This window comes from Stenotrophomonas sp. GD04054 (assembly GCF_029836955.1).
In the GTDB taxonomy this organism is placed as follows: domain Bacteria; phylum Pseudomonadota; class Gammaproteobacteria; order Xanthomonadales; family Xanthomonadaceae; genus Stenotrophomonas; species Stenotrophomonas maltophilia_A.
On record NZ_JAOECR010000035.1, the window covers coordinates 1 to 54,493 of the forward strand.

Below are 54,493 nucleotides of genomic sequence, written 5' to 3' on the forward strand. Positions count from 1 at the left end.
CCGCAGAGGGGGCTGCGCCCGGTGGCCGGGAAACCTCAATACCCCGCCGCCTGCCCATCCTTTCGACTCTCAGACGCACCGTAGTAAACGCCGGATTCCGGATCACGCATGATCGCCTGATACCCACCATACGGACCGTCGGCGAACACGATGCGATGCCCCTTGCGCATCAACGCACGCACCGTTTCATACGGGAAGCCGGTTTCCAGATTCACTTCACCACCGTCGGTCATCGCCGTGGCCTGACCTGTCGGTTCAGTCGAGCCCTCGTGCTGGATGCGCGGTGCATCACCGGCTTCCTGCAGGTTCATGCCGAAATCCACCAGGTTCATCACGATCTGCGCGTGGCCCTGCGGCTGCATCGCGCCGCCCATCACGCCGAAGCTGGCATACGGCTTGCCGCCCTTGGTGATGAACGCCGGGATGATCGTCTGGAACGGGCGCTTGCCCGGTGCATAGCCGTTGGGATGGTTCTTCTGCAGCACGAACATCTCGCCACGATCCTGCAGGATGAAGCCCAGCCCCGGCGGCGCCATGCCGCTGCCCATGCCGCGGTAATTGGACTGTATCAACGACACCATCATGCCGTCGGCGTCAGCCACGGTCATGTAGATGGTGTCGCCCTCCTCCAGCTGCTTCGGCGTGCCCGGCTGCACTTCCTTCAGCGCCTTGTCCATCGAGATCAGCGCGCGGCGCTGTGCGGCGTAGTCCTTGGAAATCAGCTTCTGCACCGGCGCCGGCTGGAACGCCATGTCGGCATAGAAGCGCGCGCGATCGGCGAAGGCCAGCTTCTTCGCTTCAACGAACAGGTGCACATGCTCCGGTGAACCGAAGGGAATCTTCGAGAAATCGTAGCCTTCCAGCACGTTGAGGATCTGCAGCGCGGCGATGCCCTGGCTGTTCGGCGGCAGCTCCCACACGTCGTAGCCACGGTAGTTGCTGCTGACCGGTTCGACCCACTCACCGTGGTGGTCGGCCATGTCCTGGTAGCTCAGGAAGCCGCCGTTGGCCTTGAAGTAGTCGCCGATGGTGCGGGCGATATCGCCCTTGTAGAAGGCATCACGACCGCCGTCGGCGATTTTCTGCAGCGTGCTGGCCAGATTCGGGTTCTTCCACATCTCGCCCTTGCGCGGGGCATGGCCGTTGATCGTGAACTGTTCCTTGAAGCCCGGGTACTGCGACAGCTTGGGCACCGAGCGGTCCCAGTAGTAGGCGATCACCTCGGCCACCGGATGGCCCTCGCGGGCGTAGCGGATCGCCGGCGCCAGGTTGTCGGCCATCGGCTTGCGGCCGAAGCGGTCGTGCAGCGCGAACCAGCCATCGACTGCGCCGGGCACGGAGACCGGCAGCGGGCCGGTAGCCGGGATGTCCTTCAGGCCACGGCGCTGGAACTCGGCCAGGGTGAGCGACTTCGGCGAACGGCCCGAACCGTTGTAGCCATAGAGCTTCTGCGTCTTCGGGTCCCAGACGATGGCGAACAGGTCGCCGCCGATGCCGTTGCCGGTGGGCTCCATCAGGCCGAGCGCGGCGTTGGCGGCAATCGCCGCGTCCACCGCCGAGCCACCGCCCTTCATCACGTCCAGCGCGATCTGGGTGGCCAGCGGCTGCGAGGTGGCGGCCATCGCATGCGGGGCGATCACCTCCGAACGGGTGGCAAAGGTGTGGCCGGTGATGCGGTCGGCGGCAGAAGACAGTGCGGGCACAGCGGCCAGTAGAGCAGCGGCCAGCAGGGAACGGGCAAGGCGTCGGGACACGGTCGGGTTCCGATGGAAGGGTGGTCCCTCGATCTTCGCCGCTGCGGCCTTCACGCGGTATCGGGCAGAGGTCATGGACGTTGATCCTGGGATGGGGTGCGGAAGCTCCGCACCCGCCAAGGCGAAAATCCGCCGGATTCCGCGCAAAAGCCGGCCTGAAAGGAGTGAATTGGGGTTCACCGAAACACTTTCAGCGGCAACCATCCTTGTACCGCAAGCGATTGCGCTGGATGCACCGGAAACCGATGGAAAATCCGTTGCGAGGGTTGACAGCGCCGAAACGGCTGTGTTTCTCTCGATCACATGTTGCATCACAACACGCCACCGCGAACCCACATCGAAGCCGCCGACATCGGCGCCGCTTCGCTGCGTTCGATTCTTGTGCTCGTACTTATTACCCAACCAACAGGTGCGGGACGAGCCAGCGTGTAAGCAACAAACACACCGGAACTCTTCAAAAACCCGCACCCGCCCCGGTGCGGGTTTTTTCATTTCAGAACCTGGTTTCAGACGCAACCACCATGCACAACGCCGATCGCACAACCCGGACCTGCACCACCGCGACGCCTCGTGGTGGCTGTGCCTGTGCAACGCGCGGCGCCTCCTCCACCGCTTTCCCCTGACCGGCCGGCACGTCACCTCGACGACCGGCCGTTCTTTTTTCTTCCCACCGCAAGGAACCTCCCCCATGAGCACCAACGACCTGCCCCAGACCAAGATCGCCGTCATCGGCTACGGCAGCCAGGGCCGCGCCCACGCGCTGAACCTGCGTGAATCCGGCTTCGATGTGGTGGTAGGACTGCGTCCGGGCGGCCCGACCGAAGCCAAGGCGCAGGCCGATGGCTTCACCGTGATCGCGCCCGCTGAAGCGGTGAAAGACGCCGACCTGGTCGCCGTGCTGACCCCGGACATGGTGCAGAAGAAGCTCTACAACGACGTGCTGGCGCCGAACATGAAGCAGGGCGCCTGCCTGCTGTTCGCGCATGGCCTGAACGTGCACTACGGCATGATCGAGCCGCGCGCCGACCTGGACGTGGTGCTGGTTGCGCCGAAGGGCCCGGGTGCGCTGGTGCGTCGTGAGTATGAGATCGGGCGCGGCGTACCGTGCATCTGGGCGGTCTACCAGGATGTCAGCGGCAAGGCTGCGCAGCACGCGCAGGCCTATGCGGCCGGCCTCGGCGGCGCTCGCGCCAACCTGATCCAGACCACCTTCAAGGAAGAGACCGAGACCGATCTGTTCGGCGAGCAGGCGGTGCTGTGCGGCGGTGCCTCGGCGCTGGTGCAGGCCGGTTTCGAAACCCTGGTCGAAGCCGGCTACCAGCCGGAGATCGCCTATTACGAAGTGCTGCACGAACTGAAGCTGATCGTGGACCTGTTCTACGAAGGCGGCATCTCGCGCATGCTGGAGTTCATCTCCGAGACCGCGCAGTACGGCGACTACGTCAGCGGCCCGCGGGTGATCGACGCCGGCACCAAGGCACGCATGAAGGAAGTGCTGAAGGACATCCAGGACGGCACCTTCACCAAGAACTGGGTGGCCGAGTACGAAGCGGGCCTGCCGAACTACAACAGGTTCAAGCAGGCCGACCTGGAGCACCCGATCGAAAAGGTAGGCAAGGAACTGCGCGCCAAGATGGTCTGGTTGCAAGGACAGGCCGCGTAACCGCGCGGCCCTCCCCCACCCGCTTTGCAAGGTTCCCCCATGAACTCTTCGACACATCGCAGCGCGCCGCCCAACGGCGCGCGCTGGCTGACCCAGGCGCTGGAGGCCGAAGGCGTCCGCACGCTGTTCGGCTATCCCGGTGGCACCATCATGCCGTTCTACGACGCGCTGGTGGATTCGTCGCTGAAGCACATCCTGGTACGCCATGAGCAGGGCGCGGCGCTGGCCGCCAACGGTTTTGCCCGCGCCAGCAACCAGGTGGGTGTCTGCGTGGCCACCTCCGGCCCGGGCGCCTCCAACCTGGTCACCGGCATTGCCGATGCGATGCTGGATTCGGTACCGATGGTCTGCATCACCGGTCAGGTCGGCACGCCGCTGCTGGGCACCGACGCCTTCCAGGAACTGGATGTGTTCGGCCTGACGATGCCGATCGTCAAGCACAGCTGGCTGGTGCGCAGCGTCGATGACCTGCCGCGCGTGGTCGCCGATGCGTTCCGCATCGCCCGCGAAGGCCGGCCCGGCCCGGTGCTGATCGACCTGCCCAAGGACGTGCAGCTGGCCGATGCCAGTCATCTGCCAGCGCACGTGCCGAGCAGCATCGAGCCGCCGCCTGCGCCGGCCGAAGCGGCTATCGCCGAGGCCATCGCCGCACTGGCAGCCGCCGAAAAGCCGGTGGTCTACGCCGGTGGGGGCATCGCGCTGGGCGACGCGGTGCAGGACCTGCGCGACTTCGTCGAGGCCAGTGCCATCCCCACGGTGATGACCCTGCGTGGGCTGGGCGCACTGCCGGCCAACCACCCGCAGTCGCTGGGCATGCTGGGTATGCACGGTACCCGCGCGGCCAACATGGCGGTGCAGGAAAGCGACCTGCTGCTGGTGCTGGGTGCGCGCTTCGACGACCGTGCCACCGGCAAGCTGGCCGAGTTCGCACCGTTCGCCCGCGTCGTCCACATCGACGCCGACGCCTACGAGATCTCCAAGCTGCGCAGCGCCGACGTCGCCGTGCCCGGCAACGTCGGCCATGCCATCCGCGCCCTGCGTGCGGCCTTCCCCTCCCCCAAGGCCCACCAGGACGCATGGCGCAAGCGCTGTGCACAGCATCGCGATCGTTTCGCTGCGCGTTACGACGCCCCCGGCCAGCATATCTACGCCCCGGCGCTGCTGAAGCGCCTGAGCGAGCTGGCACCGGCCGATGCAGTGATCGCCTGCGATGTCGGCCAGCACCAGATGTGGGTCGCCCAGCACTGCCGTTTCAACCACCCGCGCAATCATCTGACCAGTGGCGCGCTGGGCACCATGGGCTTCGGCCTGCCGGCCGCGATGGGTGCGCAGTTCGCCTGCCCCGAGCGCACCGTGGTGCTGGTCTCCGGCGACGGCAGCTTCATGATGAACGTGCAGGAGCTGGCCACCATCGCGCGTTGCCGCCTGCCGGTGAAGATCGTGCTGCTGGACAACAGTTCGCTGGGCATGGTGCGGCAGTGGCAGGAGCTGTTCTTCGCCGAGCGCTACAGCGAGATCGACCTGTCCGACAACCCGGACTTCGTGGCACTGGCGCAGGTGTTCGGCATCGCCGCCACCCGCATCGACAACCGCGACGACGTGGAAGGCGGCCTTGCCGCACTGCTGGCCGAACCAGGCCCGGCGCTGCTGCACGTGGCCATCGATGCACGCGCCAACGTGTGGCCGCTGGTGCCGCCGAACACCGCCAACAGCACGATGCTGGAAAGCAATCCCGCCCACGCCCGCCAGGAGACCCCCAATGCAATACCGGCTTGACCTGGTGCTGCACCCGGCCGAAGGCGCGCTGCTGCGCGTGATCGGCATGGCCGAACGCCGTGGCTTCGCGCCGCGTGCGATCAGTGGTGCGCCGGTGGCCGCCGACGATGGCCGCTGGCACCTGCAGCTGGTGGTGGATGGCCAGCGTCCGGCGGAAACGCTGTGCCGGCAGATCGAGAAGATCTACGACTGCGTGTCCGTGCAGGTCACCGCCATGGAAGGAGCATCCGTATGAACACCCGTACCGTAGCGACCACGGTGCCGGTACGGAGGCGTCTTCTTCGCCGCCCGTGCCCGCATGCGGCGGTCTTCTGCACTGCGCTGGTGGCCCATGCCGGCCGCTGACACCAGCCAGGAAAGCGATGTCGGCGACGTAAGCGTCGCCGACGTACTGGCGGCGCAGGCCCGACTGCGCCGCTTCCTGCCGCCCACCCCGCTGCACCATGCCGAACGCTTCGGTACCTGGCTGAAGCTGGAGAACCTGCAGCGCACCGGTTCCTACAAGGTACGCGGCGCATTGAATGCGCTGCTGGCCGGCCGCGAGCGCGGCGATACCCGGCCAGTGATCTGCGCCTCGGCCGGCAACCATGCCCAGGGCGTGGCGTGGGCGGCCTACCGCCTGGACGTGCCGGCCATCACCGTGATGCCGCATGGTGCGCCCGCCACCAAGATCGCCGGCGTCGCCCACTGGGGCGCGACCGTGCGCCAGCACGGCACCAGCTATGACGAGGCCTACGCCTTCGCGGTCGAACTGGCACAACGCCACGGCTACCGCTTCCTGTCCGCGTTCGACGATGCCGACGTGATCGCCGGCCAGGGCACGGTCGGCATCGAGCTGGCCGCACACGCGCCGGACGTGGTGATCGTGCCGATCGGCGGCGGCGGGCTGGCCTCCGGCGTTGCGTTGGCACTGAAATCGCAGGGCGTCCGCGTCGTTGGCGCGCAGGTGGAAGGCGTCGATTCGATGGCCCGCGCGATCCACGGTGACGTGCGCGAGATCGCCCCCGTTGCTTCGCTGGCCGACGGCGTGCGGGTGAAGATTCCCGGCTTCCTGACCCGCCGCCTGTGCACCTCGCTGCTGGACGATGTGGTGATCGTGCGCGAAGCCGAACTGCGCGAAACCCTGGTCCGCCTGGCACTGGAAGAGCACATCATCGCCGAGGGCGCCGGTGCGCTGGCGCTGGCCGCCGGCCGCCGCGTCGCCGGCCGCCGCAAGTGTGCGGTGGTCTCCGGCGGCAACATCGATGCCGGCGTCCTCGCCGGCCTGCTCACCGACATCCGCCCGCGCCCGCCACGCAAACCACGGCGACGGCGCAGCGAAACACCGCGTTCGCCCGCCAAGGCCAGCGCCATCGCTTCCCCCACCTCTTCCCCTTCCCCCCTGCAAGCCGTCGCACCCGCTGTCGAGGAGATTTCCCTGTGACCACCATCGAACGAATTACCACCCCGCGCATCCGCATCTTCGACACCACCCTGCGTGACGGCGAGCAGTCCCCCGGCTGCAGCATGAGCCCGCCGCAGAAGCTGGTGATGGCGCGTGCGCTGGACGAACTGGGCGTGGACATCATCGAGACCGGCTTCCCGGCCAGCTCGCAGTCCGACCGCGAGGCGATGGCACTGATCGGCCGCGAACTGCGCCGTCCGAGCCTGACCCTGGCGGTGCTGTCGCGCTGCCTGCAGGCCGACATCGAAACCTCGGCACGTGCGCTGGAGGCCGCTGCCAACCCGCGCCTGCACGTGTTCCTGTCGACCAGCCCGCTGCACCGCGAGCACAAGCTGCGGATGACCCGCGAGCAGGTACTGGAGTCGGTACGCAAGCACGTATCGCTGGCCCGGTCCTATATCGACGATGTCGAATTCTCGGCCGAGGATGCCACCCGCACCGAGCTGGACTACCTGATCGAAGTCGCGCGCGTGGCCATCGCTGCCGGCGCCACCACCATCAACCTGCCCGACACCGTCGGCTTCACCACGCCGGAAGAGATCCGCGCGATGTTCCAGCAGGTCATCGCCGGCGTCGCCGACGTGCCGAATGCCGCCAATGTGATCTTCAGCGCGCACTGCCACAACGATCTGGGCCTGGCCGTGGCCAACTCGCTGGCCGCCATCGAAGGCGGCGCGCGCCAGGTCGAGTGCACCATCAACGGCATCGGCGAGCGCGCCGGCAACTGCTCGCTGGAAGAGATCGCGATGGTGCTGAAGGTGCGCCAGGCCTTCTACGAACAGGACAGCTCGATCAACACCCCGCGCATCGTCGGCACCTCGCAGCTGCTGCAGCGCCTGGTCGGCATGCCGGTACAGCGCAACAAGGCCATCGTCGGTGCCAATGCCTTCGCCCACGAATCGGGCATCCACCAGCACGGCATGCTGCGTCATCGCGGCACCTACGAAATCATGCGTCCGGAAGACGTGGGCTGGGAGGATTCGCAGATGGTGCTGGGCCGCCACAGTGGCCGCGCCGCCGTCGAAGCGCGCCTGCGTGCGCTGGGCTTCTGGCTGGACGAAGACGAACTGAAGCTGGTGTTCGAGCAGTTCAAGGGCCTGTGCGAACAGCAGCGCGTGGTCACCGATGCCGACCTGCAGACGCTGATGCAGGGTGGCTCCAACGCGCAGGGCTATCGCCTGGCGTCGATGACCATCAGCGACGTCGGCAGCCGCGCCAATGCACTGGTCGAACTGTCCGACCCGGACGGCAACCGCGTGGCCGAGACCGCGCAGGGCGATGGCCCGGTCGATGCGCTGTTCGGCGCGCTGTCGGCCGCTACCGGCGTGCAGCTGATGCTGGACAGCTACCACGTGCACAGCGTCGGCATCGGCGCCGATGCGCGCGGCGAAGCCAATCTGAGCGTGCGCCACGAGGGCGTGGAGTACGACGGCACCGGCACCAGCAAGGACATCATCGAAGCCTCCGCGCTGGCCTGGCTGGATGTGGCCAACCGCCTGCTGCGCCAGCGCCAGGCTGCCGCCCACAGCAACACCGACGTTGCCACCCCCGCCACCGCCTGAGGACCCCGCCATGAGCGCCTTCGACACCCCCACCCCGGCCAGCGCCGCTGGCCAGCAGTGGAACGCCCAGGATTATGCGATCGACGCCGGCTTCGTGCCGCTGCTCGGCGGCGCGGTATCGCGCCTGCTCGACCCGCGCGCCGGTGAACGCATCCTCGACCTGGGCTGTGGCGATGGCGTGCTCAGCACTGAGCTGGCGCTCAGCGGCGCGCACATCCACGGCGTGGATGCCTCGCCGGAGCTGGTGATCGCCGCGCGTGCGCGCGGCGTCGATGCGCAGGTGATGGATGGCCACGCGCTGTCGTTCGACAGTGAGTTCGATGCGGTATTCAGCAATGCGTCGCTGCATTGGATGAGCAACCCCGACCGGGTGATGGAAGGTGTGCGCCGCGCCCTGCGCCCGGGCGGCCGCTTCGTTGCCGAGTTCGGCGGCCATGGCAACGTGGCCACGATCATCGCGGCGGTGCAGGCTGCACGCGCGGCCCATGGCCACGGCGCCAGCGCATTCCAGTGGTACTTCCCCACTGCCGATGCCTACGCCGACCGCCTGCGCCAGCATGGCTTCCAGGTGCAGCTGATCGAGTGCACGCCGCGCCCGACTGCACTGCCGACCGGCGTGGCCGGCTGGCTGCGTGTGTTCGCCGCACCGCTGCTGGACGATCTGCCGGCCGAGGCACGCGCCACCGTGCGCGAGGCAGCCACCGCACTGCTGGCCGAGCTGCCGCGCAACGCCAGCGGCCAGCCGCTGGCCGACTACGTGCGGCTGCGGGTGCTTGCCCGTCGCCGCTGACTTGACCGTTCCGTTTTCTTTACTGATGTTCGCTATTTCGTACTTCTGCCAGGCATACGCATGACTTCCGCACCCCGCACCCTGTACGACAAACTGTGGGACGCCCACGTGGTGGTTCCCGAAACCGACAGCGCCCCCGCCGTGCTGTACATCGACCTGCACCTGATCCACGAGGTGACCTCGCCGCAGGCGTTCACCGAACTGCGCGAGCGCGGCCTGTCGCCGCGCCGCCCGGACCGCACCAAGGCGACGATGGACCACTCCACGCCAACCCTGCCGGCTGCCGCCGACGGCACGCTGCCCTACGCCAGCGCTGCGTCCGAAGCGCAGGTCGCCACCCTGGCACGCAACTGCGCCGAGCACGGCATCGAACTGTTCGACATGGCCTCGGACAATCGCGGTATCGTCCACGTGATCGCGCCGGAACAAGGCTTCACCCAGCCCGGCATGACCATCGTCTGCGGCGACAGCCACACCTCCACCCACGGTGCGTTCGGTTCGCTGGCCTTCGGCATCGGCACCAGCGAAGTCGGCCACGTGCTGGCCACACAGTGCCTGCTGCAGCGCAAGGCGAAGACCTTCGCGATCACCGTCGATGGCCCGCTGGCGCCCGGCGTCGGCGCCAAGGACGTGGTCCTGCACATCATCGGCGTGATCGGCGTCAACGGCGGCACCGGCCACGTCATCGAGTTCCGTGGCAGCACCATCGAAGCGATGGACATGGAACAGCGCATGACCCTGTGCAACATGTCGATCGAGGCGGGTGCGCGTGCCGGCATGGTGGCGCCGGACCAGATCACCTTCGACTTCGTCGCTGCTACCCCGCGTGGCCCCAAGGGTGCCGACTTCGATGCGGCCGTCGCACGCTGGCAGCAGCTGCGCAGCGATGACGGCGCGCGTTTCGACAGCGAAGTGCACATCGACGCCGCCGACATCCGCCCGACCCTGACCTGGGGCACCCATCCGGGCACCGCCATCGCGGTGGATGCACCGATCCCCGCCGCCAACGATGCCGCCGCACAGAAGGGTCTGGACTACATGCATTTCCAGGCCGGCAAGGCGCTGGCGGGCACGCCGGTGGACGTGGTGTTCGTCGGTTCGTGCACCAACGGCCGGCTGAGCGACATGCGCGAAGTGGCGCAGGTACTGCGCGGTCGTCGCGTCGCTGACCGGGTGCGCATGCTGGTGGTGCCGGGCTCGGAGATCGTCAAGCGCGAGGCCGAGGCCGAAGGCATCCACGAGATCGTGCGCGCGGCCGGTGCCGAGTGGCGCGAGCCGGGCTGCTCGATGTGCATCGCCATGAACGGCGATCTGGTCGCGCCCGGGCAGCTGGCCGTCAGCACCAGCAACCGCAATTTCGAAGGCCGCCAGGGCCCTGGTTCGCGCACGCTGCTGGCCTCGCCGATGAGCGCGGCGTGGGCCGCGGTGAACGGGCACGTCGCCGATACCCGCGAACTGTTCGCACAGGAGGTGGCGTGATGGCCGGTTTCCGTACCCTGACCTCGGCCAGCGTGGTGCTGCGCCAGACCAACATCGACACCGACCAGATCATTCCGGCGCGGTTCCTGTCCACCACCGAACGCGCCGGCCTGGGCCGCAACGCGTTCAATGACTGGCGCTGGCAGGCCGACGGTTCGCCGGTGGCCGACTTCGCCTTCAACCAGCCGCACAACGCCGGCCGCAGCGTCCTGCTGGCGGGCCGCAACTTCGGCTGCGGCTCGTCGCGCGAGCATGCACCATGGGCACTGACCGATCTGGGCCTGCGTGCCATCGTCAGCAGCGAGATCGCCGACATCTTCCGCGGCAACTCGCTGAAGAACGGCCTGCTGCCGATCGTGCTGGACGAAGCCGACGTGCAGACGCTGATGCAGCGCCCGGACGACGAGCTGACCATCGACGTGGCCGCGCGTGTGCTGCGCACGCCCGATGGGCGCGTCTATTCCTTCCCGCTGGATGGCTTCTCGCAGACCTGCCTGCTGGAAGGCGTCGACCAGTTGGGGTATCTGTTGGGCCGTGTCCCTGAAATCGAACGCTACGAGAGTGAGCATGCACGCTGAAATTGTTGTCCTGCCCGGTGATGGCATCGGCCCGGAAGTGGCCGCCGCGGCAGTCGCCGTCCTGAAGTCTGTCGCCACACGCTTCAACCACACCTTCACCTTCAGCGAGCACGACATCGGTGGCATCGCCATCGACCGCCACGGCGAGCCGCTGCCGGCCTCTGCGTTGACTGCCTGCCAGGCCGCCAACGCGGTGCTGCTGGGTGCGGTCGGCGGCCCGAAGTGGTCCGATCCCAACGCCAAGGTGCGCCCGGAACAGGGCCTGCTGGCGATCCGCAAGGCGCTGGGCCTGTATGCCAACCTGCGCCCGGTGCGTACCCACGAAGCCGCACTGCACGCCTCGCCGATCAAGGCCGAGCTGCTGCAGGGCGTGGACTTCGTCGTGGTACGCGAACTGACCGGTGGCATCTACTTCGGCGACAAGACCCGCGACGCCGACAGCGCCAGCGACCTGTGCCGCTACACCGTGGCCGAGATCGAACGCGTGCTGCGCAGTGCCTTCCGCCTGGCCCGGCAGCGCCGCGGCAAGGTCACCTCGGTGGACAAGGCCAACGTGCTGGAGACCTCGCGCCTGTGGCGTGACGTGGCCGCGCGCATCGGCCGCGAGGAGTTCCCGGATGTAGCGCTGGAGCACCAGCTGGTTGATTCGATGGCGATGCACCTGCTGGCCAAGCCGCGCGAGTACGACGTGATCGTGACCGAGAACATGTTCGGCGACATCCTCACCGATGAGGCATCGATGCTGGCCGGCTCGCTGGGCCTTCTGCCGTCGGCCTCGCTGGGCGAGCCGGGCGCGGTCGGTATCTACGAACCGATCCATGGTTCGGCTCCGGATATCGCTGGCAAGGGCATCGCCAACCCATACGCGACGATCTTCAGCGCCGCGATGCTGCTGCGCCATTCGCTGGGGCTGGAAGCGGAAGCCGCCGCGGTGGAAGCCGCCGTGCACGCCGTGCTGGACGATGGCGTGTTCACCGCCGATCTGGCGGCGAAGGGCCAGGCCGTCAGCACCGCTGCCGCCACCGACGCGGTGCTGGCCAAACTCAACTGATCCGATAGCGCCACGCCATGCGTGGCGCCCCTCCCTTTGGACATTGTGCGCAGCCACCCATGGGGTGGCTCTACTGTAGATCCACGCCATGCGTGGATGCGCCATCCGTGCCAACCAAGGTTGGCACCCACCACCGCAGCAGAGCCACGCCCTGCGTGACTGCGTTACTTGGTGGTGTAACCACCATTGACCAGAATCGTCTGCCCGGTCATCCACCAGCCATCGGTGACCAGGAAACGGATCCACGGCACGATGTCGGCGATGTCGGTCAGGCCGGTACGGGTGAAGGACGACAGTGCCGCAGCCGTCTTGTGGTACGCCTGCGCATCGGCACTCTCGGCCGGATAGAAGAACGGCGTGTCCATCGGACCGGGACCGATCGCCGTCACCGAGATGCCGCGCTCACCGAACTCCTTCGACGCCGCACGGGTGAAGTGCTCGACCGGTGCCTTGGTGCCGGCATAGCTGGAATAGAACGGCGTGAACGCGCCCAGCAGTGAGGTGACCAGGGTGCAGATGCGGCCACCGTCATTGACGTGGCGGCCGGCCTCCTTCAGGAAGAAGAAGGCAGCCTTGGCGTTGACCGCACTCATTTCGTCGTACTCCGCTTCGCTGATTTCCAGCAACGGCTTCTTCAGTACCTTGCCGACCGTGTTGATCGCGATGTCAGGGCGACCGACCGCTGCCACGGCATCGGCGAACAGGCGCTCCATCGCTGCCGCCGACGTCAGGTCACCCTGCAGGGCAACGGCCGTACTGCCGGCGGCCTGCACGGCCGCGACGGTCGCCTCTGCATCGGCCTGGGTGGCGGTGCTGTTGTAGTGGATGACGATGGCTTTGGCGCCCTGGCTGGCGAAGTCGCGGGCCAGCAGGCCGCCCAGGTTCTTGGCGCCACCGGCGATCAGCACGGTCTTGCCCTTGAGGGAATGGTCGGTCATGGCGTTTGTCTCAGGAGGGGGCTGCCCGGGGTGGCAACCCTGCCCTGACGACGATATCGTGCAGAAAATGCGGATAAAGCCCGCCACATTGACTTAACTTTCCAGAGCCAGCGAACAATGGACCGGATCGATCGCTTCCGCATCTTCACCCGGGTGGTGGAGTGCGCCAGCTTCACCCGCGCCGCCGACCAGCTCGGCCTGCCCCGCTCCACCGTCTCGGCGGCCATTGCGGAGCTGGAGCAGCGGCTCGGCACCCGCCTGCTTCAGCGCTCCACCCGTCGCGTTTCCACCACCCACGATGGCGACGTGTTCCATGCGCGCTGCCTGCGTCTGATCGCCGAAGTCGAAGACGCCGAAAGCCTGTTCCGCCAGGACGACGCGCAGCCGATGGGCCTGCTGAAGATCGATGTGCCCAGCCGGATCGGCCGCTGCATCCTCGCCCCGGCCCTGCCCGACTTCTTCGCACGCCATCCGCAGGTTGAAGTGGACCTGGGCATGACCGACCGCGCGGTGAACCTGATCGAAGACGGCTGTGATGCGGTGCTGCGGGTCGGCCAGCTGGGTGACTCCAGCCTGGTGGCCCGCATGCTGGGACAGCTCGACTTCGTCAACGTCGCCGCGCCGGCCTACCTGCGCGAGCACGGTGTTCCGCAGCATCCTGCCGACCTGCAGCAGCACCGCGCGGTGAACTATGCATCGCCGACCACGGCACGGGTGGAACCGTGGGAATGGCAGGACGGTGGCCAGCTTCGCACGCTGCCGATGCCCGGCTGGGTGCGGGTGAACAGCGCCGAGGCCTCGATCGCGTGCTGCGTGGCGGGGCTCGGCCTGCTGCAGATTCCGCGCTACGACGTGCAGGCCGAACTGCAATCTGGTGCGCTGGTGGAAGTGATGCCGCAGCACGTGGCGCAACCGCTGCCGGTGACCCTGTTGCAACCGCATCGGCAGCACCGCGCGCAACGCGTGCAGGTGTTCATCGAATGGCTGCTGCCGGTGCTGCGGAACGGCCTGCAGCTGCAGTAGATCCACGCCATGCGTAGATGCATGCCGCGCAGATCAGTAGATCCACGCCATGCGTGGATGACTGATCCTGGTCCTCCGCAGCCACCCATGGGGTGGCTCTGCAGAAACTACCAACCTTGGTGGAAGTGATGCCACAGCACGTGGCGCAACCGCTGCCGGTGACCCTGTTGCAGCCGCATCGGCAGCACCGCGCGCAACGCGTGCGGGTGTTCATCGAATGGCTGCTGCCGGTGCTGCGGAACGGCCTGCAGCTGCAGTAGATCCACGCCATGCGTGGATGCACGCATCAGTGCCAACCAAGGTTGGCACCTACCAGGGCGAAGACCCGCTGCGGTAAATCCACGCAATGCGTGGATGCGCGCGTCAGTGCCAACCAAGGTTGGCACCTACCAGGGCGAAGACCCGCTGCGGTAGATCCACGCCATGCGTGGATGCGTGCATCAGTGCCAACCAAGGTTGGCACCTACCAGGGCAGTGGCCGCCGAACCCGGGGCATTACGCCCCGGATTCGTCCGGCTTGACCCGGAACCACGCGGCGTACAGCGCCGGCAGGAACACCAGGGTCAGCACGGTGCCCACGATCAGGCCGCCCATGATCGAGATCGCCATCGAGCCATAGAACGCACTGCGCGAGAGCGGAATCATCGCCAGCACGGCCGCCAGCGCGGTCAGCACGATCGGGCGGAAACGGCGCACCGTCGCATCGATGATCGAATGCCAGCGGTCATGCCCGGCATCGATGTCCTGCTGGATCTGGTCGATCAGGATCACCGAGTTGCGCATGATCATGCCGGCCAGTGCAATCGTGCCCAGCAGCGCCACGAAGCCGAACGGTGCGCGGAACAGCAGCAGGAACAGGGTCGCACCGATGATGCCCAGCGGCGCGGTCACCAGCACCATCGCCGCACGCGAGAAGCTGCGCAGCTGCAGCATCAGCAGCGTGGCCACCACCACCAGGAACAGCGGCATGCCGGCCTTGATCGAGTTCTGGCCACGTGCCGAATCCTCCACGGTACCGCCGGTTTCCAGCAGGTAGCCATTCGGCAGTTCGGCACGGATGCCATCCAGCGTCGGCAGGATCTGATGCACCACGTCCAGTGGCTGCATGCCATCACTGATGTCGGCGCGCACGGTCACCGTCGGCAGACGGTTACGGTGCCAGATGATGCCATCCTCGAAGCCGTACTCCATCGTCGCCACCTGCGACAGCGTGATGCTGCCGCCGTTGGCGGTCGGCATCGACAGGCTGGACAGCAGCTCCAGCTGGTTGCGTTCATCGGCCGGCCCGCGCAGCAGCATCTCGATCTGGCGGTTGCCTTCGCGATACACGCTCACCGACTGCCCGGCCAGCGAGCTGGACAGGAACTGGCTGACCTGGGCACTGCTCACACCCAGCGCGCGCGCACGCTCCTGGTCGATCACCAACCGCACCACCTTGCTCGGCTCGCTCCAGTCCAGGTTGACGTTCATCACGTGCGGGTTCTCACGCACCTTGGCCTCGACCTGCCGTGCGATCGCCTGCACCTTCTCGATGTGCTCGCCGGAAATACGCATCTGCACCGGATAGCCGACTGGTGGGCCGTTCTCCAGGCGGGTCACGCGCATCTGCACGTCCGGGAACTTCGGGATCACCTCATGCAGCAGCCAGTCACGGGTGCTTTCGCGCGACTTGATGTCCTTGGCCAGCACCACGAACTGGGCGAAGTTGGTGGCCGGCAGCTGCTGGTCCAGCGGCAGGTAGAAGCGCGGCGAACCGGTGCCCACGTAGGACACGTAGTTGGCGATGCCATCGCGGTTGGACAGCAGCTTCTCCAGCTTCTCGGCCTGGGCCTGGGTCGAGCGCAACGACGCACCCTCGGCCAGCTCGATGTCCACCATCAGTTCCGGCCGGGTCGAATCCGGGAAGAACTGCTGCGGCACGAAGCGGAACATCATCAGCGAGAACACGAACAGGGCGATGGTCGCGGCGATAACCCACCAGCGGTGGCGCAGGCAGCCATCGAGGAAGCGACGGAAGCTGCGATAGAACGGGCGCTGGTACGGATCATGGTCGTGCCCGTGCTGCGGCGGCGCGATCAGGTTGGCCAGCGCCGGATAGCGGTCGGCCCACTGCTGGCGCTTGGCCAGCCAGCGCGCGGACAGGCTGCCCGGCTTCGGCGGCTGCGGATTGAACAGGTCCGGCAGCATCTTGTCGCCCAGGTACGGGATGAACAGCACCGCGGCAATCCACGACACCACCAGTGCGATAGTCACCACCTGGAACAGCGAGCGGGTGTACTCACCCGTGCTCGATGCCGCCGTGGCGATCGGCAGGAAGCCGGCCGCCGTGATCAGCGTACCGGTCAGCATCGGGAACGCGGTCGACTCCCAGGCGAAACTGGCCGCACGCAGGCGGTCGTAGCCCTGCTCCATCTTGGTGGCCATCATCTCCACCGCGATGATCGCATCGTCCACCAGCAGGCCCAGCGCCAGCACCAGCGCGCCCAGCGAGATCTTGTGCAGGCCGATGTCGAAGTAGTGCATGACGAAGAAGGTCATCGCCAGCACCAGCGGGATGGTCACACCTACCACCAGGCCGGTGCGCAGGCCCAGCGAGAAGAAGCTGACCAGCAACACGATCACTACGGCTTCGGTCAGCACCTGCACGAACTCGCCGACCGACTCCTCCACCGACTGCGGCTGATCGGACACCTTGCGCAGCTGCATGCCGGCCGGCAGGGTCTTCTGCAGGCGTTCGAACTCTGCATCGAGGTTGGCGCCGAGCTTGAGGATGTCACCGCCATCCTTCATCGCCACCGCCAGGCCGATGGCCTCTTCGCCCATGAAGCGCATCTTCGGCGACGCCGGGTCGGCGAAGCCGCGCTTGACCTCGGCGATGTCGCCCAGGTGCACGGTGCGGTCACCAGCACGGATCGGGAACTGGCGGATGGCGTCGATGTCGTTGAACTGGCCGGTCACGCGCAGCTGCACGCGGTCGGTGGCGGTCTCGAAGAAGCTGGTGCCGGTGACCGCGTTCTGGTCGGCCAGTGCCTGCTGCACCTGCTGCATCGACACACCCAGCGTGGCCAGGCGGGTGTTGGACAGCTCGATCCACACCTTCTCGTCCTGCAGGCCGACCAGGTCGATCTTGCCGACGTCGGGCACGCGCTGCAGCTCCAGCTGGATACGGTCGGCGTAATCACGCATCACCGCGTAGTCGAAGCCCTTGCCGGTCAACGCATAGATGTTGCCGTAGGTATCGCCGAACTCATCGTTGAAGAACGGACCGACGATTTCACGCGGCAGTGTCGGGCGGATGTCCCCCACACGCTTGCGCACCTGGTACCAGAGGTCGGGGATCTGCTTGGACCGCAGGCTGTCGCGCGCCATGAAGATGATCTGCGACTCGCCCGGCCGAGAATACGAGCGGATGAACTCGTACTCGCCGGTATTCATCAGCGCCTTCTCGAGCGGCTCGGTCACCTGCCGCGAGACCTGTTCGGCGGTAGCGCCCGGCCACAGCGTGCGCACCACCATCGCCTTGAAGGTGAACGGCGGATCCTCGGACTGGCCCAGATGCTTGTACGACCACGCGCCGATCAGCGCGAACGCCAGCATCGCGAACAGCACCAGGGGTCGGTTCGCCAGCGCCCACTCGGAGAGATTGAAGCGGCGCACCGGCTTACTCCTTGGCCTTGGCGGCAGCGGCCGGCGCGGCCGGCTTCAGCACCGGACGGTTCTGCCGGTCCACGGCGATCACCGGCTGACCGGCACGCAGCAGATGGCCACCAGCAGCAACCACCCAGTCACCTGCGCTCACGCCGGACAGCACCGGCACGGTCTCACTGCCAAACGCACCGGTGGTGACCGCTGCAGCCTTCAGCGTGCTGTTGGCCGGGTCGACCAGCCACACGCTGGCGGTACCGTTGGCACCGCGCTGCAGCGCGCCCAGCGGCAGCTGCAGGGTGCCGTGGCGGCCGGCGCTGCTGTAGACGCGTGCGCTCTGGCCCAGTTCGACATCGGCCAGCGCATCGGCGGCCAGGCTGACCCGGGTCGCGTAGGTACGTGCCTGCGGATCGGCGGCGGCGGCGATCTCGCGGATCGTGCCCGGCAGGCGCTGGCCAGGACGGTTCCACAGCTCCACCTCGACCGGCTGGCCCACCGCATAGTCGCGGATGGTGGCCTCGGGCAGGTCGATCAGCACTTCGCGCCCGCCATCGGCGGCCAGGTTGAAGATAGTCTGGCCGGCCGACACCACCTGCCCGGCCTCGGCCTCGCGGCTGGCGATCACGCCGTCGGCCGGTGCGCGCAGCTGGGCGTAATCGGCCTGGTTGCGCAGCACATCGAGGTTGGCGCGGGCGGCGTTGGCCTGGCCCTGCGCGGCCTTGAAGGCGGCGGACTGCTGGTCCAGCTGCGAGCGGCTGACCAGTTGCTGGTCGGCCAGCACCTGGTAGCGCTTGAGGTCATCGCGGGCACGTACCAGATCGGCTTCGGCCGCAGCCAGCTGCGCCTGCGAGGCGCGGGCCTGCAGCGCGAAGTCGGCCACGTCCAGCTCGGCCAGCACATCGCCCTTCTTGACCCGCTGCCCGGCATCGACATGGCGCTTGACCAGGTTGCCACCGACCCGGAACGACAGCGGGCTTTCCTGCCGGGCACGCACCGTGCCCGGGAACGCCGCCGGGGCCTGCCCGGCCTGTTCGCCGGGGTGAACCACCAGCACCGGTACGGCCGCCTGTGGCGCCTGTTCCTGTCCCGAACAGGCTGCCAGCGCAGCCACCCACACCATACCGCCCATCCAGCGCACGATCTTCATCGGTCAACGTCCTGAAAACGCAGGGTTGCAACTAAGGGGGGAGCCGCGACTGCCGGCCCAATTTAATAAACCGGCCGGTATAGTATAAATATCGAACCGCTTGGTCTAGTATTGTCGCGATGAGTTCTCCCACTTCCCGCAAGCCGTCGGCCAAGCCCGCTGCCAAGGCCGCCGGACCCGGGCGTCCCAAGGACCTCGGCAAGCGCGCGGCGATCCTTGAAGCAGCCAAGGCACTGTTCATCGAACAGGGCTATACCGGCGTGAGCATGGACACCATCGCCGCTCAGGCCGGCGTCTCGAAGCTGACTGTGTACAGCCACTTCGGCGACAAGGAGACCCTGTTCTCCGAGGCCGTGCAGTCAAAATGCATTGAAATGCTGCCTGATGCGCTGTTCGTGGCCGACGCGGACGGCCCCCTGCGCGACCAGCTGATCGGCATCGGCCTGGCCTTCTTCGAGCTGATCACCTCCGACGCAGCGATCTCGATCCAGCGCATGATGATGGCGCCGGAGACCGACGAACGCCTGCGCGAGCTGTTCTGGCAGGCCGGCCCGGAACGTACCTGCGAGGCCCTGGCCGATTTCCTGCGCGCGCGCGGCGAACGCGGCGAACTGGACATCCCCGACTATTACCTGGCTGGCCAGCAGTTCCTTACCCTGGTCAAGGGCGAAGTGCACATGCATATGATGTGCGGCATGCCACTGTCACCGGTGGAGTGCGACCCTCTTGCCCATGTGACCGCCAGCATCGACTTCTTCCTGCGCGCCTACGCGCCAAGAGGGGCCGGGACGGCCGGATAACCAAAACTGAACGAACCGGAGGTCGCGATGACTTCCGGCACTGCGACCCCGGCCACCCGGCAGCTGATGCTCTGGGCGCGCCGCCGGCCTCCGGCACCGGTAAAATGGCCGGCCCACTGCGCTGGATTTGAACCTCATGACGATTGATTACGCCCACGCCCGCGAACTGATGGTGGAACAGCAGATCCGTCCCTGGGACGTGCTGGACATCAAGGTGCTCGACGTCCTGGCCCGCCTGCCGCGCGAGGCCTTTGTCGCCGATGCACACCGGGCACTGGCCTATGCCGATGTTGAACTCCCGATCGGCCATGGCCAGAAGATGATGAAGCCGGTCATCGAGGGCCGTACCCTGCAGGCACTGGATCTGCAGCCGGGTGACGAAGTGCTGGAAATCGGCACCGGCAGCGGCTTCCTGGCAGCCTGCATCGGCGCGCTGGCGCGCGACGTGCTGAGCCTGGAGATCGACCCGGAACTGGCCGACGCCGCGCGTGCCCGCCTGGACGCTTCCGGCCTGGGCACCAACGTCCGCGTGGAAGTGGCCGACGCCCTGTCCTGGCAGACCGAACGCCGCTTTGACGTGATCTGTGTCACTGGTGCGGTCGACGTGGTGCCGTCACAGTTCGCCTCGTGGCTGCGTCCGGGTGGTCGCCTGTTCGTGATCCATGGCCGTTCGCCGGCGATGGAGGCCCTGCTGGTCAAGGCCGACGGCAGCACCGAGTCCCTGTTCGAGACCGATATTGATTACCTGCGTGGTGCCGCCCCGGCCCCCCAGTTCCACCTCTGAGTCCAAGGAAGCCGCAATGATCCGCCGATCCCTCGCTGTTGCGCTGGCCACTGCCCTGCTGCCGTTGTCCGCCCATGCCGCCGACCTGCTGCAGGTCTACGAAATGGCGCGCAATGGCGATCCGCAGCTGTCCGCCGCCGAATCCACCCGGCTGTACGACAAGGAAGGCGCCGTGCAGGCCCGCGCTGCCCTGCTGCCGCAGATCAACGGCCAGGCCACGCTGAACCGCTCGCGCAGCGAGGCGGACCATGACGCCAACTCCGGCACCGTGACCAGCAAGCGCCGCAACTACACGATCGAAGGGAGCCAGACGCTGTTCAACTGGACCCAGATCAACAACCTGCGTTCGCAGCGCGAGCTGAGCAAGGCGGCGGACTTCACCCTCGATTCGGCCAACGACAGCCTGATCGTGCGCACCTCGGCGGCCTACTTCAACGTGCTGGTGGCGATCGAATCGCTGAACGCCGCACAGACCAATGAAGCGGCCGCGAAGAAGCAGTTCGACTTCGCCGACAAGCGCCTGGAAGTGGGCCTGGCGCCGATCACCGACGTGCACGAAGCACGCGCCCAGTACGACCAGGCACGTGCCAACACCATCGTTGCGCAGAACACCCTGGCCGATAACTACCAGGCCCTGACCGAACTGACCGGCCAGCCGGTGGTCAACCTGCGCGGCCTGCCGGCGGACTTCCGCCCGGAAGTGCCGGCCAACCGTGGCAACATCGATGAGCTGGTGCACCAGGCCACCAACCAGAATCCGGCGCTGAAGGCCCAGGAACTGAAAGTCAGCGCCGCCGAGGCTGGCGTGCAGGCCGCTCGTGGCGGCCATTACCCGACCCTGTCGCTGGGCGGCAGCTGGGGCAAGACCGCCACCTGGGGCGACAGCACCGGTGCCGGCTCGTTGTCGCCGGATGCACGCACCAACAGCATCGGGCTGACCCTGAGCGTGCCGATCTTCGCCGGTGGTGCCACCCAGTCCGGCGTGCGCCAGGCACTGGCCCAGCGCGACATCGCCCAGGACGGCTACGAGCAGCAGAAGCGTGCCCTGGACCGCAACACCCGCAATGCCTACCAGACCTTGGTGCAGGGCATCAGCGAAGTGGAAGCCCGCCGCCTGGCGGTGGTCTCGGCGCAGAGCGCGTACGACGCGTCGCAGGTCGGCCTGGAAGTCGGTACCCGTACCGTGCTGGACGTGATCCAGAACCAGCGCATCCTGTTCTCGGCGCAGCTGGATTATGCACAGGCCCGCTACACCTTCCTGCAGAACCGCTTGCTGCTGAGCCAGTCGCTGGGTGCGCTGGACGTGGCCGAGCTGCAGGACGTGAACCGCCTGCTGACCCAGGACGCGGGCAACCCGTCGACGACCACGCACTGAGTCGTCGCCCTGCCGGCAACGAAGAAGCCACCCGGGAGGGTGGCTTTTTTGTGGGCAGCGCGTACGGCCCCACCCAGGCATGGCGCAGATCCGCCGGCCGTCAGCCCGGCCACGCGCCTGCCCGCTCCACTGCGGCCAGCACGCACAGCGCCGCGGCCAGGGGCGCAAGCACCATCGCAGCCCCCGGCATAGGCGCGCGCACACGCAGTGCTGCCAGGCACAAAGCCGCCATCACCAGCAGGGTGGCCGGGCCCGGCAGCACCGGCAATGCATCGACGGGTGTTCCCAACGCCAGCAGCGCCGCCAGCACCACGGTGACCGGTATCAGCCGCGTCCGGAACCCGGGCGCTTCATCCGCGGCCACAGGCCAGAGCTGCGCTGCCAGATGTGTGGCCAACGACAACAGCACCAGCAGCAGTGCTGCCAACCCGGCCATGCCCGCCAGCGGCAGCAACGGCAGCAGCCACTGCAACTGCGGATGGCCCTGCAATGCCACCGACAACGGCCGCGTACTGGCCAATGCCGGGAACTCGACCAGGCCGGCCTGCAACGCCGCCAGCACGATCAGCAGCAGCATTGCCAGCAGCAGCGCGGCCGCCAGCAGCCCTGGTGACTGCGCACGCACCTGCGGGCCACGCCCAGGAAACCCCAATACCAGACCCACACTGGCAAACACCGCCAGCAAGGGCACGCTTGCCGCCAGCACACCGCCAGGTCCGAACCGATAGGGCGCGGTGGCGTCCGGCAGCCACGGAATCCAGTTCGCGTAGTGCACATGGCGGACCGCCAGCGCCAGCAGCAACAGCCCTACACCGATCTTCGCCGTCAACAGCACGCAGACCATCAGCGCGATGCGACGCGGAGGCAGCAACACGAACGCACCCAGCACCAGCAGGCTGGTGACGGCCATCACCGGATCCGGCAATGCGCTGCCGGTTTCAATACCGCGACTGGCAAACACCGCACGCGCGTGGCCCGCCATGGACTGCGCCACGCCGGCGCTGGTCACCACCAGCTCCAGCAGCAGCACAGCACCCAGCAGGCGCGCGACTGCCGTGCCCCAAGCGGCCCGCAGCGGGCCGTACAGGCCATCGGCTTCCGGCTGCTGCTGGTTCAGCACGTGCAGGCAATACAGCATCGGCGCTGTGCCCAGTGCGGCCAGCAGCAGACTCAGTACGATGGCCGGGCCGGCCTGGGCGGCGGTGTACTGGCCGACCAGGGCGATCACGCTGCCCCCCAGCAACAAGGTCAACGCCACCAACGCGAAGTGATCCATTCCCAGCAGCGCGTGCCGGCCACGGCGGTTGTCGCTGTCCATCGCAAGCCCTCTTGATTCCGCCCATGCGCGGTCGACAGCAGGCTGGCAGCCTGCGCCAAAGGGCGGTATCAGAATCCGTACCGTGCGCATCGCGATGTGACCACAAACACGTTCGCAGCCACGCATCCGGTCCTGCTGCGACAGGAATCCGGTTGCTAAGCAGAATTGATGCAGTCGATCACGTCAGTCGGTCCACGTAGTGTCCGCCCTGGCGGTGTTGCTGCCCGGCTCAGCTGCGCGGCGGCGGCAGATGTGGCGCGACCAGCGCCAACGTGCGCTGCAGGGCACCGCGGCCATTGCTGACCAGCGTGCATCCAGCACGGGCCATGTCCTCGCGCGCCGCTGCGTCGCCCAGCAGGTGCTGCAGCAGGTCACCTACCGCCTGCACGTCCTCGCCGATCAGCAAGGCACCGGCCTCACGCATGCGCCGTGAGATCTCGGCGAAGTTGTGCAGGTGCGGACCGGTCACAGCGGCAGTGCCCATCGCCGCCGGTTCCAGCAGATTGTGGCCACCAATCGGCTGCAGGCTGCCGCCGACGAAAGCGACCTGCGCGCAGGCATAGAACGGCATCAGCTCACCCAGGGTGTCGATGACGAATACATCCGTGCCGGCCTCCGGCCATTGCTTCGCGCGACGGGTCGTCACGTTCCAGCCCTGCTCGCGCGCCAGCGCCTCCACCTTCGGGAAGCGCTCGGGGTGCCGCGGCGCCCACAGCAACAACAGGTCGGGGTGCTGCTGGCGCAGGCGCCGATGCAGGTCGATCACCGCCTGCTCCTCACCATCGTGGGTACTGGCCGCGATCCACACCGGGCGCCCGGCGGGCACGCAGGCGTGGAACTGCTCGACGAAGCCCTGCACATCCGGCGTGGCGATATCGAACTTGAGGTTGCCCAGCGCCTGCACCTGTTCACGCGCAGCACCCAGCTGCACGAAGCGCTCGGCGTCGTCCTGCGACTGCGCGGCCACGCAGGTGACGGTGCGCAGCGCACGGCGGATCAGCGCCGCCAGCACCCGGTAACCGCGCAACGAACGCGCGGACAGGCGGGCGTTGAGGATGTAGACCGGGATGCGACGGTCGCGGCAGCCGAACAGCATGTTCGGCCACAGCTCGGTTTCCAGGATCAGTGCCAGGCTGGGCTGGAAATGGCCGAGGAAGCGGTTGACACTGCCCGGTACGTCGTACGGCAGATAGACGTGATCCAGCGCGTCTCCCCACAGCGCGCGCACGCGCTCCGAACCGGTCGGGGTGATGGTGGTGATGACCCAGCGGATGTCCGGACGCTGCTGGCGCAGGGCATTCACCAGCGGCGCGGCGGCATTGACCTCGCCCACCGAGACCGCGTGCAGCCAGACCCGCGGCTGGCCGGTCGGCTGCGGATACGAGGCATAACGCTCGTCCCAGCGCCGGAAGTATTCACGGACCCGGAAACCGCGCCAGACCAGGTGGTACACGGTGATCGGCAGCAGGATGTAGAGCACGGCCGAGTACAGGCCGCGCAGGATCCATTCGACAGGGTCTTTACGCATGCGGCAAGGATACGGGAGCCCCCCGGGAAAGACACGCAGCCGGGTTGGTAGAATGGCGCCATGTCAGATGCCACCACCGCCATCCGCCCGTCGCTGCGCGATCCCCGCAACTGGCCGATGTTCGCCGCCATGCTCGGCGCCTTCGCCATCGCCCGCCTGCCGTGGATGCTGCAGCGTGCGCTCGGCCGGGGCGTCGGCTGGATCAGCTGGCGCCTGCTCGGCAGCCGCCGTCGCGCCGCCGAGGTCAACCTGCAGCTGTGCTTCCCGGAGAAGGACGAAGCCTGGCGCCAGCGCCTGGTGCGCGACAGCTTCGACGCGCTGGGCGTGGGCGTGCTCGAGTGCATCCGCGCCTGGTGGGGCAGCATCGACCGCATCCGCCCGCAGGTGAAGATCGAAGGCCTCGAGCATCTGCGGCAGATGCAGGCCGAAGGCCGCGGCGTGCTGCTGGTGTCCGGCCACTTCATGACCCTGGAGATGTGCGGCCGCCTGCTGTGCGACTACGTCGATCTTTCAGGCATGTACCGCAAGCACAAGAACCCGGTGTACGAATGGGCGGTGAAGTTCGGCCGCCTGCGTTATGCCAAGGCGATGTTCGCCAACGAGGACATCCGCGCGACCGTGCGCCACCTGAAGAAGGGCGGCTTCCTCTGGTATGCGCCGGATCAGGACATGCGTGGCAAGGACACCGTGTTCGTGCCGTTCTTCGGCCATACCGCATCCACCATTACCGCCACCCACCAGCTGGCGCGGATGACCGGCTGCGCGGTGATTCCGTACTTCCACCGCCGCGAGGGCGGGAAGTACTTCCTGAAGATCGGCGCACCGCTGGAGAATTTCCCCAGCGAGGATGTGGAAGCCGATACCACGCGGGTCAACCAGGCCATCGAAGAAATGGTGCGCGAAGCCCCGGACCAGTACCTGTGGATCCATCGGCGGTTCAAGCGCCAGCCCGGCGGCCGGAGCGATTTCTACAAGTAGCGGTGGGAGGGATGGCTTCATCCACGCATGGCGTGGATCTACCGCCTTGTGCGGCTTCATCCGCGTATGGCGTGGATTCAATGACGTGGGGCATTCTGAAGTAGATCCACGCCATGCGTGGATGCTCTTCGATTCTGTGCCGGGATTCACAACGGCCAGCGGCACCAGGCGTACGGGTACTCCCCCATCACGCACGCCAAGCCCGCACGGACCGGATTGGCCAGGATGTACATCGCCTTCTCGTGAAGGGATTCATCGCTGCGTACGGCGTGATCGTGGTAACCGTGCTGCCACAGCGACCCTCGCCGCTCCAATCGCCGATTCAGCAGCCGGCTGCTGCGTGATTTGAGCAGGGCCATGCACTCAGCCAGGGTTCCCCCGCGCAATTCCATCAACCAGTGCAGATGGTCGGGCATCACCACCCAGGTGAAGCTGTGGCTCACGCCCTTGCGCTCTACGAAGCGCAGTGCTTCAACCAGAATCGCTACGTTGGAAGCATCGGCAAAGAAGGGTTCACGATCGAGGGTTACCGTAGTCAGTGAATAGACGTTACCGGTGCAGGAGTAACGACCGTAGCGGAGTCTTGGGCTGGCCATGGCCTCAGCGTGCGATACACACGGAGGCACGGCTAGTGGAGGTTGGCGCGTGTTTGCGTCGGTAAAGCCCCATCCACGCATGGCGTGGATCTACTACGGCGACGTTCGTTCGGTGACCGCCCCATGCACGCCATGGCGTGGATCCACCATGGGACGTTTGTTCGGTACGTGGAGTAGAGCCACGCCATGCGTGGATGGACGATCACACCACCGTCGGCGTGTCATCCGTTTCGCGGGCCAACAGGCTGCCGGCGAACAACGCGGCCAACAGCACGGTCAGGCCACCCCAGAACGCGGAATAGAACGCCAGGTGCGTGTTAAGCGGGAACACGGTGACCGCCAGCGCCAGCATCGCCGGGCGCGCACGCTCACGGGCGGCGGCCGGTGCATATCGCCAGGCCCGCCAGGCCTGGGCCACCGCAGCCAACCACAGCAGAAGGCCGATCACACCGGTTTCCGCCAGGATCTCCAGCACGATCTGATGGGCATGCAACGCCGGGGCATCGCCCCACACCGCCGGTTCGTCGCCAGACACGCAGGCCGGATAGGCATCGCGGAAACCGCGCGCGCCGACCCCGTTGATCGGGTGCTCTTCAATCATGCAGGCCGCGGCGTCCCAGATCCGCGCGCGCCCCGACAACGCCTCGTCGACACCGCGTTCGCTCCCCTCCCAGGCCATCGCCGTACGTGCGAAGCGCTCACGCAGCTGCGGCACGCTGGCGGTCAGCACACCCGCTCCGAGGACAGCGACCAGCCCCAGCAGCACCAACCGCTTCCAGCCGAACTGGCGCACGCCGCTGTAGGCCAGCACCAGCGCAAAGGTGATCCACGATGCGCGTGAGCCGGCCAGCAGCAGCACACAACCCAGCGCCGCCGCGGCCAAGACCCATCCCGGATTGCCGAAGCGGCGCGCCAGCGGCAGCAACAGGAACGGTGAAAGGCTGGCCAGGACCTGGCCGAACTTCAGGTTGCACGGCCCCAGCGCGCCACTGAGGCGATCGACCCATGCCGCCTCGCCGGCCGGGCACAACGCGTGACCACTTACTGCAAACTTCAGCTGCTCAAGTGACCAGAACCACGGACTGGTACCCACGACCGCCTGCACCAGTGCATCCAGCGTCCACGCAGCGGTAATCAATGCGAGGCCACCGAAGGTCAGCCGCCGGCGTTCCGGCGTGGCCACCGCGATCGCCACCAGCCACATGAAGGGCAGGTAGCGCAGGCCGGCGGCCGCCTTGGTCCACGACGCCGCCGGATCGATCGCATCGAAGGCGGAGAACGCCTGCGGCAGCCAGTAACCGAGGAACAGGATCGAGGTCAGCGCCCACGCGGCGGGTGTCAGCAGGTGCGGGCGGCGCTGCAGGCGGCGCATGATCATGCGCACCGCGGCATACAGCGCGCCAAGACCCAGCACGGTTTCGGCGATGCCCGGCAACGGCCACAGCGCCACGTACGCCAGCACCCACCAGGGCGCCCAGCGCCCGGCGCGGTCCTCGCGCACGAGGGTTGCGGGGTCAGCCGGCGAGGTCGGCATAGAGGCGGAGGGTGTCGCGCTGCATGGCCTGCAGGGTAAACGGGATGCGGGTCGGCAAGGACGGCGGCTGCGCCAGCAGGGCCAGCGCACGTTCACCCAGCGCCCGTGCATCGCCCAGCGGCACGGCGCCGGCCGGCTGCAGCTGCTGCAGCAGTTCGCCGACGCCGCCATGGTCCCAGCCCAGTACCGGGCGACCGACCGACAACGCTTCTACCACGGTGCGGCCGAACGCTTCGGGCTTGTCCGACAGCTGCAGGACCAGATCGCTGGCCGCATAGGCCTGGGCGATGCGCGCGGTCGGCGTGCTGATCTGCACGGCGTCGGTCACGCCCAAAGCAGCCGCCTGCCGGCGCAGGTCGGCCACGTAGACTTCACGGCCGGGTTCATCGGTGCCCAGCATCCACAGCTGTGCAGGCACACCGGCCGCGCGCACATCCGCCAGCAACTGCAGCGCATGAGCATGCCCCTTCAGCCGGGTACCCCGCCCCGGCAGCAGCAGCAGCGGGCCCTCAACCTGCGCCAGCCACGGGTAATCGGCTGCCAGCGCCAGTCGTGGCCGACGGTCGGCGCGGGCCACGCGGGGAAACTGTGCGACATCGACGCCGCGCGGAATCACCTGCAGCCTCGCTTCGGGAACCGACGGGTAGTGCCGCTGCACGTAGTCGCGCACGGTGTTGGACACGCAGATCACGCGTTCACCGCTGGTCATCACCGCGCTGTAGCGGCTGGGCGAGTTCAACCCGTGCACGGTGGTCACCCAATGCGGGCGCTGTGCGGCAGGCATCGCGCGGATCGCGTACAGGCCCAGCCAGGCCGGCAGCCGCGAACGGGCATGCACGATGTCGGCGCCAACTTCAGCGAACAGGCGGCGCAGGGTCGGCAGGTGGCGCAGGGTCAGCAGCGATTTGCGGCCGATATCAAGGGTGAGGTGCTCGGCACCGCTATCGAGCAGCGGCTGCACCAGGCGGCCACCGGCGGAGACCACCAGCGCACGATGGCCGGCAGCGACCAGGGCCGCAGCAATTTCCAGGGTCGAGCGCTCGACACCGCCGGAGTGCAGCGCCGGCAGCAACTGCACCACGGTCAATCGGCGCATCGAAGGGGCGGCCGCTTAGTCGGCCAGCACGAACACGGAACCGCAGTACGGGCACTGCGCTTCGCCGTTGGGCTCGTCTTCGATCGGCAGGTACACGCGCGGATGCGAGTTCCACAGCGCCATTTCCGGGGTCGGGCAGCTCAGCGGCAGATCGCTGCGGTGCACGGTGTAGCGCTTCTCGGCGTTGGCGGGCGCAGTGGCGGTATGGCTCATGGCGGATGTCGATGAACGGGTTGCGAGGCCTGTGATTCTAGCATCTGGGCCGCCCCGACATTGCGCCGCAACGGGTCTTTGCGCGTACCGGGCCGATTCCCTGCGGCCTTGCATGCCACCTCGGGACGGGGTGCCGGCGGAAATTCCCGATCGATCCTGCAGGTTCACGCCGAAAATCCACCGGCAACGATATTTCCCGCATTTGGATCGAACTAAATGGCACTTGTCAGGTTGCCACGGCTGTTGCAGGATCGGGCCAGGTCGTAAACCGGCCCACTCCAATCCGACCCGATCGCATGGCCCGCCCCCACCGGACCGGTATCGCTTCTTCCACTGCCATCCCGGCGGGCGGAGCGATGCTGTCCGTGGTGTCCGCCGATGCGGGTTCTGCCCGCCGCCTGCCCTTCCGGGAGACCCTTGCATGACCCTGTCCGATCCACGCCGCGCCCTGCTTCCGCTCGCCCTGGCCCTGGCCTGTGCGACTACCGCGATGCCGGTGCTGGCACAGGGACTGCAGACCTCGTTCGAACCGGGCCAGCCGGCTCCGGCACCGGCCGCAGGCGCACTGCAGGTCACGATCGGCAACGGCCCTGCGGCGCCTTACGCCGCCAAGCGCAATGCGGGCTACAGCGGCCTGCATGCACTGCGCTACAGCAGCGAAGGCGGCAGCGCGCGACGCGAGCTGTTCAAGGCGGACATGACCATCGAGGCCGATACCACCCTGTCGTGGCTGGTGCTGCCGGAGATCGTCGGCAAGGACACCGTGGCCTCGACCTATGTGTCACTGGACCTGCTGCTGGACGATGGCAGCCGCGTTTCGGCCAGCGCTGCACGCGACCAGCATGGCGTGGCCATCGGTGCGCGCGCGCAGGGCGATTCGAAGACGCTGTATCCGCAGCAGTGGGCGCGCAAGGCGGTGCGGCTGGGCGACGTGCCCGCGCTGAAGGGCCGCCGCGTGGTGGCGATCGAACTGGACGTGGCCAGTGCCGACGGTGCACCGGTCTCGGGCTGGATCGATGACGTGCGCCTGGACACAGTGCCACGTCAGCAGCCAGCGCGCGTCTCCGACTGGGTGCTGACCACCCGTGGCACCCAGGCCAACGGCACCTTCTCGCGCGGTAACAATTTCCCGGCCACCGCGGTACCGCACGGATTCAACTTCTGGACCCCGGTGACCGATGCTGGCGCACTGAACTGGCTGTACCGCTGGAACGAACAGAACGACGCACAGAACCGTCCGCAGCTGCAGGCGCTTGCGCTGAGCCATCAGCCCAGCCCGTGGATGGGCGACCGGCAGACCTTCCAGGTAATGCCCTCGGCCAGTCGTGGTGTGCCGGAGGCCGACCGCCGCAAGCGCGCGCTGTCGTTCGAGCGCAGCCATGAAAGCGCGCGCCCGTATCGCTACGACGTTCGCTTCGACAACGGCATCGCGACCGCCATCGCGCCGACCGATCATGCCGCGCTGTTCCGCTTTGATTTCCCCGAGGGCGGCGACGCCAACCTGCTGTTCGACAATGTCGATGCACGCGGTGGCCTGACCCTGGACGCTGCCACGCAGACACTGTCCGGCTACACCGATACGCGCAGCGGGCTGTCCAATGGCGCCAGCCGCATGTACGTGGCAGCCAGCTTCGACAGGCCGTGGCACAGCAGCGGGCGCATCGGCACCGGCCGACCGACCGGCTACATCAAGTTCGATGCCGGCAGCGACCGGCGGGTGACCATGCGCATCGCCACCTCGCTGATCTCGGTGGAACAGGCACGGCACAACCTGGCCCTGGAAATCGCCGCAGCCGATACGCTGGAAAGCGTGGCCGGCCGTGCGCAGGATGCATGGGACGCGCGCCTGGGCCGCTTCGACATCGGCGATGCCAGCGACGACCAGAAGACCACGCTGTATTCCAGCCTGTACCGGCTGTTCCTGTACCCCAATTCCGGCCACGAGAACGTGGGCAGCGCCGTCGCACCGGAGTGGCGCTACGCCAACCAGGCCAGCGCCAGCGCCAGCGATGACAACACCGAGGGCAGCGCGACCCGCAGCTATGCCGCCGTGCGCGACGGCAAGGTATTCGTCAACAACGGCTTCTGGGACACCTTCCGCACCACCTGGCCGGCCTATGCGCTGTTCACGCCCGACGATGCCGGGCAGCTGGTGCAGGGCTTCATCGAGCAGTACCGCGCCGGCGGCTGGATCGCACGCTGGTCGTCGCCGGGCTACGCCGATCTGATGGTCGGCACCAGCTCCGATGTGGCCTTCGCCGATGCATGGCTGAAGGGCGTCGGCGGTTTCGATCCGGCCGAGGCCTATGCCGCCGCGCTGAAGAACGCGACCGTGGTGCCGCCGGACCGCCATGTCGGCCGCAAGGGCATGAACCGTTCGACCTTCCGCGGCTATGCCAGTGCCGACGTGCACGAAGGCATGTCGTGGACGATGGAAGGCGCACTCAATGACTTTGGCATCGCCAACATGGCCGATGCCCTGGCCAAGCGCGCGACCGCGCCCGCCGCACGCGAGCGCTACAGCACCGAGGCCGACTACTTCCGCCATCGCGCCGCCAGTTACGCGACGATGTTCGATCCGGCGGCAGGCTTCTTCCAGGGCCGCAAGGCCGATGGTCGCTGGCGCGTGGACGCAAAGGCCTACGATCCGCGCGTGTGGGGCCACGACTACACCGAATCCAATGGCTGGACCTTCGCCTTCACCGCCGCCCATGACGGCGAAGGCCTGGCCGCGTTGTATGGCGGCCGCGAAAAGCTGGCGGCGAAGCTGGATACCTTCTTCGCCACACCTGAAACCGCGGACCCGGCACTGGCCGGCTCCTACGGCGGCACCATCCACGAGATGACCGAAGCCCGCGACGTGCGCATGGGCATGTATGCGCACAGCAACCAGCCGGCGCACCACATCCCGTGGATGTACCTGTACGCCGGGCAGCCGTGGAAGACCCAGCAGCACGTGCGCGAGATCCTGTCGCGGTTGTACGTCGGCAGCGAGATCGGCCAGGGCTACCCGGGCGATGAGGACAACGGTGAAACCTCGGCATGGTACGTACTGGCCTCGCTGGGCCTGTACCCGCTGCGCATGGGCGCCCCGGAGTACGTGATCGGCTCGCCGGCATTCGAGCATGCACGGGTGGAGCTGCAGGGTGGCGCGGTGCTGACCGTGAACGCGGCCAACAACTCGCGTGAGAACGTCTACGTGCAGTCGCTGAAGATCAACGGTACGCCGTGGACGAAGACCTGGGTGCCGCACGACCTGATCGCCAAGGGCGCGACCCTCGACTTCGTGATGGGACCCCGCCCCTCGCGCTGGGGCAGCGGCGTGGACGATGTGCCGCGCTCGTTGACCGCGCGCGGCCAGCACCCGCAGCTGCTGCACGACCTGCTCGGCAGCGGCGCGAAGGCGACGCTGGCCGATGGCCGTGCCCTGCCCGCGCTGGTCGATGACGATGCCGGCACCACGGTGGGTCTGGGCGCCGGTGCAACCATCGCGCTGACCGGCCTGGCCGAGGGCACCCCGACGATGTACACGCTGACCAGCGGTGACGGCCGCATCCAGGGCGGTGAGTGGACGCTGGAGGCGCGCAACGGCGGCGGCAGCTGGGCCGTGCTCGACCAGCGCAGCGGCGAAGACTTCGAATCCGCCCGCCAGACCCGTCCGTTCCGCATCGCCAAACCCGGTCGTTACAGCGAGTACCGCCTGCGCCTGGCGGCACCGGCACGGCTGCCGCTGGCGGAGATCGAACTGCTGGCGGCCGGCACCGTACAATGAGCTGCATGCGCTTCCGTCTACTGCCTCTGGCCCTTGTTGCCCTGTCCTTCTCAAGCTTCGGCCAGACCCAGGCGTTCGATACGCAGCTGACCCGCGACGGCGTGACGCTGAACTACCAGGACGCCCGTGGCGCCCTGGCCGCACCGCAGCGCAAGCGGGTGATCGATACGTTCTTCTTCGCGTACCTGCGCGAACGTGCGGACTTCCATCCCGCTGCGCCGTCAATGGTGCGCATCGTGATCGATCCGGCCTACACCGGCATCGCCTTCGTCGGCGACAAGGACCAGGCAGCGACGATCACCATCAATCCGGGTTGGCTGGCGCAGCATCCGAACGACATCGACCTGGTCACCCACGAGGCGATGCACATCGTGCAGGGGTATCCCGGCTACGGCGATGCACGGGTACCGGGCTGGCTGGTGGAAGGCATCGCCGACTACGCGCGCGACCGCTACGGCATGGACAACGCCGCCGCTGGCTGGGCATTGCCGGTGAAGGTCGAGAAGGGGCAGAACGTCGACAGCGGCTACCGGGTGACCGGTGCGTTCCTGAAGTGGGCGGAGGCGGAACATCCCGGCCTGGTGCTGGCACTGGACAAGGCCCTGCGCGACGGCCGCTATGCACCGGCGCTGTGGCAGAAGCACACCGGCAAGGCACTGCCGGCGCTGTGGGCGCAGTACGCCAAGCCGCGTTCGGATGCACCGGCGCCGGCACGGCGCGGCAAGCGCTGACCGCAGGTAGCACCGTGGCTTGCCCGGCGAAACGCCTGTTTCGCCGCGCTGCGCGCCCGCCTGGCATGGCCCGGCATGACCTGCCCAACGGGATCTCATTACGATCTCACGCGGAGTAATCCGACAAGTCGGATAGGCGCCTGTTCACAACAGCACGCGGCAGCAACCGACATCGTGACTGAGCGAGGGTCGCTAACCTTGCTTGCATGAAAATCAGAACCAAGGTCGGTAGGCGCAAAGCGGTCGTTGTGCTGGTGACAGGAGCAGCCATTGCACTGATCACGACCGTGATCTGGACGAGAAGCAACACGCCGAGCGTTCTCGCTGTTGCCCCCCCAAGAGCAGCAGACCGTACGGGTTCGTATCAACGGAAAAGATGCTGCGATCGAGACGACGCAGGCCGCAAGCGTTGCCACCGCCGGGACTCAGTTGATTGCAATTCGCCGAACGTTGTCGCCCCAGCAGGCCCTTCTGCTGGCGCAGGACATAGCGCGTTGCACAAACGCCGCAAGCTTGGCGGAAACAGACATTCCGACGGGACTGACTCCCGACCAGCAGCGTGAGTTCCGGGAAAACGTTCTGGGTGACTCAGACTGCTCCGCTCTTGAATCAGAACACTCCATCTATGACCTCGCCTACTACGCGGCGTCAGACGGCGACTCCACTGCGAAATTGATGTTCTCGGGACTGGCGTCTCATCAGTTCGACGATGAGCACTCCATGTTCGATGAAGAGCTCGTCAAGCGATTCAAGGAAGCGACAGTGAGATTCCTCAACGAAGCCGCGGACTCGGGTGACAGCAATGCCCTGATGCTTCTTGCGGCCACCTTTGAGGATGGCCTGCATGTGCCTCGCGATGCAGCACGCGCACACGCCTATGCGCGCGCATTCAGCCAGGCCAGTGGCGGCAAGGGGCTTCGCTATGCCGAGCGGCTCTGGAGCCAACTCTCACCGGACCAGCAACGGGAATCGAACCGATGGCATATCGAGATATCGAATCGAAGAAAAGGAGAAATGAAATGAAAGGAAAGTCGAAACGCAATCGCTGGCTGATGATCGTGGTCGCGTGCCTGGGAGGCGCAGCAATCGCAGCGTCGGTTGGGAAATTCTACTGCGGCAAGGCCTGCAATGTAGCCGGGGATATGGTGGCGGAGGAAGGGTGACCATCGGAGATATTTCGGTAGCTCAATAGCTACCACTGCGGCACATCTTGGTTGCCACGTTCGCTCAGTAGCGCCAGGCCACACCCGGCGAAATGCCTGATTCGCCACGCTGCGCGCTCGCCGGGCATGGCCCGGCGCTACCACATCGCTGCCTCAGCGCGACCGCACGAAGCCGGCGTAGAGCGCGAACAGCTGCTGAAAGTACCGCCGCGTCACTCGATTGCGCATGACACCCTCGCCCATGAAAAGTTGGTCGGGCCCAGGGTGGGAAGGCCGGTCCGGTCCCTTCCCACGGCCGGGCCGCGTGGGCGTATTGGGCCGCAACGGCGTTGCAGGGACATGACCGGGCGGCGTAGCGCGTGTGGCACAGGCCGGCGGGCGGTAGAGCCGGCCGCTGGCCGGCTGCGGTGGTGGTGGACATGATTGCGGTTGCTGGCCAGCGGCCGGCACTACCCGTTTCCGCTTTGCGGAAACAGAAACGCGCCCCGGGGGGCGCGCTTCTGCAGCTGACGCTGGAAAGAAGGCTTACGCCTTCTTTTCCGCTTCCAGCTGCTTGCGGATCTGCGCATCCACCGCCGCAATGGCGGTCATGTTCAGGATCCTGCGCGAGGTCGCGCTGGTGGTCAGGATATGCACCGGCTTGTTCACGCCCATCAGGATCGGGCCGATCGCCACGCCGTCGGTGAACACACGCACCAGGTTGTAGGCGATGTTGGCCGCTTCCAGGTTCGGCAGCACGAACAAGTTGGCGCGACCCTGCAGGGTCGAGCCCGGCAGCAGCTTCTGGCGCAGCGCTTCGTCCCATGCGGTGTCACCCTGCATTTCGCCGTCCACGTTCAGACGCGGGTTGCGCTTGAGCAGCAGCTCGCGCACCTGGCGCATCTTCAGCGCGTCCTTCGAATCGTGGCTGCCGAAGTTGGAGTGCGACAGCAGCGCCACCTTCGGCTCGATGCCGAACAGCTTCATGCGGTAGGCCGCCTGCAGGGTCGCTTCGCACAGCTGCTCGGCGGTCGGGTCTTCCTGCACGTGGGTATCGACGAAGAAGAACACGCCCTGCTGGTTGATCACGCCGGTCATCGCCGAGGTCGAGGTGACCTTCGGCTCCAGCGGCAGCACGCTGCGCACGTAGCCCAGCTTCTTGTGGAAACGGCCGACGATGCCGGTCAGCATCGCATCGGCTTCGCCACGGGCCACCATCACTGCAGCGATCAGGGTCGGGCGCGAACGCATCAGGTTCTTCGCCGCGGCCACGGTCACGCCACGACGGCCGGTCAGGCCGTGGTAGTACTGCCAGTACTCGTTGAAGCGCGGGTCGTCGTTGATGTTGGTGACTTCAACGTTCTCGCCGATCTTCAGGCGCAGGCCGAGGCGCTCGATGCGCGACTCGATCACTTCCGGGCGGCCGATCAGGATCGGGTGCGCCAGGCCGTCATCGACCACGTTCTGCACCGCCTGCAGCACCACTTCCTCTTCGCCCTCGGCATACACAACGCGCTGCTTGTCGCTGCGCGCGCGGTCGTAGACCGGCTTCATCATCAGGCTGGTGCGGTAGACGAACTGGGCCAGCTTGTCGCGGTAAGCGCCCATGTCGTCGATCGGGCGCGAGGCCACGCCCGAGTCCATCGCGGCCTGGGCCACGGCGGCCGACAGCTCCACCAGCAGGCGGCGGTCGAACGGGCGCGGGATCAGGTATTCACGACCGAAGCTCGGGGTCTCGCCGCCATAGGCCGAACCCATGTCGGTGGCCGCACGACGCGCCAGCGCCGCGATGGCGCGCACGCAGGCGATCTTCATTTCCTCGTTGATCGCGGTGGCACCCACGTCCAGCGCACCGCGGAACAGGTACGGGAAGCACAGCACGTTGTTGACCTGGTTCGGGTAGTCCGAACGGCCGGTGCCGATGATCGCGTCCGGACGCGCGGCGCGCGCCACCTCCGGCATGATTTCCGGGGTCGGGTTGGCCAGCGCGAAGATCACCGGGTCCGGCGCCATGGTCTTGACCATGTCGGCGGTCAGGATGCCCGGTGCCGACAGGCCCAGGAAGATGTCCGCGCCGTCGACGATCTCGGCCAGGGTGCGCTTGTCGGTGTCGCGCGCATAGCGCTGCTTTTCCGGATCCAGGTCGGTACGACCGGTGTGGATCACGCCCTCGCGGTCGAAGGCCAGGATGTTTTCCGGCTTCAGGCCCAGCTGCACCAGCATGTTCACGCAGGAAATGCCGGCTGCGCCCATGCCCGTGGTCGCCAGCTTCACGTCTTCGATCTTCTTGCCGGTGATCGCCATGGCGTTGAGCACGGCCGCACCGACGATGATCGCCGTGCCGTGCTGATCGTCATGGAACACCGGAATCTTCATGCGCTCGCGCAGCTTGCGCTCGACCACGAAGCACTCCGGCGCCTTGATGTCTTCCAGGTTGATGCCGCCGAAGGTCGGCTCCAGCGAGGCGATGATGTCGACCAGCTTGTCCGGGTCGGTTTCATCCACTTCGATGTCGAACACATCGATGCCGGCGAACTTCTGGAACAGCACGCCCTTGCCTTCCATCACCGGCTTGCCGGCCAGCGCGCCGATGTTGCCCAGGCCCAGCACCGCGGTGCCGTTGGAGATCACCGCCACCAGGTTGCCGCGGGCGGTCAGCTCGCTGGCCTGCTGCGGGTCGGCCTTGATCGCTTCACAGGCGTACGCCACGCCCGGCGAATACGCCAGCGACAGGTCGCGCTGGGTCAGCATGGGCTTGGTAGCGGAAACCTTGATCTTTCCCGGCGGGGACATCCGGTGGTAATCGAGGGCGGCCTGTTTGAAATCTTCGTTGGACATCGATGTGGGTTACATGAATGGGCAGAAGGGACAGGGGATGATACCCCCGTTGGAGCGTCTGGACCTGTCGCTATCCTGTCGCAGGCATGCTGCGACTGCACAATTCCGTGCCGTATGCGACGGTACCGGGATGCCAGCATCGGCGCCCCCGATGACAGCCATGGGACGCCCTGAAACGCCGCGGGGCCGTACCACTGTCGTGATCGGCCCCGCGGTACCACACACCTGGGTCAGCCCTTGGCCGGCAGCGCCTCGGGCAGTGCGTCCACCGGCGGCGGCAGCTCGCTTTCGCGACCATCCAGCGCCAGCTGCAGGCGGTTGCGGTCCAGCGCGCCTTCCCAGCGCGAAACCACCACGGTGGCCACCGCATTGCCGATGAAGTTGGTCAGCGAGCGGCATTCGCTCATGAAACGGTCCACGCCCAGGATCAGCGCCATGCCGGCCACCGGTACCTCCGGCACCACGGCAAGGGTGGCGGCCAGGGTGATGAAGCCGGCACCGGTGACGCCGGCCGCACCCTTGGAGCTGAGCATGGCAACCAGCAGCAGGGCGATCTGGTGGCCCAGGGTCAGTTCGGTGTTGGTGGCCTGGGCAATGAACAGTGCCGCCAGGGTCATGTAGATGTTGGTGCCGTCCAGGTTGAACGAGTAGCCGGTCGGGACCACCAGGCCCACCACCGACTTGCTGCAACCGGCGCGTTCCATCTTCTCCATCAGCGACGGCAGCGCCGACTCCGACGAGGAAGTGCCCAGCACCAGCAGCAGTTCGGCCTTCAGGTAGCGCGCCAGCTTGAACACCGAGAAGCCGCACAGGCGGCAGACCAGGCCCAGGTTGACCGCCACGAACAGGAAGGCGGTGAGGTAGAACGAACCCACCAGCCAGGCCAGGTTGATCAGCGAGCCAACACCGTACTTGCCGATGGTGAAGGCGATTGCGCCGAAGGCACCGATCGGCGCGGCCTTCATCAGGATGTGGACCAGCTTGAACACCGGGGCGACCAGCGCCTCCAGGAAGTTCACGATCGGCTTGCCCTTCTCGCCCACCGATGCCAGCGCGATGCCGAACAGCACGGCCACGAACAGCACCTGCAGGATGTTGCCATCGACGAACGCGCTGAGCAGCGTCTTCGGGATGATGTCCATCAGGAAGCCGACCAGGGTCAGGTCATGCGACTTCTCGACGTAGCTGTGCACCGCGGTCTGGTCCAGCTCGGCCGGATTGATGTTCATGCCGGCGCCGGGCTGCACCACGTGCGCCACGATCATGCCGACGATCAGCGCCAGCGTGGAGAAGAACAGGAAGTACGCCATCGCCTTGGCGAATACGCGGCCCACCGTGCGCAGGTGGGTCATGCCGGCGATGCCGGTGACGATGGTCAGGAAGATCACCGGTGCGATGATCATCTTCACCAGGTTGATGAAGGCATCGCCGAGCGGCTTCATCTTCTCGCCGATCAACGGTTCGTAGTGGCCGAGGATGGCGCCCAGGACGATCGCCACGATCACCTGGAAGTACAGCTGGCGATAGATCGGCAACGGCTTTGCAGGCACCGGTGCTGCGGTCGGGATGTGCATGGCGGACTCCGGAAGGGGCGTTTTCAGGCACGTACGGCCCCGGGACTGCACGGGAACCGTTACCGTGGAAACTGACCGCAGGCCCTGTGCAGCACGCGCAGGGGGTGCGACCAATGGACGCCTTTGTACGCGCCGGGCACGCTGGCGCAGATAACCTATTGGTACTAGCCCCCCGGTTCAGGTGGCCGCGATGCCTACACTGGCGCCGCACCGCCCGATCACGGGGAGGCCGGTGGCCCGAGCTGAACGGCCGGGCGCGTCATTGCGAAAGTTCCGGCCCTTGCGGCCGTTGTTGTCCTGTCCACACGCAATCTGAGAGAGCCGCACCCAACATGCGCCCGATTCCCACCTTGCTGGCCCTGTCGCTGGCCGCGCTTCCCGCCTTCGCTTCGGCTGCCGATTTCGACAACTGGCCGACCAAGTACGCCTTCGGCGACGGCACCGAGCTGGCCGCTACCGCCAACATCGCCTACGACTACAACGATTTCTCCTCGGGCAGTGGCCTTGAGGACGACGACGCCGTGCGCCGCAAGGAGTTCGGTGCGACGCTGAAGAAGAAGGGCGTCTACGACGCGATGGTCTATTACGACTTCCAGTCCGATACCTGGCTGGACGTGTTCGTGCGCTTCGAAAGCAAGGCCTTCTTCGGCCGCGACATCGGCCGCTTCCGCTTCGGCTACATGAAGACCCCGGTCGGCCTGGACGCGAACACGTCCTCGCGCGCCGGCAGCTTCCTGGAAACCGCGCTGCCGGTGCAGGCCTTCTACGCTGGCCGCCGCACGGGTGTGGAATGGGTGCTTGAGCGCCCGCAGTACCTGCTGCAGGCCGGCGCCTATGGCGGCAAGGACCTGCAGGGTGACAACCCCGGCACCACCCAGGCCGTGCGTGCGGTGTGGACCCCGGTGAAGGCGCCGGGTGACGTGATCCACCTGGGCCTGGCCTACTCGCAGGAAAATCCGCGCGGCTACAGCGATGGCCGCGACGTGCACCACGAGGCCAGCGCGCGCCTGCGCGCACGTCCGGAAGCCGGACTGACCGACATCCGCTATGTCGATTCCGGCGCGCTGGTCACCGCTGACCAGATCCGCCGCACCGGCCTGGAAGGCATCTGGATCCGCGGCCCGTTCTCGCTGCAGGCCGAAGCCCTGCGCGCAACGGTCACCCGCCATGACGGCAAGCCCGACTACACCGGCAGCGGCCAGTACGCGATGGCGAGCTGGGTGTTGACCGGCGAATCGCGCCCGTACAACGCAGGTGCCGTGGCCAACATCAAGCCGGCGCACGACTACGGCGCGGTGGAACTGGTGGCCCGTTACAGCCGCATGGACCTCGACGATGGCAGCATCCTCGGCGGCCGCCAGCACGACCTGACCCTGGGTGCGAACTGGTACCTGACCAGCCACTTCAAGTTCCAGGCCAACTACGTCAAGGTCGACGCCAGCCGTCGCGGTGTGCACAGCACGCCGGAGATCTTCGAACTGCGCGCGCAGATGCACTTCTGACCCCTTCCACGTCAGATCCCGGCGGGCGTGCACGCCACGCCCGCCGGCCCTGCGTAGACTGCCGCCATGTACTGGCTCAGCCGCCACCGGATGCTGTTGCTGACCATCCTGGTGATGGTCGGTGGCACCGTGCTGTGTGCGGTGGCCGCCGGCCACTACGCCTGGCGGCGCGCCCTGGGCGAGGAAAGCAGCCAGGTACAACGCCAGTTGCAGTTGTATGGCCAGGGCCTGCAGCAGCGCATCGACCGCTTCGGCACCTTGCCGCAGGTACTGGCACTGGATCCGGATCTGCTGCACGCGCTGCGCGTACCGCCCTCGCCCACCGAACGGCAGCGGCTGAACCTCAAGCTGCAACGCGCCAATGAAGTCACCCGTGCCTCAACCCTGACCCTGGTCGGCCACGATGGCGTGGCGGTGGCGGCGAGCAACTGGGACCAGCCGACCACCAACGTCGGTGAGAACTACAGCTATCGTCCCTATTACCGCCAGGCGCTGGCCCAGGGCCGCGGCCGCTTCTACGGCATCGGCATGACCACCGGCGTGCCCGGCTACTACCTGTCGCAGGCCATCGAGGAAGACGGCAAGCGGCTCGGCGTGGTGGTGATCAAGGTCGAGCTGTCGGCACTGGAGCAGGAGTGGCTGAGCAGCCCTGACGTGGTGCTGGCCAGCGACGACCACGACGTGGTGTTCCTGGCCAACCGTGACAGCTGGCGCTACCGCCTGCTGCGCCCACTGGGCGCCGATGAGCGCCGCGAGATGCTGGACGCCCGCCAGTACGCCGATCGCACCCTGCAGCCACTGCGCGCACGTACCGAGGATGTACTGGCCGATAGCGGCCGCATGGTGCGCCTGCTGGATCCGGCATTGCCGCAGCCGATGCTGTGGCAGAGCCTTGCGCTGCCGGCCGAAGACTGGAACCTGCACCTGCTGCACGACGCCAGTGCCGCCACCGCCGCCGGCCGTGCGGCCGCGCTTACCGGAGGTGCTGCGTGGCTGGCGCTGGGCTTCCTGGTGCTGTTCGTGCAGCAGCGCCGGCGCCTGGCCAAGCATCGCCTGCGCAGCCGCCGCGAGCTGGAAACCCTGCTCAAGCAGCATGCACAGGAACTGCGCACCGCACAGGATGGCCTGCTGCAGGCCGCCACCGATGCCGACAGCGGCCTAAGCCGCAGCCTTGAACACCTGCCGCAGGGCGTGGTGGTGATCGACCGGGACCTGCGTCTGGTCGCATGGAATTCGCGCTACCTGGAACTGTTCCGTTTCCCGCTGGACCTGGTGCGCGTGGGGCGGCCCATCGAGGAACTGTTCCGCTTCAACGCACGCCGTGGCCTGCTCGGTCCCGGCCCGGTCGACGAGGCCATCGAGCGTCGCCTCAACCACCTGCGCAGCGGCCGTCCGCACATGCGCGAAAGTGAGAAGGACGACGGTACGGTGCTGGAAATCCGCGGCAACCCGCTGCCCGACGGCGGTTTCGTCACCAGCTACGCCGACATCACCAGCTACAAGAATGCTGCACGCGAACTGCGCTCGCTGGCCGATGCACTGGAACACCGCATCGCCGAACGTACCCACGACCTGGACGAAGCACGCCGCGAGGCCGAACAGGCCAACCGCTACAAGACCCGCTTCGTCGCCTCGGCCGTGCACGACCTGCTGCAACCACTCAACGCAGCACGCATGTTCGTCTCGGTGCTGCGCGGCAAGCTGAGCGACCCGGCGCAGCAGCAGACCAGCGATCACATCGACGCTGCATTGGCCGCGCAGGATGCGATCCTCAACAGCCTGCTGGATATCGCGCGGCTGGAATCGGGCAGCCTGCCGACCCGTGTGCAGGCGTTCCGGCTCGGGCCGCTGCTGCAGACACTGGCGCGCGAATTCGGCATCGCCGCGCAGTCACGTGGCCTGGTGGTGGACTGGGTCGATACCGATGCGGTGGTGGTCAGCGATGAAGCGCTGCTGCGCCGCATCCTGCAGAATTTCCTGTCCAACGCGCTGCGCTACAGCGAGCGCGGTCGCGTGCTTCTGGGCTGCCGTCGCCGCGAAGGCCTGCTGTGGATCGAAGTGCACGACCAGGGCCCCGGCATCCCCGATGCGTTGCAGGGCGAGATCTTCGAGGAATTCCGCCGCCTGCACGACGGCCAGCAGCGCGGTGCCGGCCTTGGCCTGGCCATCGTCGACCGCATCGGCCGCCTGCTCGGACATCCGATCCGGCTGCGCTCGCAGCTGGGCCAGGGCAGCGTGTTCGCCGTGGGCGTGCCGTTCGGCGACGCCAGCGCGATACCCGCCACCGCGCCCGCGCCGGTGCTCGCGCAGGAACCGGCGGCGGACAACCCGCTGCGAGGGCGCCGGGTGTGGGTGATCGATGACGATCCGCACGTGTGCGCGGCCAGCCGCGCGCTGCTGGAGCGCTGGGGCTGCGAGGTGCTGCTGGCCGATGGCCCGCAGGCAGCGCTGCAGTTGGCCACGACGGCAACCGTGCCGGAGCTGGTGCTGCTGGATGTGCGCATGGGTGACCACCACGGCCCGGTGCTGTACGAGACATTGGCAGAGCTGTGGCGGGCCCGACCGCCGGTGGTGCTGGTCACTGCCGAGCGCGATGCGGGATTGCGTGAGATGGCTGCCGAGCGTGGCTGGGGAATGATGGCCAAGCCGGTGAAGCCGCCGGCGCTGCGAGCGCTGATGAGTCAGTTGCTGATCCGGCATCGCGGGTGATTCCAGCCAACGGCGCAGCCCCTCGTGGGTGGAGGCGTAACGCGGTTCATGGGTGAGGCCGGGTAGATGGGCTGCGCAGGGGTCGCTGCAAGTACGTCCCTGTAAGCTCGGTCGCCGCATCCATGCGGCTCACGCCCCTGCGCAGCCCATCTACCCGACCACGGACAAGTTCCGTGCGCGTCCACCCACGGAGAAGAAAAAGAAGATCAAAAGCGGATCGCGCGCTGCGCTTGCTCGTGTAAAGCCGAGCCCATGCTCGGCTCTACAAAAGGCGGCCTGACAGCCTGCTTTTGCTTTTGATCTTTTTTCTTCTCCGTGGGTGGCAGGCCACCGAAATCTGTCAGAGGCCGGTCGGGTTGGGTGCGCGGGGGTGTCAGCCGCATGGATGCGGCTGCCAAGCCTCCAGGGACGGATTCACGGCGTCCCCCGCGCACCCTCCCCGACCGGCCCACTCGCGGCTTCTGCTTTCAGCGACCAACCCAAACCCACCCACGAGGGGCTGCGCCGTTGGCTGGAAACTACAACCCGATGCCGGCGTCGCCCTCGGGCTCCAGCGCCTTCACCAGCACTGCCGCCTGCGTGCGGCTATGGCATTCGAGCTTCTTCAGGATCGCGGTGACATGCACCTTCACCGTGTTCTCGGCCAATCCCAGCGTATAGGCAATCTGCTTGTTGAGCAGGCCATCGGCCAGGCACAGCAGCACGCGGAACTGCTGCGGGGTCAGCTGGGCCAGGCGGCTGGCCAGCAGTGCGTCGGCCTCTGAGCGTTCGGCGGCCATCGCCGGGAACCACAAGCCGCCATCAAGGACCGCCTGCACCGCCTCGCCGATGGTCTCGGCCGGGGCCGACTTCGGGATGAAACCGGCGGCACCGAACTGCTGGGCGCGGCGGATCACACGGGGGTGGTCGTTGGACGAGAGGATCACCACCGGAATGTCCGGATGCGAGCCGCGCACGTGCAGCAACGCGGAGAAACCGTGTGCACCGGGCATGGTCAGGTCGAGCAGCACCAGGTCCACGTCCGGGTGCGCGTCGAGTGCTTCGGCCAATGCCTCGGCGCTGGCGACCTCGCGCACCTGCGCCAGCGGCAGGCTCTGCCGCAATGACTGCACCACCGCCGAACGCAGCAGCGGGTGGTCATCGGCGATCAGGATGGTGTATTCGCTCATGCCGCCATTGTACGGGCAGGCCGTCGCCTCAGCGCCCTGCCGGCTCCACGCTGCTGCGCCAGGCATCGAGGAACTGGCGGCGCTTGAGTGCATCCAGGTACACCAGCAGGCCCGGGCCCAGCTGGATCGGGCGGCGGCTGCGGCCGGGCGCATCGTCGCCACGTGCGCTGCCGGTGACGATCGGCATCAGCCGTGCCTCGCGTGACAGCACCTGCTGGCCACGCGGCGACAACAGGTAGTCGAGGAAGCGCCGGGCTTCTTCCGGGTGTGGGCCGGTGCGTGGAATCACCGCGGTACGCAGTACCACCAGCGTGTAGTCCTCAGGCTCCACAATCGCCAGCGGAGCACCCGCGTCGATGCGCGCCTGCGCGTAAGAGCCGAGCACGTTGTAGACCAGCGACAGCTGTCCGCTGGCCACCTTGTCCAGCAGCACGCCGGTGCGCTCCTCGCGCACCACGTCGTTGTCGCCCAGTGCGCCCAGCAGCGCACCGGCGATGCTGCCACGCTGCGCATCCTGCGTTGACAGCAGGTAGCCGACGCTGCTGCGTTCGATGTCATAGGTGCCGACCCTGCCGCGCAGCGGTGCGCCTTCGGCGCGCAACCGGTCCAGCAGTTGCCGGCGCGTGTGCGGCACCCTCGCAGCCGTCAGCGCGCGGGTGTTGTAGACCATCACCACCGGCTCATAGCTGATGCCGAATGCCTCGTTGCGCCACTGCGCCCAGGCCGGCAGCGCGGCGGTCTGAGCGGAGCGGTGCGGCAGTGCATGACCATCGTTGACCAGCTTGGTCTGCAGGTCCATGCCACTGGAGATCAGCAGGTCCGGCGATGCCGGTCCGCCGCGGTCGTGCAGGTACCGCGCGTACAGGTCCTGGGTGATGATGTCCTCGTACACCACTTCGGTGCCCGGGTGCAGCCGCTGGTAGTCGGCGATGACCACCGCGAACACTTCGATGTCGGTGGTGCCGTGGATGCGCAGCTGTGCCGTGGTCTTTGCCTGTGCGGGAAAACGGCGCACATCGCCGGGCGCAGCCAGCACCGGCAGGGCCAGCAGCAAGGCAACGGCAGCAGTGAACAGGCGGATCATGGACTGCTCCGGGGCAGGCGGATGGTGGCGATCAGCCCGCCCTGAGGACGATTGCTGAGGTCGATGCGGCCACCGTGGCTGTCGACCACACGCTTGACGATGGCCAGGCCCAGCCCGGCGCCGCCGGACGGCGCGCCCTCGCCACGGGCGAAGCGCTCGAACACGCGTTCGGCATCGGCGGCGGCAATGCCGGCACCGTGGTCGGCGATAGTCAGCACGGCCTGCCCGCCTTCCACGGTCAATGCGATCTGCAACGGCCCATCACCACCGTACTTCAACGCGTTGTCGACCAGGTTCTTGATCGCCTCGCGCAGCAGCAGCGCATCGCCATGCACCTGTACCGGCTCGGCGGTCATCGCCAGCTGCACGCGCGGCGCCGGGCCGGCCTGCGGCAGCGCTTCATGCAGGGCCTGGTGCACGGTCTCGGCCAGATCCACTGCAGCAAAGCGCTGCAGATGCGAACGATGGATCACGCTGGCATCGCTGAGCAACTGATTCAACAACCGGCTCATGTGGGTGGCGTTGCGCTCGATCGCCTGCAGGCTGCGCCGCATGTCTTCGGGATCGTCGTCATCCAGCGCCAGCTGTGCCTGCGCACGCAATGCCGCCAACGGCGTGCGCATCTGGTGCGCGGCCTCGGCCATGAACGCGCGCAGCGTCTCGTTGCTGCTGGACAGCCGTTCCATGAAGCGGTTCAACGCCGCCACCATCTGGTCCATCTCGCGCGGTACACGGGCATCCAGCGGCTTCAGGTCGGAGGGCTCGCGGCGTGACAGCTCGCGTTCCACCCGCACCAATGGCCGGAATGCGCGATGCACGCCAAAGGCCACCAGCGCCAGCAGCAGGCCGGACAGCACACCGATCGCCAGCAGTGCGCGGTTGACCATGTCCTGCGCGACCGCTTCACGCGCACGCCGGGTCTGGCCGACCTGCACCTGTACTTCGCCCTGCGCCGAGGCGGCGGCGAAACTGCGGCCGACCACCACGAAGCGCACGGTCTCGCCACTGTACGCCGCATCAAACAGCTGCGGTTGCGTGCCGGGCCGGCGCGGCGGCGCCGGCAGGTCTCCATAGCCGGTGATCAGGTTGCCACGGCTGTCGGCGACCCGATAGAACACGCGGTCCTCCGGGGCCATCGCCAGCAGGTCCAGCGCCGCATAGGGCAGATCGACCTGCCATTGGCCATCGACCAGGGCCACCGAATCGGCAATGGACAACGCCGAGGACACCAACAGGTGATCGTAGGAACGGTTGGCGGCGCGCTGGCCATAGCCGCGCGCGGCAAACAGCAGAGCCACCGCGAACACCGCCAGCAACGCGCCGAGGTAGAGCAGCAGCGTGCGCCGCAGCGAGCCCGGTGCGGCGTTCGCGGTACGCGCGTCAGCCATCGGCGTCGGCGCTGTCATCACTGGCTTCCAGCAGGTAGCCAACGCCGCGCACCGTGGTGATGCGCAGCGGTGCACCTGCCAGCTTCTTTCTCAGGCGCCCCACATACAGCTCGATGGCATTCGGGCCGGCTTCATCGTCGAAGCCGAACAGGCCATTGCCTATCTCATCCTTGCCGACCACCTGGCCGAGGCGGCCGACCAGAATCTCCAGCAGCCGGTACTCGCGGTTCGGCAGTTCGATCGGTTCGCCGTCGAGGCTGACCCGGTGCGCGGCATTGTCGAACTGGAAGCCACCGATCTGCACCACTTCGCTGGCCTGGCCGCGCGCGCGTCGCAGCAGCACGCGGCAGCGCGCTTCGAACTCGCGGAAATCGAACGGCTTGCCCAGGTAATCGTCGGCGCCGACGTCCAGCGCCTGCACACGGTCTTCGATGCCGTCGCGCGCGGTCAGCATCAGCACCGGCGTGCTGTCGCCGCGCTCGCGCATGCCGGCCAGCACGCGCAGGCCATCGAGCTTGGGCAGGCCGATATCCAGCACCACCAGGTCGAAGCTCTGGTAGCGCAGCACGCTGGCGGCGGCCAGGCCATCGGCCTGCCAGTCCACGGCGTGGCCGCTGCGACGCATGCGACGGATGATCGCATCGGCCAGATCCGGGTTGTCTTCGACCAGCAGCAGGCGCATGGGCACGGGGGTGGGAGGGGAAACGAATGCTACCGCATGCCGCCGCCGCGCTTGCCGGGCGTGGCCCAGTGAGCGCAGTGGCCGGTTTTACGCTGCACCGCACAATCCGTTGACAGGACGATGACAGCTTGCCCGACCCAGACTGCGGCCGCGCACCGTCCGGTGCCCACGATTGCCGCGCGCCTGGCGCGCACCTGGGAGGGTTTGTGGAATTCACGTTTGCCTGGCGGCGCCCTGCCGCCATGATGGCGCTGGCTGCCCTGTCGGCGCCGGCCTTTGCCGCCGAAGATGATCGTCCGGTCACGGCTTCGCTCGGAGGCCGCCTGCACCTGGACTTCGCCACCTTCGACAACGACAACCGCGGTACGCCGAACAAGGATGACACCGAGATCCGCCGTGCCTGGGTCGATGTGTCCGGCAAGTTCTTCGTGGTCGACTACAAGCTGGAAGCCGATTTCTCCGGCGACCGCGTCGAGGCCAAGGACGTGTACCTGGCACGCAGCTTCGGCAAGGCCGGCAAGCTCACCGTGGGCCAGTTCAAGCAGTACTTCTCGCTGGATGACCGCACCAGCTCCAACTACGGCAGCTTCCTGGAGCGCGGCAACGCCGGCACCACGCTGGCGCCGCTGTATCGCCTGGGCGCATCGTGGCAGGCCAACCCCGGCGACTTCACCTGGGCGGCCAGCATCTACAGCCTGGAAAGCATCGACGCCTGGCAGGTGAAGGGCCGCGCCGCCGGTGGCCGCGTCACCTGGGCGCCCTCGCCCAGCGAGGGCGACGTGCTGCACCTGGGCCTGTCGCTGGCCCGTGAGGCCTACGACAACCCCGGCGCCAACGGCACCCCGGGCCTGAGCATCCGCCCTCGCCCGGCCGGCCATCTGTCCGATGAAAGCCGCCTGACCCTGGTCAACTTCTCCGCTGGCCGCGATACCGACGTCAACAAGTGGTCGCTGGAATACGCGCAGGTGCGCGGCCCGCTGTCGTGGCAGGGCGAATTCAGTGGCGCCACCTTCGACGACGGCGCGCAGCGCGGTGACGTGATGGCCGCCTACGGCATGCTCAGCTGGTTCGTCACCGGCGAAAGCCGCGCCTACGACCGCAAGACCGGCCGCTTCGCGCGGGTGAAGGACATCCGCCACAAGGCCGGTGCCTTCGAAGTGGCGCTGCGCTACGACCAGATGTGGGGCGCACAGCACCTCGACGGTGCACCCGACCTGCGCCGCGGCAGCACCGAAGCGTGGACGCTGGGTGGCAACTGGTACCTGCGCGACAACCTGCGCTTCATGCTCAACGTGATCGAAAGCCGCAACCGCGACCGCCTGGCCGGGGTCACGGTGGACCGCACGCGCGCAGTCACCGGCCGCCTGCAGTACGACTTCTAAGCCCGGCATCCCGGGCACGCCGCCCGGGCCTTTTCCGCTCCCCCACGTCCTGTTTTCGCAAGGAGTCCGCAGATGATGCTGAGCATCCTCGGCTTTGGCATGGTCATTACGTTCATGTACTTGATCATGAGCAAACGCCTGTCGCCGCTCGTCGCCCTGATCACCATCCCCATCCTGTTCGCGCTGATCGGCGGCTTCGGCGCCGGCATCGACGAGATGATGCTGGAGGGCATCAAGAAGATCGCGCCGACCGGCGTGATGCTGATGTTCGCCATCCTCTACTTCGGCGTGATGATCGACGCCGGCCTGTTCGATCCGCTGGTGCGGGTGATCCTGCGCTTCGTCAAGGGCGATCCGATGAAGATCGTGCTCGGCACCGCGGTACTGGCGATGCTGATCTCGCTCGACGGTGATGGCTCGACCACCTACATGATCACCGTCTCGGCGATGCTGCCGCTGTACCAGCGGCTGGGCATGAACGCACTGAACATGACCTGCGTGACCATCCTCGCCGGCGGCGTGATGAACCTGACCCCGTGGGGCGGCCCGACCGCCCGCGCGGCCACCGCGCTGCACGTGGACCCGGCCGATGTGTTCGTGCCGCTGATCCCGTCGATGGTGATCGCCTGTGCCGGCGTGCTGCTGCTGGCCTGGTACCTGGGCCTGAAGGAACGCCGTCGCCTTGGCGTGGTGACCCTGCCCAAGGGTGGCAGCTGGATGGACAACAGCGTGTCCGACGACAGCAACCCGCTGCCGACCGTGGAAGACGCCGAGGACATCAAGCGCCCGAAGCTGCTGTGGGTCAACCTGGCCCTGACCGTGGCGCTGATGACCGCGCTGATCATCGGCGTGCTGCCGATGCCGGTGCTGTTCATGGTCGGCTTCGCCATCGCCCTGGTGATCAACTACCCGAACCTGGCCGAGCAGCGCCGCCGCGTGGTCAACCACGCCGGCAACGTGCTGTCGGTGGTGTCGCTGATCTTCGCCGCAGGCATCTTCACCGGCATCCTCAACAACACCGGCATGGTCGAGGCGATGTCGCACAGCTTCCTGGCGGTGATCCCGGAATCGTGGGGCCCGTACCTGGCGGTGATCACCGCAGTAGCGTCGATGCCGTTCACCTTCTTCATGTCCAACGACGCGTTCTACTTCGGCGTGCTGCCGATCCTGTCCGAGGCCGCCGGCAACTACGGCATCACCCCGGTGGAGATGGCGCGCGCCTCGCTGGCCGGCCAGCCGGTGCACCTGCTCAGCCCGCTGGTGCCGTCCACCTACCTGCTGGTTGGCCTGGCCAAGGTCGAGTTCGCCGACCACCAGAAGTTCACCCTGAAGTGGGCTATCGCCATCTCGATGCTGCTGATGGTCGGCAGCCTGCTGTTCGGCCTGTACCCGCTCGCGGCCTGATCCCTTACCAAAGGAGCCTTCTGCAATGACGCTTCGAATCGCTTACGTCACCAGCGGCATGGGCAGTGTCGGTACTGCCATCTGCCAGAGCCTGGCCCGCAGCGGCCACACCGTGGTCGCCGGTTGCGCGCCGAACTCACCGCGCAAGGCCAACTGGCTGCGCGAGCAGCGCGAACAGGGCTTCGACTTCATCGCCTCCGAAGGCAACGCGACCGACTGGGCCTCGACCAGCGCGGCGTTCGCCAAGGTCCGCGCCGAAGTCGGCGAGGTGGATGTACTGGTCAACAATTCCGGCGGCAGCCGCGACCTGCTGTTCCGGCAGATGACGGTGGAAGACTGGAACGCGGTGATCGCCTCCAACCTCAATGCGCTGTTCAACCTGACCAAGCAGGTGGTGGACGGCATGGCCACGCGGGGCTGGGGCCGCATCATCAACATCGGTTCGGTCAGCGCCCACAAGGGCCAGATCGGCCAGGTGAACTACGCCACCGCCAAGGCCGCGATGCATGGTTTCAGCCGTGCGCTGGCCGCGGAAGTGGCCTCGCGCGGGGTGACCGTCAACACGTTGTCGCCGGGTTATATCGCCAGCCAGGCCATCAGCAGCTTCCCGCCGGATGTGCTGGACCGGCTGGCCGCCTCGGTGCCGGTGCGACGCCTGGGCCGTCCGGAAGAAGTGGCCGGCCTGTGCGCATGGCTGGCCTCGGATGAAGCCTCGTACGTGACCGGCGCCGACTATCCGGTCAACGGTGGCCTGTACATGGGTTGAGCCCCTCTCCACGCAGCGCGTGGACCGCCTCCCCCACAGAGTGCGCGGGGCCGGTGAACCTTCGCTTGCGAGGGGGATCCGGCCCCATTTTGTTTCTGCATTTCTGAGACGCACTTCCCGATGCATCGGCAGAACCGGTGCTATACCTGCCAGCGCTTGCCGCGCCCAATGGACGAACGGCTGACATCGCGGATCAAGGAGGTTGGCATGCGTGCAATGCTGATTGCGCTTCTTGCGGTCGCCACCACGCCACTGGCGGCAACCCCACCCGCTGCCACTGCAGAAGAGGCGGACGCAACCTGGCGGCTCGTGGAGCGCTGGTCCTTGCAGCTGGCACGCTCTGACCTTGTCGCGCAGCTGTCACCACTGGCTCCGGCCGGCTCGCGTTCGGAAGCAGAAAGGGGCCGGGGCGACAGCGCCACCATCGATCTGGCGCCATTCGTGGTCGCTGGGAGGATCAGGGCGCCTTCTGGCCAGATCCACACCGACGCGTCGGGGCGAATCATCAAAGGCATTACGCTGTCGCTGGGCGGCGCCTGCATCTCGCGAAAGCAGATGGGTCGTCGCTACCCCGACTTCAACGTCCTTTCCGTCCCGTCAGGGCATAGTCTGGACGAGTCGACGGTGTTCGGCACGGTACTGAACGGCATCCAGATCGGGTTCTCATTCTCCGAACATGATCGTGACTGCATGGACCAGCTCAAATTCAGCTGGCCCGGTGAGCGCTTCTGATTCCCACCGGCATACCGCCATGACGAACAGGTTGCAGAACGCACACCACTGCCCTGCATCGTTCGTTGGTTTTCCGTAAAGAAGGTTTCATGTTCCGTTCGCATAGTGGCCATGCACCGCGCACGCGTGCCGGTGACCACCCCCAATGCAACGGACCACCATGCAGACCCGACACCTGACGATCGCCGTGGCGATCGCGCTCTCCGCCGCCGCCAGCGCCCATGCCGCCACCGCCGCCGATGCCGGCGCCAGCACCGATGCCGCGCTGAGCGCGCAGACGCTGGATACCGTCTCCGTGATCGGCCAGGGCGAGACCCGCCAGGTGCAGCGCATCACCGCCGTCGACAAGCAGGTGCTGCCGCCGGGCACCAGCGGCCAGAAGATCCTCGACCGGCTGCCGGGCGTGTCGGTGCAGTCCAACGATGCCTTCGGCGCCAACGAAGAATCGCAGACCATCAGCCTGCGCGGCTTCGACAAGAGCCGCCTCGGCTACACGCTGGACGGCATCCCGCTGGGCGACAACAGCTACGGCAACTACAACGGCCTGAGCATCGCCCGCGCGATCATCGCCGAGAACCTGGCCGGTGCCGAACTGTCGCAGGGCATCGGTTCGCTGGGCGTGGCCTCGACCAGCAACCTGGGCGGCACCATCCAGTACTTCTCGATGGACCCGTCCACCGAATTCGGCGGTCGCGCCAGCGTCACCGTTGGCGACAACAGCCAGCGCCGTGGCTACCTGCGCGTGGATACCGGCGACATCAACGGCTTCTCGGCCTACGTGTCCGGCGTGCACCAGGACCAGGACATGTGGGCTGCGCCGTACCAGAACCAGACCACCCGCCAGTTCAACGCCAAGGCGGTGTGGAACGTGGGCGACCATCGTTTCGGTGCGTTCGTGGCCACCTCGCGCGCCAGCCAGGCCAACTACGCCTACCTGTCCAAGGACATGCTGGCACGTGGCCTGGGCTATGACTGGAACATCTACGCGCCGGACTGGGATCGAGCCGTGGCTGCTGCGTACTGCGCGCCGGGCACTCTGGACCGCAGCAAGTGCAGGTTCAGCGGTGGCGTCACCAGCATCGACGATGCGTACTACCAGAGCCGTGCACTGCGTGACGACAACCTGTACTCGGTGGATGCCGACCTGCGCCTGGGTGAGCAGGGCCGCCTGAAGCTGCTGGCCTATCACCACGACAACCGTGGCCAGGGCCACTGGTGGGCACCGGGCCAGCCGTCCTACCCGGGCACCGACAAGATGCTGCCGATTTCGATCCGCAGCACCAACTACACGATCAACCGCGATGGCCTGACCGCCGCGCTGTCGTGGACGGTGGGCATCCACGAACTGGAAGCCGGCCTGTGGTACGAGCAGAACGACCATAACGTTTCGCGCAACTTCTACTACATCAGCGGCCCGTTCCTGGACGACCTGTACCTGAAGAACCCGGACCGCCTGCTGTTCAACCAGGACTTCGACATCCGCACGCGCCAGTTCTACGTGCAGGACCGCATGCGCTTCCTGGACCAGCGCCTGACCGTGGACGTGGGCATCAAGAGCCCGAACACCCGCATGCGCGCCACCGCCAACCCCGGCGTGGAAACCAGCATCGCCTCGGGCACGCTGACCGCCAAGGAATCGGTGCTGCCGCAGCTGGGCCTGGGCTTCAAGCTCAACGCCAACAACGAGCTGTTCGCCTCCTACGCCGAGAACATCGCCGCCTTCGTCGGTGGTGGCAGCGGCGGCCCGCTGCAGGTGTCGCCGGAATCGTTCGCGGCCAGCGCCGGGCTGGAGCCGGAGAAGTCCAAGAGCCTGGAAGCCGGCTTCCGTACCTTCGGCGAGAAGTACCAGGCGTCGATCGCGGGCTACAACGTGAAGTTCGACAACCGCCTGCTGTCGCTGAACCCGTGCTCGAGCATCGAAGTCGGCACGCGTCCGGAGTGCGTGACGCGCTTCATCAACGTCGGTTCGGTGAAGAGCTACGGCGCGGAACTGACCTTCATCCTCAAGCCGATCGACGGCCTGCAGTGGTACAACGCGCTGTCCTGGAACAAGACCACCTACGAGGACGACTACCTGTCCGGCGGCGCGGTAGTGCCGGTGGCCGGCAAGATCACCGTGGATACGCCGCAGCGCATGGCCTCCAGTGAAATCAGCTGGAACCGCGATGGCTTCTTCGCCAGCCTGCGTGCCAAGTACACCGGCAAGCGCTACTACACCTACACCAACGACCAGTCGGTGCCGGGCGTGACCACCTTCGACGCCGGTGCGGGCTACGATTTCGGCCCGGGCCTGGGCCTGCGTAACGTGCGGGTGTCGTTGAACGCGACCAATCTGACCAACAAGCGCTATGCGGGCCAGCTGAGTTCGTTCGCACCGACCGATCCGGAGGGCAAGCGCTATGCGATCCATGCGAGTGCGCCGCGGCAGCTGTTCATGACGGTGGCGGCGGAGTTCTAAGTCGAAAGCGGGCGCTGCGGCGCATCAGTACCGCAGCGGGGCGAGGTGGGACGGGCCGAGGCAGGACACGCCGCAAGTACGTCCCTGT

41 protein-coding genes and 1 pseudogene are annotated in these 54,493 nt (G+C 67.0%); 26 read left to right on the plus strand and 16 right to left on the minus strand.

Annotated elements, in window-relative coordinates; genetic code table 11:
• Nucleotides 1–35 precede the first annotated feature (35 nt).
• Entirely contained in the window at nucleotides 36–1,829 is a 1,794-nt protein-coding gene (gene ggt / locus N7573_RS15400; RefSeq protein ID WP_279912264.1) for a gamma-glutamyltransferase, read from the minus strand.
• Nucleotides 1,830–2,442: 613 nt separating this feature from the next.
• Between ggt and ilvC the strand changes: the two genes are divergently transcribed.
• The 9 genes from ilvC to leuB all read left to right on the plus strand — a co-directional run bounded on the left by ilvC (nucleotide 2,443) and on the right by leuB (nucleotide 12,097).
• Nucleotides 2,443–3,417, plus strand: a complete 975-nt coding sequence (gene ilvC, locus N7573_RS15405) for a ketol-acid reductoisomerase (RefSeq protein ID WP_032130453.1) — start codon at nucleotides 2,443–2,445, stop codon at nucleotides 3,415–3,417.
• Between the two features lie 39 nt (nucleotides 3,418–3,456).
• Nucleotides 3,457–5,193, plus strand: a complete 1,737-nt coding sequence (gene ilvG, locus N7573_RS15410) for an acetolactate synthase 2 catalytic subunit (protein ID WP_049462520.1) — start codon at nucleotides 3,457–3,459, stop codon at nucleotides 5,191–5,193.
• Nucleotides 5,177–5,428, plus strand: coding sequence for an ACT domain-containing protein (locus tag N7573_RS15415; protein ID WP_087923560.1), 252 nt, complete (start codon nucleotides 5,177–5,179; stop codon nucleotides 5,426–5,428). Before ilvG ends, N7573_RS15415 begins: the two co-directional genes overlap by 17 nt.
• Before the next feature lie 96 nt (nucleotides 5,429–5,524).
• Entirely contained in the window at nucleotides 5,525–6,616 is a 1,092-nt protein-coding gene (locus tag N7573_RS15420) for a threonine dehydratase (RefSeq protein ID WP_049462521.1), read from the plus strand.
• Nucleotides 6,613–8,199, plus strand: coding sequence for a 2-isopropylmalate synthase (locus tag N7573_RS15425; protein WP_032130450.1), 1,587 nt, complete (start codon nucleotides 6,613–6,615; stop codon nucleotides 8,197–8,199). Before N7573_RS15420 ends, N7573_RS15425 begins: the two co-directional genes overlap by 4 nt.
• A 10-nt stretch (nucleotides 8,200–8,209) precedes the next feature.
• Nucleotides 8,210–8,989, plus strand: a complete 780-nt coding sequence (locus N7573_RS15430; protein ID WP_279912265.1) for a class I SAM-dependent methyltransferase — start codon at nucleotides 8,210–8,212, stop codon at nucleotides 8,987–8,989.
• A gap of 60 nt (nucleotides 8,990–9,049) precedes the next feature.
• Nucleotides 9,050–10,468, plus strand: coding sequence for a 3-isopropylmalate dehydratase large subunit (gene leuC / locus N7573_RS15435; RefSeq protein ID WP_279912266.1), 1,419 nt, complete (start codon nucleotides 9,050–9,052; stop codon nucleotides 10,466–10,468).
• The gene (gene leuD, locus N7573_RS15440; protein ID WP_279912267.1) at nucleotides 10,468–11,046 is read left to right on the plus strand and encodes a 3-isopropylmalate dehydratase small subunit; all 579 of its coding nucleotides are present in this window, start codon (nucleotides 10,468–10,470) and stop codon (nucleotides 11,044–11,046) included. Before leuC ends, leuD begins: the two co-directional genes overlap by 1 nt.
• Nucleotides 11,036–12,097, plus strand: coding sequence for a 3-isopropylmalate dehydrogenase (leuB, locus tag N7573_RS15445; protein WP_279912268.1), 1,062 nt, complete (start codon nucleotides 11,036–11,038; stop codon nucleotides 12,095–12,097). Before leuD ends, leuB begins: the two co-directional genes overlap by 11 nt.
• 164 nt (nucleotides 12,098–12,261) lie before the next feature.
• Here leuB and N7573_RS15450 read toward each other — a convergent pair whose 3' ends face one another.
• The gene (locus N7573_RS15450) at nucleotides 12,262–13,035 is read right to left on the minus strand and encodes an SDR family oxidoreductase (RefSeq protein WP_279912269.1); all 774 of its coding nucleotides are present in this window, start codon (nucleotides 13,033–13,035) and stop codon (nucleotides 12,262–12,264) included.
• Between the two features lie 117 nt (nucleotides 13,036–13,152).
• On the opposite strand from N7573_RS15450, the gene N7573_RS15455 reads away from it, so the two are divergent.
• Together N7573_RS15455 and N7573_RS15460 are read left to right on the plus strand one after the other, a co-directional pair.
• Complete coding sequence (locus N7573_RS15455; RefSeq protein WP_279912270.1) at nucleotides 13,153–14,058, plus strand: LysR family transcriptional regulator; 906 nt, start codon at nucleotides 13,153–13,155, stop codon at nucleotides 14,056–14,058.
• Nucleotides 14,059–14,174: 116 nt separating this feature from the next.
• Nucleotides 14,175–14,318, plus strand: a pseudogene (locus tag N7573_RS15460) (LysR family transcriptional regulator); the annotation flags it as partial.
• Between the two features lie 235 nt (nucleotides 14,319–14,553).
• On the opposite strand, the gene N7573_RS15465 reads toward N7573_RS15460, so the two are convergent.
• Together N7573_RS15465 and N7573_RS15470 are read right to left on the minus strand one after the other, a co-directional pair.
• Nucleotides 14,554–17,715 (minus strand): efflux RND transporter permease subunit, encoded by a 3,162-nt coding sequence (locus N7573_RS15465; RefSeq protein WP_100437662.1) that lies wholly within the window; start codon nucleotides 17,713–17,715, stop codon nucleotides 14,554–14,556.
• A 4-nt stretch (nucleotides 17,716–17,719) separates the two neighbouring features.
• Nucleotides 17,720–18,850: an efflux RND transporter periplasmic adaptor subunit gene (locus N7573_RS15470; RefSeq protein WP_032129094.1), complete on the minus strand. Its 1,131-nt coding sequence runs from the start codon at nucleotides 18,848–18,850 to the stop codon at nucleotides 17,720–17,722.
• Between the two features lie 119 nt (nucleotides 18,851–18,969).
• Here N7573_RS15470 and N7573_RS15475 point away from each other — a divergent pair, with 119 nt between their 5' ends.
• From N7573_RS15475 to N7573_RS15485, 3 genes are all read left to right on the plus strand, one after another.
• Nucleotides 18,970–19,650 carry a TetR/AcrR family transcriptional regulator gene (locus N7573_RS15475; protein ID WP_049398377.1) on the plus strand — a complete coding sequence of 227 codons (681 nt, stop codon included), beginning with the start codon at nucleotides 18,970–18,972 and terminating at the stop codon, nucleotides 19,648–19,650.
• Between the two features lie 136 nt (nucleotides 19,651–19,786).
• Nucleotides 19,787–20,434, plus strand: a complete 648-nt coding sequence (locus tag N7573_RS15480) for a protein-L-isoaspartate O-methyltransferase (RefSeq protein WP_279912271.1) — start codon at nucleotides 19,787–19,789, stop codon at nucleotides 20,432–20,434.
• A 16-nt stretch (nucleotides 20,435–20,450) separates the two neighbouring features.
• Nucleotides 20,451–21,809, plus strand: coding sequence for a TolC family outer membrane protein (locus tag N7573_RS15485; protein WP_032129097.1), 1,359 nt, complete (start codon nucleotides 20,451–20,453; stop codon nucleotides 21,807–21,809).
• 100 nt (nucleotides 21,810–21,909) lie between these two features.
• Here N7573_RS15485 and N7573_RS15490 read toward each other — a convergent pair whose 3' ends face one another.
• Both N7573_RS15490 and waaA read right to left on the minus strand, forming a co-directional pair.
• A complete protein-coding gene (locus tag N7573_RS15490; RefSeq protein ID WP_279912272.1) occupies nucleotides 21,910–23,127 on the minus strand; it encodes an amino acid transporter in 1,218 nt (405 codons plus the stop codon).
• Nucleotides 23,128–23,356: 229 nt separating this feature from the next.
• Nucleotides 23,357–24,655, minus strand: coding sequence for a lipid IV(A) 3-deoxy-D-manno-octulosonic acid transferase (gene waaA / locus N7573_RS15495; RefSeq protein ID WP_049398381.1), 1,299 nt, complete (start codon nucleotides 24,653–24,655; stop codon nucleotides 23,357–23,359).
• 60 nt (nucleotides 24,656–24,715) lie between these two features.
• On the opposite strand from waaA, the gene N7573_RS15500 reads away from it, so the two are divergent.
• The gene (locus N7573_RS15500) at nucleotides 24,716–25,633 is read left to right on the plus strand and encodes an LpxL/LpxP family Kdo(2)-lipid IV(A) lauroyl/palmitoleoyl acyltransferase (RefSeq protein ID WP_279912273.1); all 918 of its coding nucleotides are present in this window, start codon (nucleotides 24,716–24,718) and stop codon (nucleotides 25,631–25,633) included.
• Nucleotides 25,634–25,779: 146 nt separating this feature from the next.
• Here N7573_RS15500 and N7573_RS15505 read toward each other — a convergent pair whose 3' ends face one another.
• From N7573_RS15505 to N7573_RS15520, 4 genes are all read right to left on the minus strand, one after another.
• Nucleotides 25,780–26,229, minus strand: coding sequence for a transposase (locus N7573_RS15505; protein ID WP_121504416.1), 450 nt, complete (start codon nucleotides 26,227–26,229; stop codon nucleotides 25,780–25,782).
• 202 nt (nucleotides 26,230–26,431) lie between these two features.
• The gene (locus N7573_RS15510; RefSeq protein ID WP_279912274.1) at nucleotides 26,432–27,763 is read right to left on the minus strand and encodes an O-antigen ligase family protein; all 1,332 of its coding nucleotides are present in this window, start codon (nucleotides 27,761–27,763) and stop codon (nucleotides 26,432–26,434) included.
• A complete protein-coding gene (locus N7573_RS15515; RefSeq protein ID WP_279912275.1) occupies nucleotides 27,744–28,859 on the minus strand; it encodes a glycosyltransferase in 1,116 nt (371 codons plus the stop codon). The genes N7573_RS15510 and N7573_RS15515 overlap by 20 nt, the downstream gene beginning before the upstream one ends.
• A 15-nt stretch (nucleotides 28,860–28,874) precedes the next feature.
• Nucleotides 28,875–29,072 carry a zinc-finger domain-containing protein gene (locus N7573_RS15520; protein ID WP_005410967.1) on the minus strand — a complete coding sequence of 66 codons (198 nt, stop codon included), beginning with the start codon at nucleotides 29,070–29,072 and terminating at the stop codon, nucleotides 28,875–28,877.
• 421 nt (nucleotides 29,073–29,493) lie between these two features.
• On the opposite strand from N7573_RS15520, the gene N7573_RS15525 reads away from it, so the two are divergent.
• From N7573_RS15525 to N7573_RS15540, 4 genes are all read left to right on the plus strand, one after another.
• The gene (locus N7573_RS15525; protein WP_279912276.1) at nucleotides 29,494–32,844 is read left to right on the plus strand and encodes a GH92 family glycosyl hydrolase; all 3,351 of its coding nucleotides are present in this window, start codon (nucleotides 29,494–29,496) and stop codon (nucleotides 32,842–32,844) included.
• Nucleotides 32,841–33,575 (plus strand): basic secretory protein-like protein, encoded by a 735-nt coding sequence (locus N7573_RS15530; protein WP_049421780.1) that lies wholly within the window; start codon nucleotides 32,841–32,843, stop codon nucleotides 33,573–33,575. The genes N7573_RS15525 and N7573_RS15530 overlap by 4 nt, the downstream gene beginning before the upstream one ends.
• 327 nt (nucleotides 33,576–33,902) lie before the next feature.
• On the plus strand, nucleotides 33,903–34,598 hold the full coding sequence (locus tag N7573_RS15535) for a hypothetical protein (RefSeq protein WP_279912277.1): 696 nt from the start codon (nucleotides 33,903–33,905) through the stop codon (nucleotides 34,596–34,598).
• Nucleotides 34,595–34,738 carry a hypothetical protein gene (locus N7573_RS15540; protein ID WP_164080778.1) on the plus strand — a complete coding sequence of 48 codons (144 nt, stop codon included), beginning with the start codon at nucleotides 34,595–34,597 and terminating at the stop codon, nucleotides 34,736–34,738. Before N7573_RS15535 ends, N7573_RS15540 begins: the two co-directional genes overlap by 4 nt.
• Before the next feature lie 525 nt (nucleotides 34,739–35,263).
• Here the strand turns inward: N7573_RS15540 and N7573_RS15545 are convergent.
• Both N7573_RS15545 and N7573_RS15550 read right to left on the minus strand, forming a co-directional pair.
• On the minus strand, nucleotides 35,264–37,555 hold the full coding sequence (locus N7573_RS15545) for an NADP-dependent malic enzyme (protein WP_279912279.1): 2,292 nt from the start codon (nucleotides 37,553–37,555) through the stop codon (nucleotides 35,264–35,266).
• Nucleotides 37,556–37,785: 230 nt separating this feature from the next.
• Nucleotides 37,786–39,129: a dicarboxylate/amino acid:cation symporter gene (locus N7573_RS15550; RefSeq protein ID WP_279912280.1), complete on the minus strand. Its 1,344-nt coding sequence runs from the start codon at nucleotides 39,127–39,129 to the stop codon at nucleotides 37,786–37,788.
• Nucleotides 39,130–39,461: 332 nt separating this feature from the next.
• On the opposite strand from N7573_RS15550, the gene N7573_RS15555 reads away from it, so the two are divergent.
• Entirely contained in the window at nucleotides 39,462–40,631 is a 1,170-nt protein-coding gene (locus N7573_RS15555; protein WP_032129108.1) for a porin, read from the plus strand.
• Between the two features lie 66 nt (nucleotides 40,632–40,697).
• Entirely contained in the window at nucleotides 40,698–43,340 is a 2,643-nt protein-coding gene (locus N7573_RS15560) for a PAS-domain containing protein (protein ID WP_279912281.1), read from the plus strand.
• A 518-nt stretch (nucleotides 43,341–43,858) separates the two neighbouring features.
• Here N7573_RS15560 and N7573_RS15565 read toward each other — a convergent pair.
• The 4 genes from N7573_RS15565 to N7573_RS15580 are packed head-to-tail and all read right to left on the minus strand — an operon-like array spanning nucleotide 43,859 to nucleotide 47,663.
• Nucleotides 43,859–44,509, minus strand: coding sequence for a response regulator transcription factor (locus N7573_RS15565; protein WP_005414428.1), 651 nt, complete (start codon nucleotides 44,507–44,509; stop codon nucleotides 43,859–43,861).
• Nucleotides 44,510–44,537: 28 nt separating this feature from the next.
• Nucleotides 44,538–45,593: an ABC transporter substrate-binding protein gene (locus N7573_RS15570; RefSeq protein WP_049400238.1), complete on the minus strand. Its 1,056-nt coding sequence runs from the start codon at nucleotides 45,591–45,593 to the stop codon at nucleotides 44,538–44,540.
• Nucleotides 45,590–46,981, minus strand: coding sequence for a sensor histidine kinase (locus N7573_RS15575; RefSeq protein WP_032129112.1), 1,392 nt, complete (start codon nucleotides 46,979–46,981; stop codon nucleotides 45,590–45,592). The genes N7573_RS15570 and N7573_RS15575 overlap by 4 nt, the downstream gene beginning before the upstream one ends.
• Nucleotides 46,974–47,663 carry a response regulator transcription factor gene (locus N7573_RS15580; protein ID WP_049463657.1) on the minus strand — a complete coding sequence of 230 codons (690 nt, stop codon included), beginning with the start codon at nucleotides 47,661–47,663 and terminating at the stop codon, nucleotides 46,974–46,976. Before N7573_RS15580 ends, N7573_RS15575 begins: the two co-directional genes overlap by 8 nt.
• 242 nt (nucleotides 47,664–47,905) lie before the next feature.
• On the opposite strand from N7573_RS15580, the gene N7573_RS15585 reads away from it, so the two are divergent.
• The 5 genes from N7573_RS15585 to N7573_RS15605 all read left to right on the plus strand — a co-directional run bounded on the left by N7573_RS15585 (nucleotide 47,906) and on the right by N7573_RS15605 (nucleotide 54,405).
• Entirely contained in the window at nucleotides 47,906–49,045 is a 1,140-nt protein-coding gene (locus tag N7573_RS15585) for a porin (protein WP_049400240.1), read from the plus strand.
• Nucleotides 49,046–49,120: 75 nt separating this feature from the next.
• Nucleotides 49,121–50,449 carry a CitMHS family transporter gene (locus N7573_RS15590; RefSeq protein ID WP_012481220.1) on the plus strand — a complete coding sequence of 443 codons (1,329 nt, stop codon included), beginning with the start codon at nucleotides 49,121–49,123 and terminating at the stop codon, nucleotides 50,447–50,449.
• A 25-nt stretch (nucleotides 50,450–50,474) separates the two neighbouring features.
• A complete protein-coding gene (gene phbB / locus N7573_RS15595; protein WP_005419193.1) occupies nucleotides 50,475–51,215 on the plus strand; it encodes an acetoacetyl-CoA reductase in 741 nt (246 codons plus the stop codon).
• A 207-nt stretch (nucleotides 51,216–51,422) separates the two neighbouring features.
• Complete coding sequence (locus N7573_RS15600) at nucleotides 51,423–51,947, plus strand: hypothetical protein (RefSeq protein WP_279913511.1); 525 nt, start codon at nucleotides 51,423–51,425, stop codon at nucleotides 51,945–51,947.
• A 160-nt stretch (nucleotides 51,948–52,107) separates the two neighbouring features.
• The gene (locus tag N7573_RS15605; RefSeq protein ID WP_121504407.1) at nucleotides 52,108–54,405 is read left to right on the plus strand and encodes a TonB-dependent receptor; all 2,298 of its coding nucleotides are present in this window, start codon (nucleotides 52,108–52,110) and stop codon (nucleotides 54,403–54,405) included.
• Nucleotides 54,406–54,493: the final 88 nt, after the last annotated feature.

Coding starts and splice junctions, on each gene's coding strand:
- ggt (WP_279912264.1), bottom strand. CDS start 1,829: ATGACCTCTGCCCGATACCGCGTGAAGGCCGCAGCGGCGAAGATCGAG.
- ilvC (WP_032130453.1), top strand. CDS start 2,443: ATGAGCACCAACGACCTGCCCCAGACCAAGATCGCCGTCATCGGCTAC.
- ilvG (WP_049462520.1), top strand. CDS start 3,457: ATGAACTCTTCGACACATCGCAGCGCGCCGCCCAACGGCGCGCGCTGG.
- N7573_RS15415 (WP_087923560.1), top strand. CDS start 5,177: ATGCAATACCGGCTTGACCTGGTGCTGCACCCGGCCGAAGGCGCGCTG.
- N7573_RS15420 (WP_049462521.1), top strand. CDS start 5,525: ATGCCGGCCGCTGACACCAGCCAGGAAAGCGATGTCGGCGACGTAAGC.
- N7573_RS15430 (WP_279912265.1), top strand. CDS start 8,210: ATGAGCGCCTTCGACACCCCCACCCCGGCCAGCGCCGCTGGCCAGCAG.
- leuC (WP_279912266.1), top strand. CDS start 9,050: ATGACTTCCGCACCCCGCACCCTGTACGACAAACTGTGGGACGCCCAC.
- leuD (WP_279912267.1), top strand. CDS start 10,468: ATGGCCGGTTTCCGTACCCTGACCTCGGCCAGCGTGGTGCTGCGCCAG.
- leuB (WP_279912268.1), top strand. CDS start 11,036: ATGCACGCTGAAATTGTTGTCCTGCCCGGTGATGGCATCGGCCCGGAA.
- N7573_RS15450 (WP_279912269.1), bottom strand. CDS start 13,035: ATGACCGACCATTCCCTCAAGGGCAAGACCGTGCTGATCGCCGGTGGC.
- N7573_RS15455 (WP_279912270.1), top strand. CDS start 13,153: ATGGACCGGATCGATCGCTTCCGCATCTTCACCCGGGTGGTGGAGTGC.
- N7573_RS15470 (WP_032129094.1), bottom strand. CDS start 18,850: ATGAAGATCGTGCGCTGGATGGGCGGTATGGTGTGGGTGGCTGCGCTG.
- N7573_RS15475 (WP_049398377.1), top strand. CDS start 18,970: ATGAGTTCTCCCACTTCCCGCAAGCCGTCGGCCAAGCCCGCTGCCAAG.
- N7573_RS15480 (WP_279912271.1), top strand. CDS start 19,787: ATGACGATTGATTACGCCCACGCCCGCGAACTGATGGTGGAACAGCAG.
- N7573_RS15485 (WP_032129097.1), top strand. CDS start 20,451: ATGATCCGCCGATCCCTCGCTGTTGCGCTGGCCACTGCCCTGCTGCCG.
- N7573_RS15490 (WP_279912272.1), bottom strand. CDS start 23,127: ATGGACAGCGACAACCGCCGTGGCCGGCACGCGCTGCTGGGAATGGAT.
- waaA (WP_049398381.1), bottom strand. CDS start 24,655: ATGCGTAAAGACCCTGTCGAATGGATCCTGCGCGGCCTGTACTCGGCC.
- N7573_RS15500 (WP_279912273.1), top strand. CDS start 24,716: ATGTCAGATGCCACCACCGCCATCCGCCCGTCGCTGCGCGATCCCCGC.
- N7573_RS15505 (WP_121504416.1), bottom strand. CDS start 26,229: ATGGCCAGCCCAAGACTCCGCTACGGTCGTTACTCCTGCACCGGTAAC.
- N7573_RS15510 (WP_279912274.1), bottom strand. CDS start 27,763: ATGCCGACCTCGCCGGCTGACCCCGCAACCCTCGTGCGCGAGGACCGC.
- N7573_RS15515 (WP_279912275.1), bottom strand. CDS start 28,859: ATGCGCCGATTGACCGTGGTGCAGTTGCTGCCGGCGCTGCACTCCGGC.
- N7573_RS15520 (WP_005410967.1), bottom strand. CDS start 29,072: ATGAGCCATACCGCCACTGCGCCCGCCAACGCCGAGAAGCGCTACACC.
- N7573_RS15525 (WP_279912276.1), top strand. CDS start 29,494: ATGACCCTGTCCGATCCACGCCGCGCCCTGCTTCCGCTCGCCCTGGCC.
- N7573_RS15530 (WP_049421780.1), top strand. CDS start 32,841: ATGAGCTGCATGCGCTTCCGTCTACTGCCTCTGGCCCTTGTTGCCCTG.
- N7573_RS15540 (WP_164080778.1), top strand. CDS start 34,595: ATGAAAGGAAAGTCGAAACGCAATCGCTGGCTGATGATCGTGGTCGCG.
- N7573_RS15545 (WP_279912279.1), bottom strand. CDS start 37,555: ATGTCCAACGAAGATTTCAAACAGGCCGCCCTCGATTACCACCGGATG.
- N7573_RS15550 (WP_279912280.1), bottom strand. CDS start 39,129: ATGCACATCCCGACCGCAGCACCGGTGCCTGCAAAGCCGTTGCCGATC.
- N7573_RS15555 (WP_032129108.1), top strand. CDS start 39,462: ATGCGCCCGATTCCCACCTTGCTGGCCCTGTCGCTGGCCGCGCTTCCC.
- N7573_RS15560 (WP_279912281.1), top strand. CDS start 40,698: ATGTACTGGCTCAGCCGCCACCGGATGCTGTTGCTGACCATCCTGGTG.
- N7573_RS15565 (WP_005414428.1), bottom strand. CDS start 44,509: ATGAGCGAATACACCATCCTGATCGCCGATGACCACCCGCTGCTGCGT.
- N7573_RS15570 (WP_049400238.1), bottom strand. CDS start 45,593: ATGATCCGCCTGTTCACTGCTGCCGTTGCCTTGCTGCTGGCCCTGCCG.
- N7573_RS15575 (WP_032129112.1), bottom strand. CDS start 46,981: ATGGCTGACGCGCGTACCGCGAACGCCGCACCGGGCTCGCTGCGGCGC.
- N7573_RS15580 (WP_049463657.1), bottom strand. CDS start 47,663: ATGCGCCTGCTGCTGGTCGAAGACAACCCGGATCTGGCCGATGCGATC.
- N7573_RS15585 (WP_049400240.1), top strand. CDS start 47,906: ATGATGGCGCTGGCTGCCCTGTCGGCGCCGGCCTTTGCCGCCGAAGAT.
- N7573_RS15590 (WP_012481220.1), top strand. CDS start 49,121: ATGCTGAGCATCCTCGGCTTTGGCATGGTCATTACGTTCATGTACTTG.
- phbB (WP_005419193.1), top strand. CDS start 50,475: ATGACGCTTCGAATCGCTTACGTCACCAGCGGCATGGGCAGTGTCGGT.
- N7573_RS15600 (WP_279913511.1), top strand. CDS start 51,423: ATGCGTGCAATGCTGATTGCGCTTCTTGCGGTCGCCACCACGCCACTG.
- N7573_RS15605 (WP_121504407.1), top strand. CDS start 52,108: ATGCAGACCCGACACCTGACGATCGCCGTGGCGATCGCGCTCTCCGCC.